Here is a 55,372-nt window from a genome sequence, read left to right as displayed (position 1 = left end):
ATCTGTCCTGCCTGCGGTTTTACTTCATCATACGATAACCATTCCAAGATAAATTCCCCACCTTTTGACAAGAAGAGGATTCAACACTATCACAGGCACTCAGCGAATGCCTGCTGTAATGTCTACCATACTTTCGCTGTGGCTACAGCAATGCCCTTGAGATCGTCACACCGGTTCGTCTATGCTTCACCGTTGGTTTAAAATCTGAGGATTGCTAAATGACTTCATTAGGAATGCAGATTGCTTCAACACTGCTTGGTTTTACAGGTACTATCCTGATGTTTTTCAATAGTTATGCATTAATACCATACGAGTCGGCTATGTTTGGTAGTGACGAAATAATTGAGCACGACAGAAAGGTTGAACAAAAAAATAAGCGAATGTTGAGAAACCAAAAAATAGGCATCGGCCTGCTTTCGCTCAGCTTCTTGCTCCAACTGATCTCTTATTTCCTTTAATTTTCACTTTAAACATTGTTGCCTGATGTAGTCATGCAGGTAGCTCACTTGCCCGGTGATGGTGGCGATTCGCTCTCTGAGGGTGAAATAATCCCGTTCAGCGGCGTCAGTAAGTCGGGCGCTGGTTGCATCGCCCATGCCGCTGGTGCTGGCCGTTCCGTCCTTTTCACAGGTTGCGTTGGGCTGCAACCGACGCTTGCCAGCAGCAACATCGCGCTCAAGCTGATCAATAGTGGCCTGTGCATTTGCCAGTTCTCCGGTGTATTTGGCATCCAGTGCGGCGACATCGCGCTGGCGCACCTGCATGTCATCAATGGTGGCGTTCGCCAGTTTCAGATCGCTAGTGGCTTTATCGCGCTGCTCTTTGTAGGTGATGGCGTTGTCGCGGTAATGGTTCACGAAGAATGCCAGAACGCCAATCATCGCAATCGCCAACAACTGAAGCCAGTAGCGCTTTAAGAGCGCCGTAATCACGACAGGAACAGAGCACGCTCTGCCTCACGGCGTCGGGTTAGACCAGCCAGCACCTGCCCGCCTGCTTTGTTCCAGCGAGGGAACTCATCGGCAGCGCCACGGTAATCGCCAGCGTTGAGTTTTTTCAGCAGCGTCGAGGTTGAAAGGGGAAGTGGGCCGAGGTTGTAGGCAAAAGACACTAAAGCATCGAACTGGCCCTGCGTCAGTTTAACTTTTACCAGTTTCGACACGTCGCTTTCATAGCCAACAAGACCTGTTCGCAGCAGGCGTTCTGCCGTGTCCTCTTTGATTGTCATCCCTGCGCGGATCGGCTTTCCATCGACAGGTCGTGTCCAGCCATAGCCGATCGTCCATTTGCCTATAGTGTCCTGATATGCCGTCAGCCGCAGACCTTCAAACTGTTTGATGAGAGCAATACCCTTATCGCTGATCTGCATTATTCTGGCCTCAGTACGTGAAAAATCCGGGCTACGTTACCGCGCGCCGCGAATACAGCAGCGCAGATGATGAGATTCATCAGCACGGTCGCCCAATGGACATGGAAATAGAAATCGAACATGAAACGGAATGGCACCGAGGCATAAGCCAGGATGATCAGATAAGCCAGCCATGACGCCCACCAGTTGTGTCGCCCGCCCGGCTTACGAAACATCATCAGGCGCAGAACGATAGCGGTACTGGTCACCACGTTGGTCAGCACCAGCGGATCACTTGTTACCATTTGTCCCTCCCCGCCACCTTTGCAGCAGCGACAGGGGATCCTGTTCGCTAAAGAAGGTGAGCGTCTTAATCGCCACCGCGGAAAGCAAAACCGCGCCAAGCGCATCAAGCGGTTTATCACTGTAATGGGTAATGCTCGCCAGCATTGAACCCACCAGCCCGGAGCCATACACGCCAGCGAAGTAAGAAACGATGAAGTAGGCTGAACGGCGGAGAATCGTCAGATCGGCAGCGGTGGCGACATAGAACACGGCACCAGCGAACGCACCGAACACGACGCCGTAATCGGTGCCGGTTAACAAGCCATACAAACTGGCACCGGTTAAAGCGCTTGCCGCCGCAGCGGAACCGGAAACAGGTTCGGACATTTAGCCCCCTCGTATATGCTGTAAGTCCTCTCAGGATGAGGGGAATAAAAAAGGCCGCCCGAAGGCAGCCCAAAGCGAAAATGGCTCGCAAAAGCGAACCATTGAATAGTGATTATGTTTCCTGACGTAGTTTCAGCATCCCCTCAGGCATCCAGTAGCCGCGAGAGTTGGAGACTGCCTTTTGTGTAAGAGGTAACGTTTTCAGGAACCTTATCGGATATGAGCACTGATAAATCCCATCAATAACGACACACAAAACATCGTTATATATGAAATCTGACACTGCTTCGATAGAGCAAATAGCTTCGGTTATATCGTTTGAGTCTTCACAAACAAATAACTTAATCCAACCTTTAAAATGGTTCGCATTAATATTCATGCTGATTTCTCATAGAATTAGCACGTCATGCGCTGGATTAAATAAAACCCGCGCGACGGCGCGGTTGGTTAACTATGAACATACAATGCCCATCGTTATAAAAATCCTAACCACTTTTTTCGAATATTGCAAGAATCGTGACGTGATAATTCACAATATTGTTGCTAACGTGTGACTTTACGCAATTGCACCTCAGCGAATGCCTCTTCCTGCCAGCACTTTGTTACCAGTGCGCTGATCACATCGGCGTAACCGCTATACCACTGGTAGCTGGTCAGATCCGGAATCACTCTTTCCACCAGCGCACGGGCAAGCGTTGTCGGTACCCGGCTGTAGCGATTGCCATTACAGCGCCCGCAAACCTTATATGTCGGTGCTCCGATCAGTTTTGTGCGCCTCTCGTCGAGCACCTGCCCCTTTCCTTTGCAGCCACGGCAGGCGGTGCTTACCTCTCCTTTACCGTCGCAGTACTGGCAGAATTCTTCCACCTCTTCATGTCTGACGGTCGCAGCCACACCTTTAACGCCAGGGTGTTTGACCACATCGCGCATAACGTGCAATACGCCAGCGCCATTACAATGCGGGCACCGCGATTTACTGGCAGCAGACCGGGAGTAGTCGGCATAGGCAAACTGAACCAGCACCGGCAGTATCTCAAGGCGAGCCTTCTCACTGAGTTTCACCAGCACCGGATTTTTTAGCGCCAGCGCATAATGCATCAGGCCGTCCAGCGCCGGGGCAGGATCCTGAATGCCCATCTTCGCCAGGAAAAGGTTAAACCCCAGCGGGGCTTTTGACTGCACCATACCCTGTGCCGCCATCACATCGGTGATCGTCAGTGCAGCATTGCCGGTTGCTGGTGTCTCGTCGTTAAGTTTTGGGGACTTCGGCGAGTAGAATTTCGGTAATGATTCGAGGTTCATAGCGTCTCCACACTTTACGCCAGCACGCCGATGGCTAGCGCGCGATCAATAAAACGAAACAGCAGCGTCAGTTGGCTGCCATATTTTTCTTCAAATACCACGGTGTCAGCGTGCAACTCGTCGTGATGTGCTCTGCAAAGCGGGATCACGAACAGGTCATGCGCCTTTGTACCCATACCACCATTACCATGGCCAATCAGGTGGTGCGGGTCGTCTGCCGGGTTGTTACAGCACATGCACTGCTGTGCCTTAACCCAGCGGGTGTACTTCTCATTTTCCCAGCGGCGGCGCTTCGGTCGCAGCATGAAGGATTCAGGCGTCTCAGGATCTACGCGCAGCGCCAGCACCTGCTTTGCTTTCTCCTCGATGATGCTGGTGGCCGGAACAGACGGCACCAGGTCGATTTCACGTGTGACGGACGGGATCACCTGTTTAGGCATTCGCAGCACCTGCCGGGCTGCGCCCTCAGGAATGGCGTCGGCGAGATCATTGCGCGCCAGCCACCAGCACAACTCCGGCAGCGTCAGCGTGTGCGCATCGTCGAAGCCAAGCTCACCCCGCGCGGTTCGGATGATGTACGCCGCACAGTTCGCCCGGGCGATTCGCGCCAGTTGCTCTGTACTGTGGTCGCGTAGCTGGTTATCACAGTGCCAGCACAAACGGATCGCTCCGGGCTGGTGGCGCATCGTTGTCATGTTCTCGTCGTGCCAGGTTTCATGCGGCCACTGACACCCGTTTTCATCACTGAGCCAGCTTTCAAGCCCGTTAATGCCACCAGCGCGGCGCAGAACAGCCTCGTTTTCAAAGATACCCTGCAGTTCCGGTTCTTCCGCCAGCGGCTGGTCTGCTGGTGGTAGTTCGCCGGTCGGCATATCAACCAGGCGATCAGGTTCGTTCTCCAGCAGCATGCGGCCCCGACGGAAATGCGCCAATAGGCTGGAACCAGGCCGGAACATGACCAGGCCAAGCTCTGGTACAACGATCGGATTTAAAAGCGCTCTCACGTTCGCCTCAATGCACGGTATCGAGCAGACGCAGAAGGTCTGCAAACCGGGATTCAAAAAAATGAGGTTGTGTCTCACGCGGGTTCGCCGGGCTGGTAATGTTCTTGCCGTACATGCACCCTTTAGCGGTCAGCGCCCAGAAGCGTTTAACGCCATTACTGCCGCTGCGGCTGCGGCGTTCTTTCTGCTCAACCACGCCAAGTTTCACCAGTTGCTGATATGCCTGCGCCGCCGTCATAGCTATTTTGTGAGTTTTAAGCAACGCACTGAGGGATTGCGTCGGACGGCTTGAGCCATCAACCGCATCGGCGGGAGAATCAATGGCATACTGAGGGGCCAGATTCGGCAGGCCAACTGCTTCCTGAAGTTTCTGGCAAGCACCAAGCACCGACGAGTTGGAAAGGTTTAATGATCGCTGCATAAAGCCGAGAAGAATTACACCGGCCTGCATTTTGTCGGCGGCAGCGGATAAAGCTGGCTCGGGGGAGCTAACAACTTTGTCAAAGGTGCGAATCACCTTCAGGTGGAATGTGGGACTGATCCACATGGCGTATGAATACACCAGTTCTTTGCAGACGTAGGTTCCCTGTGTTGCTCCGCCACGAATGCTCTGTACCGGGTCGATACCCAAATCCTGGGTAACGGTCAGTTCGTTGAGAAGCTCAAGTGTCTGAGGGCTTGAAAGAAACTTTGCAGGCTCTTTTGTTCGATCATTCGCACCAGAAGCAACGGCAGCACGGTGCAAATCGTTAAGGCAGTAACGACCATCAATATCACGGCGTACGGAAACGCCGTCAATCACGAGTAATTGACTCATTGGTTTCTCCACTGTTTGAAATGCGAGCGGGACTGCAATCCCGTTTCGCTGACACAAACCCACCTTACCACCTTCTTTTGTAAAGAGCATGGCGGCACTGATCATTTATCCATCCCTCTATTTAGTGGGGTGATCGTCATATCCACCCTGCCGCCCTTCACTACTGGTCCCCACTCCACCAGCATACGTTTTACCTGGCTGTCGTCCTCCCACACTCCGGCGTGCGTCAGCGCGTCAAACAGAGCCTTGTTGTAGTTGTCGATGTCACGGCGGCGGGCATCAGGCGGATAGAGGATGATCTCCACTGCCGCCGGTTTGGTTGATGGTTTCGGTAAACAGCGCAACTGCTCGATAATCGCCGCACTCGCTGCACTTTGATATTTACGCCCCTCAGCACTGATGAGGTGGCGACCGGCCAGAGGCGCCCTTGTTCGGGGCGCGCCAGTAAGTGTTTACGCTCGGTGGGAATGGCAGCGTCAATTTCATGGTTTCACCCCGATAGTGGCGACGATGTCATTCGCGGTTTCCCGCGTGCTGCCTTTGCTGGATATCGCCCGGCGGGCGCTGACGTGGTGCAGGTCGAAGCCATACCCTTTATAAAGCTCGATGATGCGAGGCGCGGTGGAATTGCTGATCACCACTCTGGCGCCACGCTGATACGCAGCAACACAGCAGCGGACCAGGTCTTGCTGATCTTCCCAGGTAAAACCACCAGCAGCGTAGTTTGTGAAGCCAGCCGTTCCCGGCAGAGGTTCATACGGCGGATCGCAGTACACAACATCGCCCTCACCGGCAAGCACCAGCGTGCGGCGGAACCCGGCATTCATGAAAACGCAGCGGCGCGACACTGCTACAAAGGCGTTAATCTCTGCGTCTGGAAAATACGGGGCGCGGTAATTGCCATAGCCGACATTGAACCGGCCCTCCAGGTTGTAGCGGATCAGGCCGTTAAAGCAGTGGCGGTTGAGGTACAGGAAAGCGGCAGCGCGTTCCGGTCCGGCCATCTTCTGCTGGTTGAAATCTTCGCGGCAGTCGATATAACCGTCCTCATCGTTTAGCTTTTCAAAAAAGCCCCGGGCCCACTCGGTTACCAGCTCAGGAACCACTGTCAGCATCTGGTACAGGTTGATCAGATCGCCGTTTACGTCTGCCAGCAGAAAGCTTTCATGTTTATCTGAGTTGAGGAACACCGAACCACCGCCGACGAATGGCTCAATAAGGCGCTTCCCGGCGGGGATAAGGCGATCCAGTTCAGGCAGCAGCGAATACTTGCCGCCTGCCCACTTCAGGAACGGGCGCTGCCAGTTACGTTGCTTTTCTTCTTCAGCTACAACGGCGATAGCGCTGATGACGGCTCCGCTTGTCACAGGCCACCCCCGATATAGTTCCCCGGCGCATTGCCGGATGCATCAGCTACGCCGCGGGTCATGCCTGACAGACACCGGGCTCGGAATTTAGCGTAACGCCCGCGTGCGGCGTTGGATTTAGCCAGGTCGTAAGCTTCCAGCCAGGCGGTTGCCGCGCGGCGCCACAGGTGTTTAGCTTCCAGTTCACGGGCTTTACTCTCCAGCCCGGCCAGTTTTTGAGACTCTGCAGGTGTCATCAGATCTTCGATGTAGTACACCCAGTAGCGTCCGCTCTTGTAGCGTTCCGCGGTTCCATCTGTGTAGAGGCGATCAAGCGCGCTACCGATAGAGTTTTCGTTGATATGGGGCAGCGCCATGATGATGTCGCGTGCTGTTGAATCCGGATGCACCAACAGGTATTTATGCACCTCGTCAAACGTGCTCATGACCGGAACCCCGCATTTTCTGGCAGTGAATAATCCACATTCTGGAAACTGGCGCGGTCAGCAGTGCTGTTCACCCATTCTCCGTTACGGCGTGCCGGGCGTCCGGCCTCAACCCACTTGTTCGCGGCCTGAAGGTAGCCAGGGAATTTTGAAGGCAGGAAAAGCGTCGTGGGACGCAGGTACTCAGCCATGCGCAGATCCTGCCCCCATTTTTCGGTCGTGTAGTCCACCACAAGATTCAGCTCTGCAACGGTGAAACCATCGCCAAGGCGGGCGCGGATGTTGTCCATCGAGGATTTACTGACCTGGTACCGTGATCCTGTCTTCTGGTTCAGGTAGGTCAGAACCTGTTTAGCCTGATCGGTGATCACCACCGCGTCGTCGGGTTGCCCTGCAACCTGACAAGAAGGGTTTTGATTTTTATCTGATGGATCAGTAGTTGAATTTACTGACGGATCCCCGCCAGATTCTGACGGGTGAAAACCACCGGCAGCGCTGTTTTTTGATGGCTCAAATTTTGACGGGTCAGATTTTGATGCGTCAGATTTTGACGGGTCAGAATCTGACAGGTGAGAAAAGGCAGCAGCCTGAAGTTTAGCCACGTTGAGCTGGTAAACGTTTGAGGCATTGCGGTTACCGTTGCGGCGCTGTTTGCGTGACAACCAGCCTTCCTGCTCAAGCTTACCTATGGCGGTGCGTACGGTGCTGACACCCGCACCAAGCTGGCGGGCAATGGTCTCAATCGACGGCCAGCACACCCCCTCATCACTGCTGAAATCAGCGAGGCGCGCCATGATGGCAACGCTGGACAGCTTCATGCCAGCAGCGGCACAACCATCCCATACGTAGCCCTGTAATTTAGTGCTCATGATCGCCCTCTACTTCCCTGAATTTTCGCTGAAACTGATCAAGCGGGCTGAAGCACTCGTGCTCATAACCTTCTCGCAGATAGATAACCCGGCGCGTCTCTGGCTCCCACCGGATAACCCGCACGGTGACGCCGTAGTGGTCTTTAAACTTTCGGTCGACTTCGCGCATAGCTCTTTTGCCCTCCGGTAGTAGACCCCCACGATTGCCGCCGCCCGACTGTGGTTACATGACACCCAGCGGTTTGATATTCTGCGCTCATACCGGAATAGCGGAGCGCCCTTAATGGGGATCATCCGCAGTTGCGGTAAGCGGCTTTTAGCCGTTAAACTGTTCATGCGTTAGTATCTCCACAACGATCGACACGCCACGACGCCAGGGGCTGCAACCCGCTGGCGTCATCTTTTTCAGGAAGGCAATAAACGCGCGAGATTAGGTTCAGGAAGGTCATTAGCGTGACACGGAACTGGTAGGCGATATCATTCAGGCTTTGCCACTCTCCGTGAGTAACGACCCCGTCATCGATATATTGGCGATAAGCGTTTACCAGTTCGCCAAGTTGCCCGACAAGCTCAGCCAACTTCAGGCCAATCTCTTCGTTCTCATCCTCTGGAGCTGCACCAGATATGTGAATTCCGTTATCTGTCTCGCGTGAGAAAGCATCTGCGATGTAACTAACCCCAGCCGCTTTTTGCAGGATCATCGCCCAGCCCATTGGGAAGATCTGATCGCCACCAGCCCGCAGGCGATTAAACAAGGCATCCTCAGTCACATCGATAATCTCGGCCGCTTCCGCATAGCCGCCAGGCAATGCCGCAATAGTCTTGCGTATTGCCGCCACCAGCCACGCCGGTTGTTTCTCTACTTTCCAGTGATCATTACCCACGGTTACCCCCTTGATTCTGTGGTTATGCTTATGCCGCATTTTCGTTAGGCTTTGCGTAAAGCGTCGGATCGACCTTTAGCACGTTGTTGGTAATGGTCTGGATTTCAAAAGCGCGCCCCTTCGGGATTACGCTTCCCCAGCCGGATACTGATGCGTGAGAAATACCAAGCAGCCTCGCAAGGTTGCTCACCCCACCGAAGTAAGAAAGCACTTCGTCTTTGTTCATATAACCCTCTCATGTAGTAAATGGGAACACTCGAATAGTAGGATATCTTACATACGGAGGTCAAGGATTCCTACCTTAATTAATGGTAGGATTACCTACATGAAAATGAATGATCGCATCCGCTCACGGCGCAAAGAACTGAAGCTTACCCAAGCAGTTTTAGGGAAGCTTGTTGGCGTCAACAGAGTAACCGTCACTGGATGGGAGTCCGGTGACTACGCTCCTGGAGGCTCAAATCTCCAGGCGCTTTCTTCTGCGCTTCAATGCAACCCTCAGTGGCTTATTGATGGCAAAGGTGATCCTGATAGCGATGCCCCCAAAATTATCCCGACAGATAAGTTTGGCGTTAAGCAAATCCCCGTATTAACGTGGGTTCAGGCTGGTGAATGGACTGAATCTGGAACAACAATCACTCAGGATGACGTATCAGAGTGGATTTATACCACAGCCAATCTTTCCGATGAGGGGTTTGCCCTGCGTGTTCGTGGAGACTCAATGACAAACCCTAACGGGGCGCCAAGTATACCTGAGGGGTCACTCGTAATTGTCGATCCAGATTACGGAAGCCCGTATGAAGTTAGTGGGCGAATTGTTGTTGCTCAAATAGAGGGGTCCACAGAGGCAACATTGAAAAAATTTGTTATTGATGGGCCAATGAAATACCTCGTACCACTGAACCCTAACTACAGGGTGCTTGAAGTGAATGGTAACTGCCGGATAGTAGGTGTTGTAAAACAGGTTGTTACCGACCTTTAAATCAAATTACCCTGCAAATTAGCCGCCTATAGCGGCTATTTTTTTACCTCTTAATGTAAGTTTTCCTACTTTTGATGTTGACACGACAAGGTAAGTTATCCTACATTCAACCTATCGGCATATGGCACATGTGCCGTAAGCGGTCCGGGGGATTTCCTTGACAGTATCCCTAATCCAACCGGGTAGCCGGAATGTGCAAGCCAGGCACGCACAACGGCCTGCAGCGATTCACCATCGTGGCGATTCGGTGTGACCACCGGGAAGAGTCCGGGCACAACTGGAAAGAGCACTGAAGATGCCAGGAAACGCCCTACCGCCAGGCAGATAGACGGGTTATCCCGCAAGGGGTGGCGGCAGTGCTCTCTCCGTTGTGGTGAATTGCAGCCGCTTCGACGGCAACCAGAAGATAAGTACCTGGCACCACACACAATTAAAAATGCCAATGTGTAGTTTTGGCGGCGTCTGATCTTTCCCGTGAGGGCGCCGCAATTTTTTACGCAACACAAGAGAGCATCACCGCCGGGACGGCTCATTCCCCAATCCCGTCGGGCGGCTTCCTACCGCGGGTGCTCTTCTGTGTTGTGTGGAGATACTAACCGGCGGTGTCTGCCGCCATTCAGAGGGTAAGACCGATGGACAATGAACGTTTGACCAATATCCCTGATTTCTTCGGGGAGCTCGACGGCGGCGTGTTCGAAACCAAAGTGGCAGCAGCACTCAATGAGGTTGCCCTGGGCGTGCTGAACAACGGCAACAAAGGCAAGGTAACACTCACCTTCGACATTTCCCGCCTCAGCAATTCGATGGAAGAAAAGCGCGTGGGTATCGTCCATAAGCTGGCATACGTTAAGCCGACGCCACGCGGTAAAACGTCAGAAGAGGACACCACCGAAACCCCGATGTACGTCAACCGCGGCGGTAAGCTCACCGTTCTGCAGGAAGACCAGGGGCAACTGTTCACGCTTCAGGGCCAGCCTAACCAGGCTCAGCGCTAACCGGCCCGCCAATTAACCAACTTTTAGTAAGGAAAAACCATGCCTCAACTCGTCGAGTCGTCCGCCATCAGCCAGATCCGCGATATGGTTCTGAGCCAGTTGGTTGAAGAAAAACTTTCTGGTGCTGACTGCCCGGCAGTAGCCCTGCCCAATGATGTTGGCGTTAAAAATCTGGAAAGCCTTTATACAAACCGCTTCCGTTTCCGCGGGGAAATGAAGACACAGAGTATCGAAGATTTCGTGCGCTACTCAGTTGACTATGCCGCTATCGGTACCCGTTGTTTTATCAATGCTGACAAGATGGCTGCCGTGTCGGTATTTAACCTTGGCACACTGGATAATCCAGGCCATGCAGATAACACCGCCGTGCTTCAGCTTAAACGCACCGCTCCGTTCACTGCACTGCTGAGTATTAACGGTGATCGCAACAACCAGAAGCAACTGGCGGAATGGCTAGAAGACTGGTCCGAATACGTAACCGGTTTCGACGCTGACGGCCAGGTGATTGAAGCTAAAAAAGCCGCCGCTGCCGTCCGTAAAATCACAATCGACGCTATCCGCAGTGCTGAATATGAAGATCAGGACTTCAGCGGCAAGCGCTCGGTGATGGAAAGCGTTGAAGCCCGTAGCAAAGACATTATGCCGGTGGCGTTCGAATTTAAGTGCGTGCCGTATGAAGGCCTCGGTGAATACCAGATCAAATTGCGCATGAGTATTCTAGCCAGTGACAGCCCGGTGCTGGTGCTTCGTATCACGCAGCTCGAAACCTACGAAGAAGAAATGGCCGCCGAATTCCGCGATCTGCTGGTAGAAAAATTCAAAGGCAGCGCAGTGGAAACATTTATCGGTACCTTCAGCGCTTAATTTCTCTGCTGCAAATGCCCCGCCGAGGGGCATTTATGGAAGCGAAATCAATTTAATTATCGCCACCCGGCGAGGGATTCCTGCAACCAAAATTCGGCGCGTTGCAGCGCGCACAGGAGATACAACGCAATGAAAGAAACCTTTATTCAGACCTACACCGGCAAGAAATTTGACTATCTGGCAGCCACCACTGACGACATTGATATCGAAGACATCGCCAATGCGCTTGCAAATATCTGCCGCTTTTCCGGACACGTCCCTGAGTTCTATTCAGTCGAGCAACACTCAGTGCTGTGTAGCCAGATTGTACCGGTTGAGTATGCCTTTGAAGCGCTAATGCACGACGCGGCAGAAGCCTATGTGCAGGACATGCCCGCGCCGCTGAAAGCGCTGCTGCCGGATTATCGCAATATGGAACGGATGGTTGATGATCTGATCCGTCAAAAGTTTAGCCTGCCTCGTGATCACAGCCCGGTTGTTAAGCGTGCTGATCTGACCATGCTGGCGACCGAACGCCGCGATCTTGAAATCGATGACGGCACTCGCTGGTCGGTACTCGAAGGCATCCCGGAATCAGACATCATTCAGGTTTACCCGCTTCGCCCTGGTCAGGCTTATGCCCTGTTCATGAACCGCTTCAACGAACTGACGGAGATCCGCAAATGCGCCTGAATGCCAACGAGCTGATCGCGGCCGCCCGCGTTACGGCTCCTACCCTGCCACCAGCAGCAGCGAAGTTAATGTCCGATATGGCTGATCGCCTTGATGTGCAGTATGCAGTGATCCGTGAATCGCGCGAGCAGGTTAAGCAGTTGGCATCGGAGAATGCCTGGCCCCGAATTCAGGAGCGAGACCTTGACGCACTGATTCGCTTCAATGAGACGTGTGAAGACGGCGAAGGGTATGACATCGGCGAAGAGGCAATGAATCGCTTGGTTGAAATCGGCCTTTGCAGAAAAGGGGCTCGCCGTGTCCGTCACATAACTCCGCTCGGTCAGCGGGTGATTGACGCGCGAGAAGGTGAAATTGATTTAACACCATTGCGTACCGAGAGTGATGTTAACGCTGATTTTTCTGCGCAAATCGACAAGCTCCGCAGCCAGTCAGCACCATCACCAGAAGCCGCAGCTATCGCCCGCCAGTTTGACCAGGTGAAGGGGGTGCAATCGTGAGCCTGTTTCAGTGTGAAAATTGCGGATGCTGCGAAAACACAGCGCTGTCGTCTCAGGGCTTCAAACTCTTTTCTGAAATATTCGACTGGTCATATGCGCCTGAGCGCCGTGGTATGCGCCTATGCTCGGCTTGCGGCCCGGCATCATTACGTGGTGGTGCACCAACTGAAAACGCCGGTAAGTGGCATGGCCGGTTCCCACGCGTGTTTCTGCCTAAAGGAGAGTTCTTCACGAATGCCGTGGGGAATCTTGAGCACAAAGAAACCGGCAGCGAAGACTATCAAAAATTCGCTATCGAGGCGGTGAAAGGCAACTCAGGAGAAGGACGATGAAACGCTTTCTGTTTACCACCGAAGTGAAACGTGCCGAAGGTTCGCAAACTTTCCGTGTTGATGCTGAAACTGAGGAAGAGGCTCTGGAAATTCTGGAAAACGGCGGCGGGGATATTTATGCGCACGATGTTGAGGTAGTCGATATCGGTGAGTTTGAATTTGACCATGAGACAAACCTAGATGATTTCGGCGACTTTCCTGAAGGCGGTGCCGCATGACTAACAACGACGAGATGGCGCTGAAATTGAAAACCGCGGCAGAGAAAGCGACTCCGGGACACTTTATTCAAGCGCAATGGCTCGCAGGTGAGTATGAATAATGATGAAAGCATTATCATTGTGTTAAAACCCTATCTTTCCATAAAGGACGTATCGAAAATGACAATTAATTTTTATATTCCTGGGATACTGCTTCTTTCCTTCAGTGCATCCACCAGAGCAGACACCTTCAAAGAGATAATAAAGGATTTGAATAAACCTTATGCCGTTACTGAGCATAAACAAACAGGCGTGAGGTGTGTATGGACTAAAGGAGAGAACGGATATTTGCAAAGCGAAAACTTTGGCAACGAAGGGACTGGTTTGTGCTGGAGTAAGGAGTCTCTTGATGACGCTCAGTCAAGAGATAGAAATGGCTCTTTGAAGTGGAATCACGGTAAATCATCCCCTAAGGAATTTTTTACAGATCTTCATAACGCTTGCTTTTATGGATACATGGGAAGGGAAACTGGTGACTGGGGAAAATATTTGGCAGACAAATATGCCAAAACTTCAGGTAAATATTCCGGCGATGCAGAGTCTATACATAAACTTGGTCTTGCTTTTGATTATGGAAAGGCATCGGCAAAGATGCCTCACGATTGCTATGACATTTCAAAGAAATTATTTTTAGATCAATAAGATGGGAAGGAAAGAATATACCTGCGCCTGTCAAGGAGGTTTGAGGTGATTAAAGGCAGACTCATCAGCAGCCAGCGCTATCTCAATCGGGCTATTGTCGTGGAAAGGGCTGTGAAGTTTAAGCGGTTCGTCGTTAACGTCTTCCCTGTTGTTTTGCGCGGTACCCAATACACCATTTTAATGGATGGGCATCATAACTTTGCGGCGGCCAGATTAGCTGGCGTCGCTCCTGATTTTCGACCTGTCTCGAAGAAGCTGATGAAAATCCTCAGCGGGATGGGTGCGCATGAGGTCGAAGCATTTTTAATAAACAATGTCACCGATAGCAATTATTACTTTGTGAACACTGGCGATGTTGTGGACGCGCTTTTGCTTCCTGATACCGGACATCGGTTTCATGTTCACTTTGGTAATCAGTGGGTACTAGGAGGGCATTCCTGATGCCCAGCAAACTCAAACAGCGGAGGCTGCGCCGACTGAAAGACGATGTTGCATGGTGGCGCGCAGAGGCCGAATACTGCAAAGCCCGCCTTCTTGAACTGGCGGGCGAGCTGGACAACGCCAGGCAACAAATTATCCGCGTGCCGATGCCCGTTCCTGTACCGGCACCAATCCTTAACCTGGTGGAAAAGCCCACCAGCGAACCAGCGATTTGTGTGAAATGTAACGACGGTACCCGGGACGGGTGTTCGTCTTGCGCGTATAAAATCAGTTAGCCGGTTGCAGCCGGTGTGGAGAATCTATGCTGAACCTCGATTGTGTTCCCATCTCGACGTATTGCAAAGAAACCGGAGAAACAGCAGAGGCCATCAATAAACGTTTACAGCGAGGCGTTTGGTTTGAGGGTGTCCAAGTTTTGAAAGTGGAAGGTGTAAAGGAAAGATGGATTGATCTTAGTGAGGTTACTAAATGGGCAAGACAGAATCGCCAAAGCTCCCGCGTGGTGTGACCGTAAGGAAACATAGCCAGGGAGAGACGATCAATATTACTTTCACCTATAAAGGGGTTAAATGTCGTGAGCCCCTTTCCAATCTGGAAGTGAATAATAAAAACCTGAAATACGCCGAGAGAATGCTCGGCGAAATTCATAATAAAATCGAACGTGGATCTTTTATTTATGCCGAATATTTTCCACGTTCGGCAAGACTGAAAATATTCGGTAATGCCGCCACTGGTAAAACAGTTAAAATGTACCTTGATGAGTACCTGTCAATATGCGAGACACGGAAGTTATCGCCATCAACTATTGGCGGTTATAAAAAATGCCGCAGTGCTTTGAGTGATCTTCATTCATTTCCGGCAAGTGAACTGACGCCGGCGGCAATGAAATCCTGGATCCAGAACCGCACAACGACTTTGAAGACCATCAGAAACCAGCTTTCTTTTTTGCGCTCTGCACTTGATGAGGCGGTGACCGATGGCGTCTTACAGATTAACCCGGTATCGCTGGTGACCGCTTCCCGGTATCAAAGCGATAAGGGCAACTCAGACAGTGACTATATAGTCGATCCCCTTTCACCTGCTGAAGTGGATGCCCTTCTCTCTTCATCCGGTAACAAGCAGTGGGAAAACCTGTTCATGTTCGCTATTCAGACCGGTTTACGGAGTTCAGAACTCTGCGCTTTGCGCTGGCGCGACATCGATTTTATCGGGAAAACGGCGCACGTTCAGAGCGCCAGTGTCGTAGGGGTGATCAAAGGAACAAAAACAAAGGCGGGAACACGTAAGGTTGAACTTAACGATCAGGCTATGGCGGTGCTGGCATCACAGAAAGCTTTCACCTTCATGAAGGACGAAACAGTTTTTGAGGATCCGAAAACAAATAAACCCTGGGCGAGCGCTGACGCTATCCGTAAAAAAGCATGGGTGCCGACTCTACGGAAGGCCGGTATACGTTACCGAAATCCGTATCAAACCCGGCATACATTCGCGACCCGGCATATCAGCCAGGGCGCCAACCTTTTCTGGCTCGCTGGCCAGATGGGGCACAAGGGGCCAGAAATGCTTTTCAGGCATTACGGATCGTATTTAAAAGAGTACGACGGCAACACAGAAAAAAGACCAAGGCTGGTCGGCGGCGGGACACGAAAGGAGCCGTAAAGGAGCCGCAGAAAATATAACTGAAAATAAATACTTCTCTTTCAGTTGGTTGCAAAATTTCGGACACGGGTTCAACTCCCGCCAGCTCCACCATTTCATGATCCGGATACGTCCGGTGAAATCCTGAAAGCCCGCACGGCACAAGCCCTGCGGGCTTTTTTGTGTCTGTAATCGTCCGAGGTCATCCGGCTAAATCCAGAGAAAATTGGTACACGTTTAGGTACACGGTATACTGTGGTCCATTAAACGTGTACCAATTATGGAAGGGATCCAGACATGGCGCGCATTACACGCCCCCTCACTAACAACGAAATCCTCAAAGCTAAGCCCCGCGAAAAAGACTTCACGCTTCATGATGGTGATGGCCTATTCCTGCTCGTCAAAACCTCTGGGAAAAAACTGTGGCGCTTCCGTTATCAACGACCGGGAAGCAGCAGCCGAACTAATCTAAGTCTCGGTTCATACCCTGCCCTTACGCTCGCAGCAGCTCGCCAGATGCGCGACCAGCATTTGACAACACTCGCGCAAGGCACAGATCCACAGCAGCAGCAAGAGCAAGCATCAGAACAACGCCAGATTGAGCTGGACAGCATTTTCTCAACTGTGGCCGCTAACTGGTTCCAGATTAAAAGCAAGAGCGTCACAGAAGACTATGCGAAAGACATTTGGCGCTCTTTGGACAAAGACGTTTTCCCAGCTATCGGAGCTATACCTGTTCAAGAGATTAAAGCCAGAACAATTGTTGAAGCCCTGGAGCCAATCAAAGCGCGTGGTGCGCTAGAGACGGTTCGCCGCTTGGTACAGCGCATTAATGAGATAATGATTTATGCAGTTAATACCGGTCTGATTGATGCTAATCCGGCATCAGGTGTCGGTATGGCCTTTGAAAAACCCAAAAAGCAGAACATGCCGACATTGCGACCAGAAGAACTGCCAAAGCTAATGCGCTCTCTGGTTATGTCTAATTTATCCGTTCCGACTCGTTGCCTGATTGAATGGCAACTCTTAACACTTGTTCGCCCCTCTGAGGCTTCTGGTGCTCGATGGGCTGAGATAGATCTTGATGCAAAGCTCTGGACAATTCCACCCGAACGGATGAAGGCTAAGCGCGAGCACATTGTTCCTTTATCACCGCAGGCGTTAGAGATTCTAGAGGTGATGAAACCAATCAGTGCTCACCGTGAACATGTTTTTCCCAGTAGAAATGATCCAAAACAACCCATGAACAGCCAGACAGCTAATGCAGCTTTAAAGCGAATTGGCTATGGTGGTAAATTAGTTGCTCATGGTTTAAGGTCGATGGCGAGTACAGCAATGAATGAAAAGGGATTAAACGCTGACCTTATAGAAGCGGCACTTGCTCACTCGGACAGAAATGAAGTTAGACGAGCCTACAACCGGACCACCTACATAGAGCAAAGGAAGGCTCTCATGGATTGGTGGGGAGACTTTGTTCATAAAACGCAATAACCAACAAGTACCATTTAATTAAGTTATATATCAAACTAAGGAATGATTATGATTTTAACGAATGTTCAGCTTGGACCTTTTCGCTCTATTAACACAGCTCAGAACTGTACTATCGATCCTAAGGTTACTGTATTAGTTGGCATGAATGAGGCGGGTAAGACGGTCTTTCTTCAAGGTATACATAAAGCGTGTGACGCTTTAAATACTGAACGTTATGAAGTTATAGAGGATTACCCCAGAAAAGATCTAACACGTTATAATAAAACCCATTCAGAAAAACCGGAAAATGCTATCACACTTACATACATGCCAGAACAGGAAGATTTAGACCTTGTTAATAAAAAGCACAATACAAATCTTGAATTTGGATTCACCTATTCTATATCGACAAACTATAATAACACTCGCACAATATCTATCTACATAGATGAAAAGCCTATTATTTCAAAATTACTAAAATCAAGTGGCTTCACATCAGATACAATACAGTCGGTAAAAGAAGCCGCCTCCATAAGGAAACTTGTTGAGATTTTAGATAGCTTAGACTTAAATGATAACGAGCAAAAAATACATGCTCAACTTACTGCAAGAGTTAAATCCAGCACGTGGGATAACGTTACTCAATATGAAGTATTTAAATCCTTAGACGCGCGATTACCTAAAACATTATACTTCAGTGATTATGATATTTTGCCAGGAAAATTAAATATTAAAGATTTAGCCCGGCGGCATAAGCAATCTGAAAATGATCCTTCGCAGTTAACTCCTAAACACAAATCTATTTTAGCTCTGTTAAGAATGGCAGATGTAAGCATCGATGAACTTTCAGAAACTGATGGTTACGAATCCCTCAAAGCAAAAATTGAGGGTGTATCTAATAGTTTAACGGATCAAATAATGCAATTCTGGAAACAGAATGAAAATATTGAAGTTGTTGTGGATATTCAATCTGATCCTAAGGATGAAGTCCCTTTCAACGATGGAGCAAATATATATCTCAGGATAAAAAATAGTAGACATAGAGTTACAACTCCTTTTGATAAAAGAAGTCGCGGGTTCATTTGGTTCTTTAGCTTTTTAGTTTGGTTCGACAGTGTTCAATATCAATTCAATGCGGCAGATGAGGATAGAAAACTCATCTTACTTCTTGACGAACCAGCATTAGCATTACATGCTTTAGCACAATCTGATTTTTTGACATATATAGACCATCTTTCTAAAAACCATCAAGTTATATATACCACTCATTCACCATTTATGGTTCACTCGGATAGATTTAATCAGGTTCGCATGGTTGAAGACAAAGATAAAATAGGTACAGTGATATCCGAAAACCTCTCGGGAACCGATCCAAGGACTATTTTCCCTCTTCAAGCTGCACTTGGATGGGATATTGCACAAAATCTATTTATCTCGAAAAGAAACTTTTTAGTCGAAGGTCCTTCAGAACTTATTTATCTAAAACACTTATCTTCTATTCTTGAGACTAAAAACCGAACAGGACTTAATGATTCAATAACTATCGTACCAACAGGTGGCTTGGATAAAATAATCACCTTCATTGCGCTTTTAGGTGCTAACAATCTTAACATCGCAGTACTCCATGATTATGATGGAAAAAGCAATCAAAAGATTGATGAAATGATAAAAAACAAGATAATAAATCCCAAATCAATTAAAAATACATCCATGTACACTGAACACAAAGATAAACCAAGTGACATTGAGGATTTATTCTCGATAAAAATATACCTTGATTATTTCAACAAGGCATTTGAGAAACAACTCCCTGAAAAAATAAAACCATCGGATTTACCGAGTGGCACAAGAGTTATAGAGCGGATTAATAGATACCTTAAAGAGAAAAACATTACATTGCGGCCTTCAGGTGGATTTAATCATTACCTTGTAGCTTCAACATTTGGTTCAAATCCACCTAAAACAATTGACGACAAGACACTGACGAATTTTGAAAAGTTATTCAGCGATATAAACAATATATTGGAATAATTAATGCACCACGGGGGGAGCAATCCCCCTAATTTAGCCTGATTTTTTTGCGCAATCCTGCTTATCATCGTTTCAGCTCGAAACAAAAATCTCGAATAACTTAATTATTTATTAAACCTAGCGCGCAGTGCTTTCCCCGCCTCGCCTGCCCGCTTTGCAGGGCAGTTTAAATGCAGATGCATGACCTAGCTCAGGCCGCGCCGGGACTGGCGCGGGCGGGGTTCTGATGGGCTGAAAAATAAATGCAGTTAAATGCACCTGATGCATGCAGGGTATTTTTCGAAAAAATAACGGGATTTTTTTGCCTTTTTTCGCGGTGCTGAGAGTGCAACCGGTAGCGAGTACCGGTGCACATAAATAGGGAAACTTTCGGGGAATCATTGCGGCTGGATATCTGCCTGCAAAACCGCATTTTCCGGCATCGCCGGTTTGCGTATCACCCCGTCGAGTGTCTCGGTGGTGCGGAACGTGGCCGAACATTCAATACTGGTGCACTGGTGGTAGCGCTGTTTGAGGTTTTCCGTCAGATAGCGGCTGGTGCGCGCATGCGCGGGCTGTTTGCAAAACGGACAGTGAAACATGCCTTAGCCCTCCGCCTGTTTTCTTTTCTCGGCCAGTCGTGTGGCGAGCAATGTTCGCTTCACCGGGCTTTTATACAGCGCCATATCCACGCCGGTCAGCGGCGGGCGGTACAGGCCAAGCTGTGAAAGTACCGGCTCCCTGTCCATATCGAAGGTGTAAAACCCGGCCTGAACGGAAACATGGCCGCCGAGCTCCTGAATCAGGGTACTGAGCGGGCGTTCCGTCTGCTGCATTTCCAGCGCGCGCAGACGCAGCGCGAATGCCCTGACCAGCGCCGGGCTGATGCTCTTCATGGCGTCAGCCCATTCGCTCTGAGCGTACAGGCCAAATGCTGTCCGGTGTTCTTCCACGTACTTTTCACCGGAGGCGCAGGCGGCCAGCATGGCGCGGGATTTGTCGGTTTCCAGCTCCGCAATCAGGGCGGTGAACTCCTCCGCCAGTTCCCGACCGGCAATGCGTCTGCCGTGTTCGGCTTTCAGCTCCGGGGTCATTTCGCCGCGCAGGGTGCGGAAACGCTCGCGCCAGCTCTGTTCCGCTTCGGCACTTTCTGTCAGGGCGTTCTCTCGTTCCTTTTCGCTGCGGGTGATGGCCGCGCCGATGTCGTTCAGCTTCATCATATTGCCGGTGTGGGCGGCTTTTGCCTGAGTGAACGTCTCAACGGCACGATTTACAGCGACTGCACTCTCTTCGCTGGCCTTTTTATTCATGGCGTCGAGGGCGCTGTCGATAGCGGTACGGGTTTTAGCGTCCTGGGTGCTGCCGAGGGTTTTCATGACGGCGGTAATCAGTTCAGTTTTCATGTCAGGGCTCTCTGTGTTGTCAACCTGAGCGCATTCTGCCGCGCCCTGCACAACGATACGACTGATTGCAGTTGTGGCCGGGATGGTACAGAAACCCGCTGAAAAAAACGGCTCGCCAGAAAGAGGTCTCCGTAAGACCATCTTTCTGTTTGTTTTTCTGTAATTAACTCTTCACTCTGTTCACTGAGAAATAAAAGAATAAGTAATACAGTAAGTTAAATGGTGAACAGTTGAGAAATTAAGTGTTCACCGACTGTTCACTAGTGTTCACCTTCTTATGTTTCTTCCTGTACGGCAGTATTTTTTTTCTGATGTTTTTTCCTTTTAATATCAGCTTAATTAATCGGATAAAAAGGTTTGCAATTTTAGTTACTGGTTATATTGGCAAACATTGACATTTATTGGCAAACAGAGGCAAACCCGAAAAATAAGCTGCTTATTAAACAGACAACCTTGCAGGAAACAGCCAGGAGTGCCCTTGTTGTAATACGCAAAAATATTCACAAAATAGAGAGCTACCCGAAGCCGGAAAGACACGACCGGCACTGTATGGACATTATGAGGTAGCCCGATGCACACAGTTTTTTCTTCCCCGTCTTCCGCCCCTGCCGCGCCATTAATGCCGGTTTCTGACGTTATTCAGGAGCGCTTTTTACGTCTGCCGGAAGTGATGCATTTATGCGGCCTTTCCCGCTCTACCATTTACGACCTCATCAGCCGGGAGGCTTTCCCGAAACAAATCTCTCTCGGCGGTAAAAACGTGGCGTGGGCGCACAGTGAAATTACTGCCTGGATGAGTGACCGCATCGCGGCACGTAACCGGGGCTGTGATGCATGATGTTGCCCGGTCAGCAAAACGCCCCTTTTTCTGGCTTGCTTCCTGTCGGCATTACCAGGTATAGTTTTCCCGCTGTCGCAAAATCGGCAGCCGGAATTGGCGTTCCGCGTAACTTATTGGCGACACAACACGCGCCAGGCGTGTTTTTTTATGTCGTGGCTCAGACACACCCATTTTCCGGGCTGTGGTGTCCAGTTTTGCACCATGGTTTCATTCAGATAATGGCAGTCCGGGCGGGGCAGCCTTCGGGCTGGCCGGTTTCCAATAAGGCCGGTTACGCCAACCCCGTTCGGGCTGCCACCAGTGAAATTGGCGTTTCCGGTGGTAGCACTAACCGCTACTTATTGGAGAATGCCTTTATGGCTACGACCCTCACCCCGTCACACCCGCAGTTTGTCTTTGTGTTTGCCGCCGTTCGTCGTGCAGACCGCAAGCCCCGTATCTGTATGCTCCGCACCGTTGCCGGAGACGAGTGCACTGCGCGCCGTTCCCTCGTTCGCGATTATGTTCTCTCGTTTGCCGGTCGCCTGCCGGTTGCGGAGGTGCGCGCATGAGTCACTCCATCCTCACCCTTGACGATCTCAGATATCTTGAGCACCTGCGCAATATCGGCCATCTGGTAGGCGAGCTGGCAGCGGAACAGGACAGCGTGATACTCCGCCGCGATCCGGCTGAGCGTCTGCAACTCATTTCCCTGATTTACCTGATGACGGATCAGCTCGATGCCGTGATAGAACGCTGCAACCGGCGCTGGCTCGACGGGGAGGAAAAGGTATGAAACAGCCGTTACCGCCCGCCCTGCGCGCTGCACTTTACCGCCGCGCCGTGGCCTGTGCCTGGCTGACCCTGTGTCAGCGCCAGCACCGCTATCCACATCTGACGCTTGATGCGCTGGAATCCGCCATCGCCGCCGAGCTGGAAGGGTTTTATCTGCGCCAGCACGGCGAGGAAAAAGGCCGCCAGATTGCCTGTGCACTGCTGGAAGATTTAATGAATGCCGCACCGCTTAAAACCGCGCCGTCGCTCTCCTTTCTGGGCCTGGCCGTGATGGAAGAGTTATGCGCCCGCCATATCACCGCGCCGGTCGTGCACTGAGGAAAAATAATGAAAATGAACGTAACGGAAATCGTGAAACAGGCGTGCGGCCACTGGCCGCGCATTCTCCCGGCGCTGGGTGTGAAGGTCATTAAAAACCGGCATCAGCCCTGCCCGGTGTGTGGCGGTGCTGACCGCTTCCGCTTTGACGATAAAGAGGGGCGCGGGACGTGGTTCTGCAACCAGTGCGGCGCGGGTGACGGCCTGAGCCTGGTTGAAAAGGCGCTGGGCGTGACGGTCAGCGAAGCCGCCGACCGGGTGAACGCCGTGACCGGCAACCTGCCGCCGGTTGCCCCGAAGGTAATTGCTGCTGATACGGCAGAAACCGAAGCCAGCCGCAGGGAGGCCGCCGAGCTGGCGGCCAGTCTGCTGGCGAAAAGCCGCTCAGCTACTGGTAATAGCTATCTGACCCGCAAGGGCTTCCCCGGCTTCGAATGCCTGACGCTCACCACCACGCATAAAAGCGGTGGCGTGACCTACCGCGCCGGGGATGTGGTTGTCCCGCTGTATGACGACACCGGCGCGCTGGTTAATCTCCAGCTTATTAACGCTGACGGCGACAAGCGCACCCTGAAAGGCGGCCAGGTGAAAGGGGCATGCCACACCATCGAAGGGCAGAAACAGGCGGGAAAACGTCTGTGGATAGCAGAAGGGTACGCCACGGCGCTGACCGTGCATCACCTGACCGGAGAAACCGTGATGGTCGCGCTGTCGTCCGTGAACCTCCTTTCTCTGGCGAGCCTTACCCGCCGCCGGCATCCTGGCTGTCAGATTGTCCTCGCGGCCGACCGTGACCTGAGCGGCGACGGCCAGACAAAAGCCACTGTGGCGGCAGATGCCTGCGCCGGTGTGGTTGCCCTGCCGCCGGTGTTCGGTGACTGGAATGATGCATTTATCCTGAATGGTGAGGACGCCACGCGCCGGGCGCTTTACGATGCCATTAAGCCGCCTGTCGCCAGCCCGTTTGACACCATGAGCGAGGCGGAATTCACCGCCATGAGCACCAGCGAAAAGGCCATGCGCGTACATGAGCATTACGGCGAGGCGCTGGCGGTTGACCCGAACGGGCAACTGCTTTCCCGCTATGAAGCCGGAGCCTGGAAAGTGATTTCCCCTGCTGACTTCTCCCGCGATGTGGCAGCACTCTTTCAGCGCCTGCGCGCGCCCTTCTCATCAGGCAAAATTGCGTCGGTGGTGGAGACCCTGAAACTGATTGTCCCGCAACAGGGCGCTCCGGCGCGGCGGCTGATTGGCTTTCGTAACGGCGTGCTCGATACCGCGAGCGGCACATTCAGCCCGCACCACAAATCCCACTGGCTGCGCACCCTGTGCGAGGTGGATTTTACCCCGCCGGTGGCGGGAGAAACGCTGGAAACGCATGCCCCGCATTTCTGGTACTGGCTCGACCGCGCCGCCGGTGGCCGCGCCGACAAACGCGACGTGATACTCGCCGCGCTGTTTATGGTGCTGGCGAACCGCTACGACTGGCAGCTCTTTCTCGAAGTCACCGGTCCGGGTGGTAGTGGTAAAAGTATTCTGGCTGAAATTGCGACCCTGCTCGCAGGGGAAGATAACGCCACATCAGCCGATATCGACACACTGGAAGACCCGCGCAAGCGTGCATCCCTGACTGGCTTCTCGCTGATTCGCCTGCCCGACCAGGAGAAATGGAGCGGTGACGGCGCGGGGCTCAAGGCCATTACTGGCGGCGATGCGGTGTCGGTTGACCCGAAATACCGCGATGCCTATTCGACACACATTCCGGCGGTGATTCTGGCCGTGAACAATAACCCGATGCGCTTCACCGACCGCAGCGGTGGCGTCTCCCGTCGCCGGGTTATCCTGCACTTCCCGGAACAGATTGCCCCGGAGGAGCGCGACCCGCACCTGAAGGACAAAATCGCCCGCGAGCTGGCCGTCATTGTGCGCCAGCTTATGCAGCGGTTCAGCGACCCGATGACCGCCCGCGCACTGCTCCAGTCGCAGCAGAACTCCGGCGAGGCGCTCAGCATCAAGCGCGACGCCGACCCGGCTTTTGACTTCTGCGGTTATTTACAGGAGCGCCCGGAACCTGACGGCATGTTTATGGGAAATGCGAACATCGTTCCGCGCCAGCCTCGCCAGTATCTTTATCACGCCTATCTGGTCTACATGGAGGCTCACGGTTACAAAAACACGCTCAGCCTGACCTCGTTCGGAAAGGGGTTACCGGCCATGCTGAAAGAGTACGGCCTGAACTATGACAGGCGGCGAACAAATCAGGGGATGCAGACTAACCTGACGCTGAAAGAGGAAAGCAACGGCGACTGGCTGCCGAAGTGCGACGAACCCGCAACAAAATAACCAACACAGACCGGCGATTGCCGGTCTTTTTTTATCTCCGCACACCAAGAGTGAAAAGCAAAGTGTTCACTGTTTATCTAGCATTCATTTACTAACCCAATGAAATAAAAAATAAAAACACCGTGTGAAAAGTTTGAACAGTTTTCCAGAAAAACTTTTACCCTCCAAAGTTCTCAGACCGCTCAGAGCCAAAAACAGACATTGCTTGTAAATGTGGAAAACACACAGTGTAATTTGCTTCCCCATACACAGGTACTCTTTGAGCAAATCAATAAGCAAATTTATTTGTTGCTGAAGAAGGTAAAAGACTCTAATTTATACGTTTAGTGTAGATAAACCTAAATTGAGAGGCCAGTAAAAGTAATAAATTACCAGCACTTTTTTGGCGTGAGCTAGTGGCAGCTTTTGCAATAATTTTTTATCAAAAAATTAACCCCCGTTACTCATCTGGTTAACCCAGAGAAAGCGAGCAGGAACAATACAACTGTAAGATCAATAATAGAAATTCAGGGGATATATGGACGGAAAAAGACTTCAAGATTATTGGTCACAAGAAGTAGATGCGCTTATTGCAACGTACAGACAATTTGAAACTCTTATCCCGTCTCAAGAGTATCAAGGGTCTGCACATCGTGGTGAAGATGGTAGATTCGTTGAGGAGCTATTACGCGAGTATTTTTCAAAATATCTTCCTAAAGGATTAGAGATCCTTACTGGGTTCATTCTTCGGCCTGCAGTAAAAACTGGCACTACAGGAAAAGAACGCAGAGATGAAGTCGATACAAGTTCATCTCAATTAGATATGATTGTCTACGACTCAGAAAGATACCCAATATTTCAAAGATTTGGAAACAGTTCAATTGTTCCTCCTGAGGGAGTTGTGGCAATAATTTCAGTAAAAAAGCATCTTAACGATGGGGACATTGTAAAAGAGTGCCAGGCTTTATGGCATGCTTCGAAATTATGCAAGACACTGAACTCTAATGACCCAGACGACAAAGTTAGAGGGCCCTACCTTGCTTTAGTAACGATGAAATCAAACATCGAGAAAAAGACGGTAGAAAGTCAAGACTGGATATTTAATAAAGTCGTCGAAGCCTATAAATCTAGTGATAAACCGACATTTGATGAGCTAATTGGCTATATTGGCTCTCTTAGTGAGTGGAGTCTGTTTAAGCGAAGGCCAGACGGTGATAAAGTAACGAATGCGCATTTTATTAGCCTTGTTCACGCTGAAGGTGAGTCTCACTTTGGATTACAATTCATTCTCACTGGTATTCTTTCGGTTTTTTACCATGAAAGTAGACGTAACATAAGACGCCCAGGGTTTACAGCATTTCCTTCTGGACGAAATATTGAGAAGAACCTTGGGAACATAGCATGTAATGGAGAACGCTAGCTTTCACAAAGCGTTGCCAGGGACAAATCTACACTGTGCTTCGGTTTGCTCAAGAGAACCGTGTTTCATTTACCTTACAGGGGGAGAATTCTTTGAAAGTCGAGTATTTGGTAATAATCGATTCAGAGAGCACTTTCTGTAGAAGTTCTAAATCATTTAAGAACTTTCTGCAATCTGACTCTGAAATTAACATCAGCAACTCTAAAATAAAATTCCGTAATATTTCCATAGATTATGAACTGCAAGAGGGAGAAAATTCCAATAAAAATAACAAATTCTTTCACATTAAGTTAGCTTGTGAAGAAAAAGACCTATTAGAATTTTCAGATCTTTGCAGATCAATAAAGAAACTACTACATATGAATAGTAAAAACAGTGTTCAGACCCTCTGGGATGACATTAGTTTCTACTATTCTTCGCGTAGTTATCCGATGATCTACGAAATAGAAAACTCGATGCGTAAGTTAATAACTAAATTTATGCTTACTAATGTCGGTCTCGGTTGGACCAAGGAAACCGTGCCTGAAGAACTTAAGAAATCATCACGAACAGAAAATATAGATAATATTAACTATCTTTACGAAACAGATTTCATTCAGCTATCGAACTTCCTCTTTGATGAGTATAGAACGCTCGACATAACAGCTCTCATAAAAAAAATATCTGAGATTGATACTGATACAGTTCATGTTAATGAAATTCATGACTTCATTCCAAAATCAAATTGGGAGCGATATTTTCAATCCTATGTTGATTGTGAAGGATCATATTTGAAAGTTAGATGGGAGAAATTATACAAACTTAGATGTAAGATCGCTCATAACAACACTTTTACAAAACCAGACTATGAACAAACAGAAAGGCTTGTGAACGAAGTCAAATCTAAATTACTAGCCGCAATCCAATCCTTGGATAAAATAACTGTTAATGATGATGAAAAAGAAGATCTCGCTGAAATCGCAGCAAGTAATGCAAGTATTGTGTTTGGTAACTTTATACAAAAGTGGAAAATTCTCGAATCTCTAATCATTGAGATCTTAATCGCGAAAGAAATATTACCCAATCAATTATCTAAGCGAGAAAAGTCAATGCTCTACAAGAACCAAGAAGCTCTAATAAAACATGGTATTATTGATTCTAAAACTTACAAAGAAATTAAGACTCTCAACAAAGTAAGAAATATAATGGTTCATGAAACTGAACAACATTTTACTGATTCTGAGATCATGATGTTTTCTAGGGATATTGATAGAATTATTGAGTTCTTTGCAGAAAAACTGAGCATATAACAAGTTGCTGTACTGGGTTCCAACTATGAGTACATGCTTGTGATTTGTTTCACGGACTTACCATAAGCTTGCTATGCTTCGTTAGGCTACTAAGCAATGCGTTATGTCCTCCATTCGCTACCAGCAGACGATAACGTCTGCATCTCTAAGCCTGTAGAGGTGAACAGTAAAGTGTTCACTGTTCACTGAGCATTCACACGCTAACACTATGAAAATAAATTAAAAAAACACTTAGTGAACAGTATGTACAGTAAAACACAAAAAAACTTTTTCTCCTGCCGTTGTTGATACAGAAGAATGCTCACTTGTAAGAACAATCGACGATTTTAGACAGGCAAGATCGCAATGACATTCAATAATTGGTACACGTTTAGGTACACAATTGAAAGTTGAATTCACTAAAAACGAATTAATTCAATTAATTAGCGAATTTATTCAGACTCCGCCAGCACCAAATAAAACAAGGGGTTACGTGAAAACGTAGCCCCTTTTTGTTTACCGTTGGCGACAAAGTGGCGACAGAAGATTGCTGACTAGGTAGAAAGGCATTAACCATGGTCGCTGGTTCATACCAAGCGGAGAAAATCAAAATCTATATTTAAAATCATATAATCTACAACGATTCTGCAAAGATTTTTTGTATCTGATGATATATACCGCCCAAGTGGCGCACTAGCTTGTTTGCACAGACCACCCGTTAGACCAGGTACTAACTTTTTTACGATAAAATTAACAATGCAGATACTTCAAACTTTAAGGATAATATTGAGAGAGATAGTTTTTATGAAAGCGTTACAGCAGATAGCCTTCTCTCCCTTATGTCGTATCAATTAACTAGTGTTAAGTTAGGAGTAGGATGTCCAACTGAAGCCTCCTGTATCAGATTGCTTGGTGTACCTATTTGCAAAAGGCGTAAAGCGTCAGTCAGGCCGCAGAAGCATCTCTGACTCATCATTAAATTCGATCAGCTTGTACAAAATCGTCAAGCGACCCCAAAGAACCATGTTCAATGCATTTTGTCTTTGGATCGTAATAAGCTTGGTAAAATTTAAAATCATTAATGTTATTCTCCCTACATTTATCCTTAATAATTTGTACAATACTGATTTTATCCTCCGCCTTAGTATTCATGCCAAATATCAACCCTTTTAAAGATGAGAAATTATATTTCAAGGCCCTTTTCTTAGGAGAACTATAATCAATCAAACCATCAAAAATTATAACCCTATATTCATTCTCATATGCCCAATGATGGGTTTTTCTTGTAATATCATTAATGAATGAAGCCCAATACTTCTCTCTCCATGCTGCAGCATTAGCATTCATTTCTCGCGAACAAACACTTCGTTCTTTCTTAAACGTGTACCATTCCGCATTCAGTTTAGGAATAGGAAGTCGGCCTAACATACTAAAGAAATCAACAGCCACCACACCTGAAATATAATCAACAGGGTGAAATTGACAAGGGGAAAATTCATATATCTCACCATCCATTCCTAATCCGACTGCATGATTCAAACTAATATTATCAAACCCATTTATCTCTTCAGACTCAAATATTAAACATACGCCCGCATGATTGTCGCCATAATGTCCCCATACAGCAGAATCCTTACATTCAGTCATAAAACAAGCGGTATACCATTTTGGAAATAAAAGATGCTCAAGCTGAGATAAATAGCGACGATTAAAATCAAGAAAAATCATATCTTTATTATGAGTTGCATTTTTTAGTGACCCATCGACCTTTCGAAGAATCCCCATTTCCATTTGCATGGCGTATCTTTTTTTCATTAGTGCATCTATAATTTCGGCACCGCCTTCATTATGTTCTACAACATAATCAACATTTGTTATAAGACCTTCATCCAATAACTTAATTATAGCTTCTTCAGCAGCAGAGAAGCTGTCAAATGCTGCACTATCAAATAAGCGACCAAGTCCGAACTCGTCATTAATTTCATCTATTATATTTAAAGCTATAAATTGCAAGTATGTAAGATGAAAAATAAGTTCATCTCTACGCACTGGGTATTTACGCTTAGCCAATTCATTTGCCATCCTGATAACAACCTTATGGCTAATAAATGCATTACTTATTTTTAAAAACCTTTTTTTATATGATAGTGTAGGAAGATCATCAACCCCTGAAAAAACGGGAATATTTTCATCCTTAATTTCGAAATCATCCCCACCAATTTTATAAAGACAAAACACGCGTTCCAAGCAAAACAAGTAATTTTTAAATAAATTAATCCATACTACAAAATCTCCTTTCCACAATATATCGCGATACCCTTCCATTGGATCATTTAGAGAATTGGGTTCAGCAAAAAATATTGTCTGAGTGTCAAGTTCTTTCCATTCACCAAGCAAAGCGCTACAACGTCTAAAACGGTAAAAGTGCCCCATAATCTAACCTTCAGCCATATACAATTTATAGCGCAAAGAATAATCAATCGATTAATGATTTTCCAGTTAGCTTTTTCAGTCTCTCCAGAGACCGACATTCCCCTACAGCCATTGCCGTATCAGGTTTTTCTCTTACTAAGGCATTATTCCCTCCAGTATTTACACAGCCATTCGAATGACATAAAGCAAAAAATTATTATATATATCTTAGGGTTATAATTTTATTAGATCCATTTTTGATACTTAAAACTGAAAAACACTGAAATTCCTTTCAATCTTTTCAGTTTGGGAATTCGCGTAAGCCGCCAGCCGTGGCGCGCGCTGGCGGTCTGTTTTGTAGAAAAAGAAAACTGAAAAATTTCCCCGATCCAAAACCCGCAGGCGGGTGCGGTGTAGTGCCGTTTTTGTCTGCGACATGTTTATTTTGTCTGTGTGTTGCTGCGCCAGTCAGTCGGGGCGGGTGCGATCTGTTTTAAGGGTTGCGGTGTGATGGTTGTCGGACTGATGCGCTCACAATGCGTTACAGCGCGTCTGGTGAAGGGGCATAAAAAAGCCCGCGTTATGCGGGCCGGGTGGAAGGGATCAGGCAATAATCTGCTGGTACTTGCTGCGGGTCTGCCCCGCCTTCGTGGCCGTCTGCGTAAAGACGCTGGCATTGGTGGGTGTGCCGGTGTCCGGGTGCGCATGGCTGGCACACTGCTGCGCCAGTTCGGCCAGTAAATCAATGGTGTCCAGCATCATGGCCAGCGTGTTAACACTCTCGCTGCCAATATGCACCGTCTGGCCAATGACCTGCTGGCCAGCGGCCACCGATTTACGCAGTGCGGCGATTTTCTCTGTCAGCGCCCCGGCGGTTTCCACGGAGATATTACCGGCCACGGTCGTGGACTGCTGGCCGCTGATATCGGTTTGTGCATCCCCTTTCACATGGGCCTGGTAGTTTCCCCCGGTGGCCATCGCATAATCGCCGGTGGTCACCTGCTGAATATGCCCGGCCATCAGCGTGGCCGTTCCCAGCACGGTGGTTTTATCCGTGGCTTTTATAGTGGTGTCGCGCGTCACCATTTCGCGGGTTTCGGTATCGGCGGTCACACGGCGGGTCATGGAGGTTTCGCGGATAGCCTGGTCGGTCTGGCGTTCCCAGTCGCCACCCTGCGTCACCCGCTGCGACACTTCGGCGCGCTGCTGTTGTAGCTGCTCGCCCGGTTTCACATCCGGCAGGCTTGTGCCGTCCGCCACGGTCTGGCGCACAAACGGCTTGTCCGGCCTGCCGCCCGTAAACCCCACTTCAACCAGTGTGCCTTCGGGCGGAAACTGAAACAGGCCGGAGTCATTACCAGCCATCGGCACCGGCAGCGGTACGGCGGAATACACCGGTGTGCTGCCGTCCGGGTTGCCGTTCGCGTCAAGAAGCTGCACATCCACGGCGTAACGCGGGCGGAACGGATCGGCAAAGTTACCGCTGCTGACCGGCTCACTGGCAGCAACTACCCGCACAAACTTGGGCAGGTGGTTGCCGCTGGCCAGCTCCGGGAAATGGCTCTCCATCTGTCGCTGTGCCGGGGTTTTCTGCAAGGGCGTGCCGGTGGCTTTGTTGCGCGGCGTCCAGGTGATGGCCATCGTGTCATTGTTCAGACTGACCTTAGTCACCCGCTCGCCGTTCATCTCCACACCGGGGCGCATGTATGCCGGACCAGACAAACAGTGTCAGCACAACCTCAACTAGTGGCGCTTTGGCGATTATCCCGGCATCAGCTGCGGCGCGTATGGTAAAGTCACGTTCCCCGATGGCCGCATCCTGCGCACCACCAAAACGCGCCATCCGCGTGGCTATATGCAGGGGGCATCATCTGGAAAGCCAGCTCGATGTGGAGCAGGTCGATAAACCGTTTGAATTTTTCATGAACCGATTCCGTCTGCCGGAAGCGGCTCCGTGTGGCTGAATTTACGCAATATACGGGGTTGTCGGAGACGGTGATTCGTCAGCCGCTTGATGAGGCCATTGCTCAGGGGGATCTGACCGAGAGTGAGACGCACTGGCAGATCAACCAGCACGGAAAACTGTTTTTAAACTCGCTGCCTGAACTGTTTCTCACCGAATAAGATCGTAAATGCATTTGCTGGATAAAGCCATCCAGCAAACTGCCTGATGGCGCTGCGCTTATCAGACCTGAAAATCAGAGTGATAAGCGCAGCCGCCTTCAGCGATTAAAACTGATTAAACATCGTCTGGATCTGTTTCGGATCTTTAGTCTGCGTCAGCGCCAGTTGCAGCAGTACGCGTGCCTTCTGTGGGTTCAGGGAACCAGAGGCAACGAAACCGTACTTCGCATCATCGATTTCAGCATCCTGCGTGGTTGAACCAGTCGGTACGCGGGAAGAACGCACCACAACAGTCCCTTTATGCGCTGCGGTTGCCAGCGTATCGAAGACCGTTTTGTACAGGTTGCCGTTACCCACACCCGCGCTCACTATCCCATCATAACCCGCATCCACCAGTGCTTTTGCCGGCAGATCTGAAGCATTCGCGTAGTTATAGACGATACCGACCTTCGGCAGTTCATTCAGCTTAGAAACGTCGAACGGCGTGGAGGTGGTGTGCTTACGCGCAGGCGTACGCTGGTAGTCGATATTGCCGTTATGAATGTAGCCCAGCGGTCCGTAGTTTACGGATTTGAAGGTCGCCACATCGGTGGTGTTGGTTTTGGTCACGTCGCGCCCGTCAAGCACGGTGTCATTCATCACCACCAGCACGCCACGGCTGGCAGAGGCTTTATCCGCCGCGGTCACCACCGCGTTATAGAGGTTGAACGGACCGTCTGCGCTCATCCCGGTAGACGGACGCATTGCGCCAACCAGCACCACCGGCTTGTTGCACTTCACGGTCAGATCGAGGAAGTAAGCGGTCTCTTCCATGGTGTCGGTACCGTGGGTAATCACGAAGCCGTCGGTGCTGTCACACTCGTTATTGATCTTTTTCGCCAGGGTTAACCAGACGTCGTCGTTCATATCCTGCGAACCGATATTGACGACCTGCTCACCCTTCACGTTAGCGATATCCTTAAGTTGAGGAACGGCTTTGACCAGATTCTCTACGCCAACTTTGCCCGCCGTATAGTTAGACTTGGTTGCGGAGTCACCACCACCGGCAATCGTCCCGCCGGTCGCTAAAATGGTAACGTTCGGTAAGGCGAGCGCTGCACCGCTGAAACCCATTACCAGTGCTGCCAGTGCCGTTTTCCTGAAAAACTCCATGTTATTTCTCCAGTTACGTGAATTTATCGCATTATCCCAACCTCATAGCTGAATAATGTGATTTCATCCAATTAACCAGACAAATGTATTTCTTAGATTGTTAAATTTAGAGATGGATGTCGTTTCCACCCAGAACACTAGCAAAATCACCGTTGCTACGTTTCTGAAAAACCTGCCACAACCACTCTGAAAGGGGCTTCCATCTTCCCGGCAGCATTTTCAGCAATACCCGTTTATTCCTCAACCCATCAATCAATACAACGTTCATCAAACCAGGCCAGGCTTCCTGTCGGGAGCGTGGCCTGTCTGCTTTTTATGTCGTTAACCCCACAGGAGTTTTTATTATGCGATTAGCCAGCAGCTTTGGCCGTATTAACCAGATTCGCCGCGACCGCCCCTTAACCCGTGAAGAGCTCATGCAGCATGTCCCCAGCGTCTTCGGAGAGAACAAACATGCTTCCAGGAGTGAAAAGTACACGTTTATTCCCACCATCACCCTGCTGGAGAACCTGCGGCGCGAAGGGTCCCAGCCGGTGACGTCATCCCAGATACTGACCCTTCGCCGCTATGAAGATCGTCAGGACGATCTGTGGTCAGTTTTAATCGTTGCCAGGAAAACATGCTGAAAGGTAGTCTGCAAGGACGTACTGCCAAAGGCAAGCGCAGCCACATCCGCGCGGTTAAAGTTAAAGGCATAGACGGAGACGTTAAGCTCAACCGGGCACTCTGGGTGATGGCGGAAGAACAGCATCAGGCGCTGAGCTGATGCCACCGTTGCCTGATAGCGCCCATCAGGCCACCATTCATCCGACCGCCCTTGAGAACAATCCCTGCAGCCGATCCATCTCCGATGACGATCTGTGCGCTTGGTGCTCACTCCTTCTTTATCGTCCCGGTGAACTCAGCCTCTGCCACTTGAGCATTCCCGACGGGCACTGGCCCTCGCGCTGTGATACGGACAGCTATGCGCAGTCCTGCCTGGCACACCTTATCTGAGCTTTTCACCGGGCGGGAACTCCAGGGCGATGACTATCGATGGATGACTCAGGTGTTAAAGGAATCCGGACTCAGCCGGGAAGCGATCTTCATGATTCTGGATGAGGAAGCCGCTGCCCTCCAGGCTAATCTTCTTTACAACCCGACGCCCGTGATGGATGGCTGGACAGAAGAAGATGTTAAACGGCTCGTAACGGAGTACGTGACCAGAAAGCCGACCATTATTGAGCGTGTTGTTCCAGCCCGCTTGTTATTAAAGCATCGCCGGAAACACATTCAGGATGAGTTAAACAGGTTTATTGCCGAGCTGGATCATATTCGGACTCAGGGGCACACGGTATAGAAAACGTCGATTGCCATACAAAGAGAATCACGTGTTCTACATAGTAGTATCAACAAGCTGCATTCTTACTACCCTTTCCTTTATGTCTGGTCGCCTCCACCAGCGCACGATGTAACTGCCCGACGGGCAGATCGCGGACCACCGGTTCGGGTATACCGCGCAACCAATTAATAAACCGGAAGATACCGAACAGGTCCAGACCTTCACCGTGGAAAAGGTATTGATTCTCCCCAAGGGAAAAAGTGTTGCAGTACCCCTCTTCCTCCGTATAAAGCTGCACGTCAAAGGCCTGCGCAATCTCCTCCAGAAGATCCACACCTTCATCGCCTGTTACCCCAAGATCGGCTTCAAGCCAGCTATGCTCATGGATGGGAATACGTCTGTGACCGGTAAATTCGCGGATAAAGTCAATCACCTGACTCAGGGTTGGTTCCATCTATTCTGCACCGTTGTTGTGGCCCTGGTTAATACTTTATCAGCGTAGCGCAAAGTACAATTTTTTTTCCCGGAGCGAAACTTTCCGTTCTCCACCGGCGAACTGTATATGAGCGTCACTCTTCTTCACCCTAATGGAGCGCAACATGACCCCGATAAAAAAACTCGTTCTGAGCCTGACCACCGCCGCCCTTTTTAGCATCGGCAATGCGCAAGCAGCCCTGCCGGCAGGCACTCAAGCGCCGGACTTCAAACTACAAGGCGCACTGGCAGGCAAACCACTGACGTTCTCATTGCAGCAGGCGCTGCAAAAAGGCCCGGTGGTGCTCTACTTCTTCCCGGCGGCATTCAGCAAAGGGTGCACCATTGAAGCCCACGCGTTCGCCGAAGCGACGGATGATTTTAAAAAGCTGGGTGCCACGGTAATTGGTGTCACCGCCGGTAATACCGATCAAGTGGATGCGTTCTCGAAGCTCGAGTGCCGCGACAAATTTACCGTCACCGCCGACCCTGGCGCGAAAGTCGCCGCCCAGTACGACACGCTGATGCAAATGAATGGCAAAACCCTTTCAGACCGGACCTCCTTCGTCATCGCGCCGGACGGTAAAATCCTGCTGAGCTACACTGACAGAAACCCGGAAACGCATATTCAGAAGACAATGGAAGCAGTGAAGCAATACGCCAACGCGCACTCCTGATGCGCTATTAACAACCTGACTCCAGAGAATCGCTATGCTGACCGCCATGCTCGCCGCCTTCGCTGGCGGCATTATTCTCAACTTTATGCCCTGCGTATTCCCGATAATTTCCCTCAAAGCGCTGGGCCTTTTGCGCCATACGCAAGATTCGGCGCAAGTGCGCAAAGAGGGCTTCGGCTTTCTGCTGGGCACGGTCGTAACCATGTTGATCCTCGCCGGGATATTACTGGCTCTGCGCGCCGGAGGAACCGCCGTCGGTTGGGGCTTCCAGCTCCAGTCACCGTTGGTAATTGCCTTTCTTGCGCTGGTGATTCTGGGCGCCGCGTTGAACCTGCTCGGGGTATTCGAAGTGGGACTTTCCCTGCAACGTGCCGGGGAGATAAACCTGCAACGCGGCGCGTTTACCCGTGCAGCGCTGACCGGTGCGCTGTCGATTATCGTAGCGACGCCTTGTGCTGCGCCGTTTATGGCGGGCGCGATTGGCTATGCGCTGGTGCAACCACCCGCAGTGGCGTTGGCGATCTTCTTCACGCTGGCGTTGGGTTTTGCCGCGCCCTTCAGTCTGATCTCCCTGTTCCCGGCGCTGGGCAAATGGCTACCGCGTCCCGGAGCATGGATGAGCGTACTCAAACGCGGACTGGCATTTCCGATGTTTGGCGCATTTGGCTGGTTGGTGTGGGTGCTGGCGCAACAGGCAGGCGACACCGCGCTGGCAGCGATCCTTGCAGCGGCAGTGGTGGTGAGTTTTGCCGCCTGGTTGTACGGTATGGCGCAACAGCAACGCTTTGCCGGGCGCAGTCATAAAGCGCTGTTCACTGCAACCGCGGTCCTGCTGCTCGCCGCGCTGGTGCCGCTCCCGTCAGTGCTCACCAACAGCGCGGCACTGCCTTCAGAGCAGACCACGCAGAAGGTGGAAGAAGTCAAATGGTCGCCGCAAACCGTGGCTGACAATCGCGGCCACGGCAAGGCCATTTTTGTCAATTTTACCGCTTCGTGGTGCATCACCTGCCAGGTGAATGAGAAGACATCGCTCTCCACTCAGGCGGTAAAAGAGGCGCTGGCGAAGACCGGTACGCTGTATATGATTGCCGACTCGACAAAATTCAACGCCGATATCGATGATGCGCTGAACGAGCTGGGCCAGGGTAGCCTGCCGCTGTATGTGATCTACCCGGCGGATGGCAGTGCGCCGAAGATCTTGCCGCAGGTATTAACCCCCTCAATTGTGGTCACCGCACTGACCGGAGCCAGCGGGAAAAAAACATAAAGGCGGAATATGGATAAAAGTGAGGCAGCGCGTGACGAATGGCCGCACCTGATGGCGCTTGCGCAGTCGGGCAATCAACAGGCGTATACGCGGCTGCTGAAAGCGCTGGTGCCGGTGATCCGCTCACTGGCGCGCCGGCAAATAGCCGACGACATTCTGCTGGAAGATGTTGTTCAGGATGTGCTGCTCACCGTGCACAGAGTGCGTCACACCTATGATCCTGCATCGCCGTTTTTGCCCTGGCTGATGGCGATAACCCACGCGCGTGGGGTTGACGCACTGCGTAAACGTGGCCGCCACTCTCTGCGGGAAACGGACAGTGATCTCGCACCGGAGCCCTTGTTCTCCGCCGGCGAGCCGCAGCATTCGCAGGAAGAACTGTCGACATTGTTGGAACAGCTCCCGGCACGCCAGCGGCAAATTGTTGAGCATGTTCATCTGCGGGAGATGAGTCTGTCGGAAACCGCGACGCATACCCATCTTACGGTTTCTGCCGTTAAGTCCCTGCTGCATCGCGCACTGAGTAATCTTCGTCGGTTAGGAGCACAACATGGCCGATCATGATGTATTGATAGAGAAATTAAGCCGCTCGATGGAGCCGGTAAGGCGCCCGTGGCATCCGGGCTGGCGCACCCTGGCATGGGTTGCCATGGCGTTGCCCTGCGGGATCGTCGCCAGTTTATTGCTTAACCGCACGCTGACCGACTGGTCGCAAACGGGTGCGAATTGGGCAGCGGTACAGCTACTACTGACCTTTGTCGCCGGTCTGCTTGCGGTGCGTAACGCCTTTTTATTGAGCATTGCCGGGCAGCGCCCGCTGAACTGGCGGTGGTTTACGCCACTGGCCGGTCTCTGGTTCGTCAGTACGCTCGCCAATCTGTATAGCCACCCTGCTGCGCCTGCCGTCGGTGCCATAGAAGGACCGAATTGCTACCTGTTTATGGTCGTAGTCAGTACGCCAATGGTGGCGATGGTAATAGGTTATCTGCACCGCACACGCACGCTCTATCCGCTGCGCAGCCTGGCAGCGGCGGGCGCAGGGGTTGCCTGTATGGCACTTACGCTATTGTCACTGTGCCACCCGACGCATATCAGCGCGCTGGATCTGCTGATGCATATTGCGGCCACCGCCACGATTGTGACGGTGACCGTTATTGCGGGTTACCGGTGGGTGTCGTTGCCGTAATCAGCTTTTGGGGAAGATCCAGAGTTGATCGTCAGGCAATACCACGCGGTAATTTTGCATATCGCGCTGCTGAGTGCCGTACACGCGGATCACGAAGTCATCCCCTGCCGTGCGGAACAGATACTCCCAGCGATCGCCGAGGTACATGCTGGTAAGCATCGGCAACTCCATAGAATTATCCTGCGGCGTGTCGACCAGCCGCAGGCTCTCCACCCGGATCACCGCCGTCGCTTGCTGACCGACGCTGAGTCCCGGCCCGGCCACGCCCCACAATGACCACTTCGCACCTTCGATGCGCGCTCTGCCGTTGCTGATATCGGTTACCGTTCCGTGCAGGCGGTTATTGCTGCCCATAAATTCAGCGGTAAACAGCGTCGACGGGGTGCTGTACATCTCCTGCGGTGTGCCCTGTTGTTCGATGACGCCGTTGTTGAGCAACAAAATACGATCGGAAATCGCCATCGCTTCGTTCTGATCGTGGGTAACCATCAGCGCCGACAGCCCCAGCTTAACAATCAGCTCACGCAAAAAGACGCGCGCTTCTTCGCGCAGCTTGGCATCCAGGTTCGACAACGGTTCATCGAGCAGGATCACCGGCGGGTTATAGACCAGCGCACGGCCAATAGCGACACGCTGCTGCTGCCCCCCGGAAAGCTGGTGCGGGTGGCGCTTGCCCAGGTGCCCCAACCCCAGTTGATCGAGTACCGTTTGCGTACGTTGGGTGATTTCTGCAGAGGGGACCTTGCGCAGCTTCAGCGGATAAGCGACGTTCTCGAATACCGTTTTATGCGGCCACAGCGCATAGGACTGGAATACCAGCCCCAGATTGCGCTCTTCCGCCGGGATTTCGCTGCGCGGAGTACCATCATAAACAATGTTGCTGCCAATGGTAATGCGCCCCTGAGTGGGTTTCTCCAACCCGGCCACCGCGCGCAGCAAGGTGGTTTTGCCACTGCCAGACGGGCCAAGCAGCGACACGACTTCGCCGCGTTTTAGCTCCATCGATACACCTTTCAGTACCGGGTTGTCGCCGTAAGTCAGATGTAAGTTCTCTACCGATAGCTCAATCATGTAATTTCACTCCAAAACGCAGGGCCACACCCAGACCAATGACCACCAGCAGAATGTTGATAAACGACAGCGCTGCAACGATATCAATCGCCCCCGCAGCCCACAGCGACACCAGCATCGAGCCAATCGTCTCCGTCCCCGGGGAGAGCAAATAGACACCGGTTGAGTACTCGCGCTCAAAAATGAGGAACATCAGCAGCCATGAGCCAATCAGGCCATAACGCGATAGCGGCACCGTCACATGGCGTGTGACCTGACCGCTGGTCGCCCCGGTGCTGCGCGCCGCTTCTTCCAGCTCCGGCCCCACCTGCAACAGGGTGGAAGAGATTAGCCGCAGGCCGTAAGCCATCCACACCACGGTATAAGCCAGCCAGACGCTGAAAATGGTGTTTCGCAGCGATCGTAGCCAGACAATCAGGTTCTCACGCAACCACTCCGCCACCGGCAATCCGGAGAGCCAGCCGTTTTTCAGCGACTGATCAAGCCACATCGGTAAAAACAGGAACACCCACAAAAACGCCAGCCCCGCCAGCAATCCCGGTACGGCACGGGGCACCAGCACGCTGTAATCCAGAAACCGCGTGACATTATCCTGTTTGCGGTGCATGGCAATGCCAACGAACAGGTAGCAGATCACCGCCAGCGCCCCGCCGAATACACCAATCGCCATTGAGTTCACGATCGCGCGCAACAGATTGGGTTGCTGCCAGATATTGCGGAAGGTATCCAGCGAGACCTCATCCCACAGTGAAACGCCAACCCCCCAGTTCGAGATAAATGCCCGCAGCACAACGCCAATCAGCGGTACACCGATGGTGACGGTTAACCAGGCCACCACCACCGCGCCAGCGACCCAGCGCCATTTGCCCAGTGGCAGCGCCCGCGCCTGCGACGCCTTGCCTTTCATGGTGACAAAGCGGTTGGCGGTGCGCATCAGGCGGCGTTGCAACATGACTAACGGAATGGTGATGCAAATAAGCACCACAGCAACGGCGGCCATCAGGTGATAGGAAGGCGTGCCCAGCTTGTTGGTGAGTTTATAAAGATACGTGGCCAGCACCATGTTGCCTTCGGGATCACCCAGCACCAGCATCAGGCCGAACACCTCCAGTCCAAGGAAGAACAGCAATACGCAGGCGTACAGAATCGACGGGCGCACCATCGGCAAGCTGACAGAGGTCATCACCTGCAATGGCGACGCGCCCACGGTACGGGCAGCCTCTTCCACATCAGACCCCACGCTACGCAGTGCCGAGGAGATATACAAATAGGCATGGGGCACGTGCGTCAGTCCGGCAATCACCACAATGCTGAACATGGAGTAGATATTCCACGGCACAAAACCGATCAACGCCTCGGCCCAGCGCGAAAAGAAACCCACCGGCCCGGCGGCGACCACATAGCCAAAGCCCAACACCATCGGTGAAACAAAGATCGGCACCAGGATCAACGGTTCAATAAAGCGGCGACCGGGTAAATCGGTGCGCACCATGAGAAACGCGAGGATGCCGCCCAGCGGAATAGCGATAAACACCAGGCCAAACGCCAGAATAAAGCCGGATTTCAGCGCCAGATAAAAATCCGGATCGGTAAAAATAAAGGCGAAAGATTCGAGACTCAGCTCTTTGGAACGGACAAAAAAGGGCGCGGAGAGAAAACTCTGCACCACTATAAATAACAGCGGAACATAAATAACCAACGCGGTGATCAGCACGATCACACCGCGCGGCATCCCCTGCCACTTTCTGCGCAATGTATTCATTGGTCATCCCTTTGGTCAGGTATTTCAGGCAAACCATCCCGGCGATGAAAAGGGGGCGCGCTATCACGACGCGCCGCCCGTACAGCCATTATTTGGCGGCGGCTGCACGCCATTGTTTAATAAATTCCAGACGCTTTTTCGGTTCCAGATATTCCAGCAGCGACGTATCCACATGGATCGGTTTGAGCGCATCGCCAAGCATTTTGGTCATACCATCAACGTCGTTTTTGCCTTCGATATCGTTACGCAGGGAGGGAATGTCCGCCTGATTGGCCAGAATGCTCTGCCCTTTTTCCGATAACACATAGTCGAACCACAATTTGGCAGCATTACTGTGTTCCGCTTGCGCGCTGATAAACGAGACGCGGGACAACACCAGGATATAGTCTTTCGGATAAGAAATACCCAGTGCATTATCCCCTTTGGCGCGGGCTTCGGCGTACGATCCGAGGATGTTATAGCCAATCAGGTTTTCCCCGGAGGAGACACGCTCCATCATCGTGCCGGTGGAGGACTGCACCGTCAGCCCACCTTTTGCCACATCCGTCAGGTGCGCAAAATAGTCTTTATCGAATTTGAGGTCTTCCACCGCCAGCATAAAGCCCAGCCCGGATTTTTCGATATCGTAGGTGGTGACTTTATTTTTGAATTTGTCGGTCTGGCTGGCGATCAATTTGGCCAGTGCGCTATGCGAGTCCGGCACATCCCCCTGTGGGATAAGACGCTTGTTATAAATAAATACGACCGGTTCATAGGTGGTGCCATAGGCCTTATTCTGCCATACCGCCCATTTCGGTAATTTACTCACTTCCGGTGAGGCATATTCGTCGGCGTAATCGGTCGCCAGTTTCAGCGCGGTATCCATCGACGAACTCCAAATCACATCCCCGCTGCCACCGCCGGAAGCCTGCTCACTCAGATAGCGGTTGTACAGTTCGGTGCTGTTCATGTCGTTGTATTCGACTTTGATGCCCGGATACTGCGCCTCAAAGCCTTTGATTAACGGCCCTGCGGCTTTGGTGTCGGTAGTGGAGTAGATAACAACTTTGCCTTCTTTGGTGCCCGCGTCGACTATTTTCTGATAGTCCGCCGGGTAACCCTGCGGTACCGCCGCCAGCGCGGAACCAGAAAAAAGCAGTGCCAGCGCAGCGACCAGTAGATCGGTTTTCTTATCCATGAACAATCCCTCGGTATCATTTTTTAAACACAAATTTAACATATAGCGTGAGATCTGACCGATGCAACGCAGTGGCTTGTTTTTTTGCGACTTTTGTGACGCTGACGGGATTAAAATAACGGCGTTGCAGTGTAAGGACGAGAAGGCGGTTAACGAGCCGGATGAGATGAAACAAACAGTGCTGATTTCGCAGTAAGCTTTAATGAATCAGCACGGGTGTGAAGAAGAGATACAGCCGGGATTAATCCCCTAAAATTAGCGGGCGGTCATATAAGATAATATGCTGCGGATGTTGCGGATCGTACTTCACGGTGGTGCCGTTGCCCTCAGCAAAACGCACAATTTCACGGCTGGTCAGATGCTCAAACACGCTCGCCTGCACCACCTGACCTTCGCGGGTTTTGAAGCGCAAGACCAGTTCACAATAGACTGTGCGCCTGTCCATCCAGTTGGTGCGCTTAAGGGCAATAATATCGGCATTCGCGCCAATGCCATGATTGCGCACATGCGCTTCAATACACAACTGACGGATCCAACGCGCCAATTTGTAAAGCCCAAACAGCAGCAACGCGGCGATCCCAATCATTAAAATGACATGAATAATGTCCATATCTCTGTTCTCGTTTTCTACTGTGCTACGGTAAAAATTAATCGCCCAAAATCAACGGACGGTCATGGCGATATAAAGCGATACGTTCTGGATGGGTGGGATCGTATTTTAACGCCACAACGTTACCGGGCGCATAACGGATAAAACTGTCCATATCCAGCGCTCTTTCCAGACTCGACTGCACCTCGATACCCTCACGGGTGACAAATTTGAATGTCAGGCGATACACCGGGTTTTCGCCGTCAATCATGCCAGTCTTGCTACGGTAAATAATATCCGCATTTACCCCGATACCGGTTTTCCGCACCGCGGATTCCATCCTGAATTGCCGAAAACCGGGCATTAGCATGGACATCGCCTGGCGAAGCACAAACGCCATCAATGGGACAAAAAAGAAGAGTAAGAACAGAACTATCCAATGGTATCCCACGCACTCCTCCATCAATATTCTATGCTGAAGGTTAATCGCCCAAGATCAAAGGTTTATCATTATCGTATAAAGCAATGCGTTTTGGATTTTTCGGATCATACTTCAACGCCACACCATTGCCCGGCGCATAACGCGTAAAACCGTCCATATCCAGCGCCCTGTCGATGCTTGATTGTACTTCTACTCCTTCACGTGTCCTGAATTTTACCGTGAGCCGGTACACTGGCATCTCTGCGTCGATCAACGCTGTTTTGCTTCGGTGGATAATATCCGCATTAACACCAATGCCGATCTTCATCACCCGGGCTTCTACAAACATCTGTTTGATGTAGCCACCAAAGAAAGAATAAAACCCCTTGATTATGAGGATAAACACCACCGCAAAGAAAAGATAAATAATATACATCCAGTCAAATTCCATCTTATGATCTCCGGGTCCGTATACGCTTTAAAAACAACGGCGTGGTACCGCTAATAGCCGTAAAAGGCTACAGCATACGCGCTTTATCGGGGCCCCTGATAAGAATATTCTGAAGATCCTCTCTTTATAGGACATGAAATAAAGAATGCGTAAAGCCAATAATGTTTCACTTGTCACTACATGCGAGGCCACCGACTTCCGCCAGGCCCAATCGGTCGTAGTGATTGGGGATGAGGTAACGAATATCACCGTTCCCGGCCTGTTGCTTGAAGCGGCAGTACAGGTGGATAACACGCGCTATCTGCTGTTTCTTACTGATGATGTTATCTTTGAAGAATCCCTGACCATCGTGCTGATTGATATCCGGCAAGGCGTAAAGGAGATTGTGCGAATAGGCCAGATGTGGGCAACGGGCATTTTTGAAAATCTATCGATTAGCACGGAACAGGTTCGCTTTCGTTTTCTTGGCGAGGGCGAGTGGGTTGTCGAAATATCCTCAGCGCCGCGTCTGCGGCTGCCCTTCTTTTCCGATCCTGCGGGTGTACAGCGTGCGCCCGGATGGCAAAAATATATCACTCTCGCTTATATGAAATAGCCTGCTCATTTTTTTCCTCTCCCAATGAAGCCACACGTTCACTATTTGTTCGTCTTTCCGTCATAAAACGATCATCACCTGTCCTCTTAATGGTCGCCAGCTTAATGAAAAAACCGGATGACTTATGAACAGCGCATTGGCGGAAATTTCTGAAGACCACTATTCGTCTCTGCATCAACTCAACACGGTGCCGAAACAAAAAGTGCTAAGCGTAAGCCACTTACGCAAGTCCTATAACGCGCACCAGACCGTGTTGCACGACATCAGCTTTGATCTGCATCGCGGCGAGATGGTCGGGGTGATTGGTCGCTCGGGCGCAGGGAAATCAACCCTGCTGCACGTTCTGAACGGCACGCACAGCGCAACATCCGGTGAGATCAACAGCTTCCCGGAAGTGGGGACGCCGCGCGATGTTTCGCGCCTCAAAGGCCGCGCGCTTAATCAGTGGCGCAGCGAATGCGGGATGATTTTCCAGGACTTCTGTCTGGTGCCGCGCCTTGATGTGCTCACCAATGTGCTGCTGGGCCGTCTGAGCCAGACCTCGACGCTGAAATCCCTGTTTAAAGTGTTCACCGATGAAGATCGCGCCAGAGCCATTGCACTGCTGGAGTGGTTGAATATGTTGCCACATGCCCTCCAGCGCGCGGAAACCCTCTCCGGTGGTCAGATGCAACGCGTGGCGATTTGCCGGGCGCTGATCCAGAACCCGTCCATTTTGCTGGCAGACGAGCCGGTCGCGTCGCTGGATCCGAAAAACACGCAGCGCATCATGGGCGTGCTGCGCGAAGTGAGCGAACAAGGCATTAGCGTGATGGTAAACCTGCACTCCGTCGAGCTGGTAAAAGAGTACTGCACACGCGTGATTGGCGTTTCTCAAGGACGAATTGTTTTTGACGACCACCCTTCACGGCTGACGCAGGACGTTTTGCAGATCCTTTATGGCGATGAGATAAGCCAGTTGCATTAATTCTTCCCCTTCCAATGAGACAACACAGGCAATGACAATGAAAAAGCATATTTCGGGCGCATTACGTTTATCTGCATTGATGACAGGTCTGCTGCTGGCATGGCAGGCTTCGGCGGCGGAGCAGCCGAAAGAGTTGAATCTGGGGATCCTTGGCGGACAGAACGCCACCCAACAAATTGGCGACAACCAGTGCGTCAAAGAGTTTCTTGATAAAGAGCTCAGCGTAGACACCAAACTGCGCAACTCATCTGACTACTCCGGCGTGATCCAGGGTTTGCTGGGCGGTAAAGTCGATGTGGTGCTGAGCATGTCGCCTTCGTCTTACGCCTCGGTGTATATCAACAACCCGAAAGCGGTCGATATCGTCGGCATCGCCGTGGATGACAAAGACAAGTCTCGCGGTTATCACTCGGTCGTGATCGTTAAAGCCGACAGCCCGTACAAAAAACTGGAAGATCTGAAAGGGAAAGCCTTTGGCTTCGCCGATCCGGACTCCACCTCCGGTTATCTGATCCCGAACTATGAATTCAAACAGAAGTTCGGCGGCAACGCGGATAACAAATACAACAACTACTTCTCCAGCGTCACCTTCTCCGGCGGTCATGAGCAGGACATCCTCGGCGTGCTGAACGGTCAGTTCGCGGGGGCCGTTACCTGGACATCTATGGTCGGCGATTACAATTCCGGTTACAGCGTGGGCGCCTTTAACCGCCTGATCCGTATGGATCATCCGGACCTGATGAAACAAATCCGTATCATCTGGGAATCGCCGCTGATCCCGAATGGCCCGATCCTGGTCAGCAACAGCCTACCGGCGGATTTCAAAGCCAAAGTCATTACGGCCATCAAAAAACTGGATACCGACAACCACGCCTGTTTCGTGAAAGCGATGGGCGGCACGCAGCATATCGGCCCGGGTAGCGTAGACGACTTTAAACAGATTATTGAGATGAAACGCGAGCTGGTTACCGCCCGTTAAGTTGCCGTCTCACGATATCGCAAGCCCCTGCGTAAAAACCAGGGGCTGTTATTCGATTGTCATACAGGACGCAATTGCAACGCATGAGCACGTCGAATACGCAGTTTGAACACTACTATCAGCAGGTCAGAATGCGCCAAAAGCGCGATACCGTGACCTGGTCATTACTGTTGCTGGCTCTCTATTTTGCGGCGGGCAGTGCGGCAGAATTTAATCTCGCCACCATCTGGCACTCGCTGCCCAACTTTCTCGATTACATGCTGGAAACCGTGCCCACGCTGCACTGGTCAGTGCTGTTTGCCGACAGCCATACCAAGGGTTCACTGGCCTACTGGGGGTATCGGCTGCCCATCCAGCTACCGCTGATCTGGGAGACCCTGCAACTGGCGCTGGCTGCCACGATCCTCTCCTTTGCCATCGCCGGTGTATTCGCCTTTCTGGCGGCGGGCAACACTTGGTCTCCGCCGGCAGTCCGCTTTGCGGTGCGCACGCTGGTGGCATTTCTGCGCACGATGCCGGAACTGGCGTGGGCGGTGATCTTTGTGATGGCCTTCGGCATCGGTGCCATTCCCGGTTTTCTGGCGCTGACGCTGCACACCATCGGTAGCCTGACCAAGCTGTTTTATGAAGCGGTGGAAAGCGCGCAAGACCGACCCGTGCGCGGGCTGGCGGCCTGCGGCGCAACGCATCTGCAGCGCATCCGCTTTGCCCTGTGGCCGCAAGTGAAACCGATTTTTCTCTCTTACGGTTTTATGCGCCTGGAGATCAACTTCCGCTCCTCCACCATTCTCGGTCTGGTGGGTGCCGGCGGCATCGGTCAGGAGCTGATGACCAACATCAAACTCGACCGTTATGATCAGGTCAGCATCACGCTGCTGCTCATTATCATTGTGGTGTCGCTGCTCGATACGCTCTCCGGCCGCTTGCGCCAGTGGGTGCTGGAGGGGAAAAAATGACCAGAGTGCAAGCCGTTCCGAACGTCACATTAAGCCGCAAGCTGAACAAAAATCTGTTCCAGGCGCAGGGGCGCTATCTGCGTCGTCTTGCGCTTATCGCCCTGGCCGTTCTGCTCTATTACGGCTGGTTTTTTATGCAGTTTGGCATTCCTGTCGATCAGGCGCTCAGCGGCCTCCAGCAAATAGGACGCTACATTCTGCGCATGTTCGTCTGGCACGACTTCCCGAACTGGCCATTTGGCTACTACTTTACGCAGATCGGTGTCACCCTGGCGATTGTCTTCGCCGGAACCCTGACCGCCACAGTATTTGCTCTGCTGCTGTCGTTTCTTGCGGCGCGCAACATCATGAAAGGGGGAATTGCCGGAGCGATCGCCTTTTTCATGCGCCGCGTGTTCGACATCCTGCGCGGTATTGATATGGCAATATGGGGGTTGATTTTCGTACGCGCCGTCGGGCTGGGGCCGCTTGCCGGGGTACTGGCGATCATTATGCAGGACACCGGGTTGCTCGGGCGTCTGTATGCGGAAAGCCACGAAGCGGTGGATCGCTCACCGGGTCGCGGCTTAACCGCGGTAGGCGCTGGGGGCTTGCAAAAACACCGCTTCAGCACCTTTACCCAATCATTCCCAACATTTCTTGCCCTTAGCCTCTATCAGATCGAGTCCAATACCCGTTCGGCCGCGGTGCTGGGTTTTGTTGGTGCGGGCGGCATTGGTTTGATTTATGCCGAGAACATGCGCTTGTGGAACTGGGATGTGGTGATGTTTATCACCCTGATCCTGGTGGCGGTGGTGATGCTGATGGATACCGCGTCGGCCTGGCTGCGCCGACGCTATATCACCGGCAAACCGGTGCCGCTATTTAAGCCTGAGTAAGTTGCCAGTCAAGCACCGGCCAGTGGCGCAGCGCTCCGTGCGCTGCCAGCTTCTGGCAGGGGTTCACCAGGTAAACGTGGTCAGCACGTTCACACAGCGGCAAATCGTTAATCGAATCGGTGTAAAAGGTCAGCGGCCCGTCATATTGCGGGTGACGGGCGAGGAAGTTCTCCAGGCAGGTGATTTTCCCCTGCTGGTAACTGGGCGTTCCGTCAATGACGCCGGTGTAGCGCCCATTATCGGTTTTCACCTCAACGCCAATAGCGTGTTCAATGCCCAGCACCGGGGCGATAGCCTTCACCAGTAACCCCACGGATGCCGAGATGATCAGCATCGGTTGCTGCTGCGCCCGTAACCGGTTAATCAGCGCCAGCGCCTGCGGGTAGATGCGCGGCGTGATCTCTTTTTCAACGCACAGCGCGACCATGCGGTCCACCAGCGCTATCGGAATATCCATCAATGGCGATAAGGTCAGCGCCACATACGCATGCAGATCCATTTCACCGCGCGCGTAATCCAGCATCATGCGCTCTTCCTGCAGCAGATAGTCCGGGTGGCTGGCAAAGCCTTCACGCACCAGGTAGCGGCTCCAGAGCGTGCTGCTGTCGCCGTGAATCAAGGTGTTATCAAGATCGAAAACAAAAAGCGGTTGCGACATATGCCCATCCATCTGGTTGATACACAGACGCTCCAGCATGCAGAAAAAAGATGACAGCTTAAAGATGTTACGCAGAAATCCAAGAACAAGATTGATTTGCTAAAACGGTTTAGTTAAATTTTAGCGATATTTTTTAGCGGGAGAATAGCATGTCAGCTCGAGTCTGGTGTCTGGGCGACGCCGTCGTGGATCTGCTGCCGGACGGGCCGGGACGCCTGATGCAATGTCCCGGCGGTGCGCCAGCAAATGTGGCGGTGGGAATAGCCCGGTTACAGGGGAACAGCGGCTTTGTGGGCCGCGTGGGGGACGATCCGTTTGGCCGTTTTATGCAGCAAACGTTGGCGCATGAACAGGTCGACACTGCGTTTATGTCTGCCGACCTGGCGCAGCGCACCTCAACGGTGGTGGTGGCGCTGGACAATGACGGTGAACGCTCCTTTACCTTTATGGTGCGCCCCAGCGCCGATCTGTTTCTGACCAGTCAAGATTTACCTGTATTTCAACGCGGAGAGTGGCTGCACTGCTGCTCTATCGCGCTGTCGGCCGAACCGTCGCGTAGCGCTGCGTTTACCGCCATGCAAAACATCCGTGCGGCGGGCGGGTTTGTCAGCTTTGATCCCAACATTCGTCACGACCTGTGGACTGACGACGAACAACTGCACCAATGTCTGCGCCAGGCGCTAACGCTGGCAGATGTAGTGAAGCTCTCGGAAGAGGAGCTGGCGTTTATCAGCGGTTCGCCACACCCCGGCACCAGCATGCAGACACTGGCGGAGCGCTATGGCATCAGCTTATTACTGGTCACTCAGGGCAAAGCGGGAGTACAAGCCTGGCACAGCGGTAAGCTTTACCACTATCCCACACTGCCGGTAGTGAGCGTCGACACCACCGGCGCAGGGGATGCCTTTGTCGCCGGTTTACTCTGGGGACTCGCAGAACACGGCCTGCCGGACAACGAACCGGCGCTGGCCGCACGCCTGGCCAGTGCGCAAATCTGTGGTGCGCTGGCAACCACTGCAAAAGGTGCCATGACCGCTCTGCCCTATCGTCACCAGCTTGAGGAACACGCCGCCTGATTTCGAGCAAGCTTGCCGCTTCGTTTTGCGAGCCGTCTCACATTCACTAAACCGGTTTAGCAAATTTCATTGCGCTGATAAATTAGGCGTGATTATGATTTAAAACCTAAACCGGTTTAGCAAAAAAATAACTTTGTGATGATGGCTCTTCCTTAGGGATGCAAAACGATGAAAAAAAGCACGCTCGCTGTAACCCTTGGTGTGATATTAAGTTCTGGCTCCGTCTGGGCCGCCGATAGCAGCACAAGCAGCATTGAAGCGCGCCTCGCGGCGCTGGAGCAGCGTTTACAGGCAGCCGAACAACGCGCCAGCGCTGCCGAAACCCGCGCTCAGGCGGCGGAAAAACAGGCACAGCAACTGGCAGCCGCCCAGCAAAAAACACAAACCACCACCACTCAAGTGGAACAACGCACCGCGAAACTGGAGCAAAAATCCAGCGATGAAGGGGGCTTTGAGTTCCACGGTTATGCCCGTTCAGGCTTGCTGATGAACAGTTCCGCGGCCAAAACTCAGGGCGGCCCGACGGTAACGCCAGCAGGCGAAACCGGGGGGCACGTCGGGCGTCTGGGGAACGAACCGGACACCTATGTCGAAATGAACCTCGAACATAAACAGACGCTGGCTAACGGGGCAACCACACGCTTTAAGGTGATGCTTGCCGACGGGCAAAAAACCTATAACGACTGGACGGCCTCTTCCAGCGATCTCAACCTGCGTCAGGCATTCACTGAAATCGGTCATCTGCCCTCCTTTACCGGTGCGTTTAAAGACACCACCGTCTGGGCCGGTAAGCGTTTTGACCGCGATAACTTCGATATCCACTGGATCGACTCCGATGTGGTCTTCCTCGCCGGTACCGGCGCCGGGATCTACGACATGAAGTGGAGCGACGCAGCGCGCAGCAACCTGTCGATCTACGGCCGCACCTTCGGCGATATCGAAAACAGTGAAAACACCGCGCAGAACTACATTCTCTCGCTGAACAACTTCTATGGCCCGGTACAGTTGATGGTCAGCGGTATGCGCGCCAAAGATAACGATGACCGTCTGGATCTGGATGGCAATAAAGTGAAAGGCGATGCCGCCAACACCGGCGTACACGCCCTGCTTGGCCTGCATAACGACAGCTTCTACGGTCTGCGTGAAGGTTCCGCGAAAACCGCCTTGCTGTACGGTCATGGTCTGGGCGCGGAGGTTAAATCCATTGGCTCCGATGGCGCACTGTTGCCGGAAGCCAATACCTGGCGCCTGGCGAGCTACGGTATCACTCCGCTGGGCGGTGGCTGGCATATCGCGCCGGCAGTGCTTGCGCAGAGCAGCAAAGATCGTTATGTCAAAGGCGACAGCTACCAGTGGGCCACAGCAAACCTGCGCCTGATTCAGGGCATCACGGAAAACTTCGAGATGCAGTATGAAGGCAGCTATCAGTACATGGACTTACGCCCGGAAGGGTATAACAGCCGCAACGCGGTGAGCGGCAGTTTCTACAAACTCACCGTCGCACCGACGCTGAAAGCCAGCGATGTCGGCGAGTTCCTGAAACGTCCGGAAATTCGCCTCTTCGCCACCTGGATGGACTGGGATCATCGTCTGGATAAATACGCCAGCGATGATGCCTTTGGCAGCAACGGCTTCAAAGCCGGCGGTGAATGGAACTTCGGCGTACAAATGGAAACCTGGTTCTGATCGATCGGCCCCTGCGGGGGCCTCATCTTGCCAGGTTGATCCCACAAAAACGATAAGACAGAGGTTTTTATGGATTTTGCAGAAATTTCCCGGTCACTACTGCCGTTACTGGGAGGCAAAGACAACATTGCCAGCGCTGCGCACTGCGCCACACGCCTGCGTCTGGTGCTGGTGGAAGACGCCAAAGCCGATACCGCCGCCATCGGTAAAGTCGACGGGGTGAAAGGCTGTTTTCGCAACGCAGGGCAACTACAGATTATCTTTGGCACCGGGGTGGTGAACAAAGTGTACGCGGCCTTTATTGCCGAAGCGGGGATCAGCGAAACCAGTAAGTCCGAAGCCGCCGATATCGCCGCGCGTAAGCTGAACCCGTTCCAGCGTGTCGCCCGTTTGCTGTCGAATATTTTCGTGCCGATTATTCCGGCGATTGTCGCCTCGGGTCTGTTAATGGGCCTGCTGGGTATGGTGAAAACCTACGGCTGGGTCAATGCAGACAACGCTATCTATATCATGCTCGACATGTTCAGTTCGGCGGCGTTTATCATTCTGCCGATACTGATTGGTTTTACCGCCGCTCGCGAGTTTGGTGGTAACCCCTATCTCGGCGCAACCCTCGGCGGCATTCTGACTCACCCGGCGCTGACCAATGCCTGGGGCGTGGCTGCAGGCTTCCACACCATGAACTTCTTCGGCATTGAAGTGGCAATGATCGGTTACCAGGGCACGGTCTTCCCGGTACTGCTGGCGGTGTGGTTTATGAGTGTTCTGGAGAAACAACTGCGCCGCGTGATCCCCGATGCGCTGGATCTGATCCTGACGCCGTTCCTGACGGTGATCATCTCCGGTTTTATCGCTATGCTGATCATCGGCCCGGCAGGGCGCGCGCTGGGCGACGGCATCTCCTTTGTGCTCAGCACATTGATCACCCATGCTGGCTGGCTGGCCGGATTGCTGTTTGGTGGGCTTTATTCCGTGATTGTCATCACCGGCGTACACCACAGTTTCCATGCCATTGAGGCGGGACTGCTGGGCAATCCGTCAATCGGCGTAAACTTCCTGCTGCCGATCTGGGCAATGGCAAACGTCGCGCAGGGCGGCGCGTGTCTGGCGGTCTGGTTTAAAACCAAAGACGCGAAGATTAAAGCGATCACGCTGCCGTCGGCGTTCTCGGCGTTGCTGGGAATTACGGAAGCGGCGATTTTCGGTATCAACCTGCGCTTTGTAAAACCGTTTATCGCCGCACTTATCGGCGGGGCTATCGGTGGCGCATGGGTGGTGTCAGTGCATGTCTATATGACCGCAGTGGGTCTGACCGGCATCCCGGGAATGGCGATTGTGCAGGCAAGCTCGCTGCTCAATTACGCCATTGGCATGGTTATCGCGTTCGGCGCCGCCTTTGTTATCTCGTACCTGCTGAAATACAAAACGGACTCTGAATAATGGCGTTAACAAACCTGCTGCCTGCATTATTGCAGGCAGTCATGAAAGGCCAGCCCAAAGCGCTAAAAGACAGCCACTACCCCGGCTGGCACCTCGCGCCGACCACCGGGCTGCTTAACGATCCAAACGGTTTTATCCATTTTGCCGGACGCTACCACCTGTTCTATCAGTGGAACGGACTGGGCTGCCAGCACCAGCATAAAGGCTGGGCGCACTGGAGTTCCGACGATTTGCTGCACTGGCAACATGAGCCTGTCGCCCTGTTGCCCGACCAGGAGTATGACCGCAGCGGTTGCTACTCCGGCAGCGCCGTGGATAACGGCGGCGTGCTGACGCTCTGCTACACCGGTAACGTGAAGTTCGATGACGGCACGCGCACCGCCTGGCAATGTCTGGCAGTGCAAAACAGTGAAGGCGGTTTCGACAAGCTCGGCCCGGCGATCCCTCTGCCGCACGGCTACACCGGCCATGTACGCGACCCGAAAGTCTGGCGGCATGGCGAGTACTGGTACATGGTGCTGGGCGCACAGGATCTGCAATTACAGGGCAAAGTGTTGTTGTTACGTTCCGAAAATCTGTGGAACTGGCAAAACCTGGGTGAGATAGCCGGCAGCGGCCTCGGTGGTTTGGGGGAGGCGGGCTATATGTGGGAGTGCCCGGATATGTTTACCCTCGGTGGCAGTACATTCCTGATTTGCTGCCCGCAAGGTATCGCGCGGGAAGAAAAACGCTATCTCAATACCTACCCGAGCGCCTGGCTAGGCGGCCAGTTGGACTACACGAAGGCGCAATTCCACCACGGTGAATTTCACGAACTGGATGCCGGGTTTGAATTCTACGCCCCGCAAACCACGCTGACCGCCGACGGGCGTCGTCTGCTGGTCGGCTGGATGGGGGTACCGGATGGCGAAGAGATGCGCCAGCCAACTGTTGCCAACGGCTGGATCCACCAGATGACCTGCTTGCGCGAACTGACCTCCCGTGATGGCAAACTGTACCAACAGCCCATTGTTGAGTTGCAGGCACTGCGCGGTGAAACCCGCACCTTGCAGGGTGCGGCCGATGCAATGCCCGTTCTGGATGCCCAACGTCTTGAGCTGATACTGGAGAGCGCCGGGGAAGTCACGCTGAATTTCGCCGATACGCTGATCCTGCAATGGCAAAACGATGAACTGCGTCTTGCACGTCGCAGCCTCGAAACGGGTGAGTGGCTCTACCGCTACTGGTGCGGTCAGGCGCGGAAATTGCAGATCCTCTGCGATCACTCAAGCATAGAGATTTTTATCAATGATGGCGAAGGCGTGATGAGTAGCCGCTACTTCCCGTCACATCCGGCGCAGTTAACGCTGACCGGTCGCGCAGAAGTGCGCGCGCACTACTGGTCGTTACGTTCTTGCATGGTAGAATAAGTGCTTGTTTCATTAACCGATGCAAAACCGTGAGAAAAACAAAACGCGTCACCATCAGCGATATCGCCGCGCTGGCAGGGGTTTCTAAAGCCACTGCCAGCCTGGTGCTTAACGGCCGCGGTAAAGAGTTGCGTGTGGCGCAGGAGACGCGCGAGCGCGTTCTGACTATCGCCCAGCAGCACCATTATCAACCCAGTATTCACGCCCGTCTGCTGCGTGAAAACCGCAGCCATACGCTGGGTCTGGTGGTGCCGGAAATCACCAACTACGGTTTCGCCGTTTTTTCTCACGAGCTGGAAAACCTGTGTCGCGAAGCGGGCCTGCAACTGCTGATCTCCTGCACGGACGAGAACGCCAGTCAGGAAACGGTGGTGGTGAACAACCTGGTGGCGCGACAGGTGGATGGACTGATTGTCGCCTCCAGCATGCAAAGCGACAGTGACTACCTGAAGCTGAGCGAACAACTTCCGGTGGTGCTGTTTGACCGCCATATCAATGACACCCGCCTGCCGCTGGTGATCACCGATTCCCTGACGCCGACCGCCGAACTGGTTGAACATCTGGCGCGCGCCACTCCCGATGAAGTCTATTTCCTGGGCGGTCAGCCACGTCTGTCACCCACCAAAGACCGCCTTGCCGGGTTTATGCAGGGTCTGGAGCGAGCGGGTGTCACGCCGCGTCCGGAGTGGATCATTCACGGCAATTATCACCCAAGTAGCGGCTATGAGATGTTCGCCGCACTCTGCGCCAGACTGGGCCGCCCGCCGAAAGCGCTGTTCACCGCCGCCTGCGGCCTGCTGGAAGGGG

The 55,372-nt window shown here is 51.9% G+C and carries 64 protein-coding genes and 4 pseudogenes (2 of these 68 running past the window's edge); 39 read left to right on the top strand and 29 right to left on the bottom strand.

Annotated features, from left to right (window positions below; all coding sequences use genetic code 11):
- Positions 1–2, bottom strand: partial view of a DUF551 domain-containing protein gene (locus tag O9K67_RS24730; protein ID WP_082794137.1) — a 2-nt sliver only. Its footprint begins 151 nt before the window's first position; only 2 of the gene's 153 nt are visible here; its start codon straddles the left edge of the window (only 2 of its three bases are visible, at positions 1–2); its stop codon lies beyond the left edge, outside the window.
- A 216-nt stretch (positions 3–218) separates the two neighbouring features.
- Here O9K67_RS24730 and O9K67_RS05880 point away from each other — a divergent pair, with 216 nt between their 5' ends.
- Positions 219–458 carry a hypothetical protein gene (locus O9K67_RS05880; protein WP_061493550.1) on the top strand — a complete coding sequence of 80 codons (240 nt, stop codon included), beginning with the start codon at positions 219–221 and terminating at the stop codon, positions 456–458.
- Positions 459–461: 3 nt separating this feature from the next.
- Here the strand turns inward: O9K67_RS05880 and O9K67_RS05875 are convergent, their stop codons facing one another.
- From O9K67_RS05875 to O9K67_RS05810, 14 genes and pseudogenes are all read right to left on the bottom strand, one after another.
- Positions 462–932, bottom strand: a complete 471-nt coding sequence (locus O9K67_RS05875) for a lysis protein (RefSeq protein WP_061493549.1) — start codon at positions 930–932, stop codon at positions 462–464.
- Positions 929–1,372 carry a lysozyme gene (locus tag O9K67_RS05870; protein WP_148654692.1) on the bottom strand — a complete coding sequence of 148 codons (444 nt, stop codon included), beginning with the start codon at positions 1,370–1,372 and terminating at the stop codon, positions 929–931. The genes O9K67_RS05875 and O9K67_RS05870 overlap by 4 nt, the downstream gene beginning before the upstream one ends.
- Positions 1,369–1,653: a phage holin family protein gene (locus tag O9K67_RS05865; RefSeq protein WP_061493547.1), complete on the bottom strand. Its 285-nt coding sequence runs from the start codon at positions 1,651–1,653 to the stop codon at positions 1,369–1,371. Before O9K67_RS05865 ends, O9K67_RS05870 begins: the two co-directional genes overlap by 4 nt.
- Positions 1,640–2,020 carry a phage holin family protein gene (locus tag O9K67_RS05860; RefSeq protein WP_020454456.1) on the bottom strand — a complete coding sequence of 127 codons (381 nt, stop codon included), beginning with the start codon at positions 2,018–2,020 and terminating at the stop codon, positions 1,640–1,642. Before O9K67_RS05860 ends, O9K67_RS05865 begins: the two co-directional genes overlap by 14 nt.
- Positions 2,021–2,563: 543 nt before the next feature.
- Positions 2,564–3,322 (bottom strand): antitermination protein, encoded by a 759-nt coding sequence (locus O9K67_RS05855; RefSeq protein ID WP_061493545.1) that lies wholly within the window; start codon positions 3,320–3,322, stop codon positions 2,564–2,566.
- 14 nt (positions 3,323–3,336) lie between these two features.
- A complete protein-coding gene (locus O9K67_RS05850; RefSeq protein WP_061493544.1) occupies positions 3,337–4,326 on the bottom strand; it encodes a DUF968 domain-containing protein in 990 nt (329 codons plus the stop codon).
- 7 nt (positions 4,327–4,333) lie between these two features.
- Positions 4,334–5,143, bottom strand: coding sequence for a KilA-N domain-containing protein (locus tag O9K67_RS05845; protein ID WP_061499808.1), 810 nt, complete (start codon positions 5,141–5,143; stop codon positions 4,334–4,336).
- Between the two features lie 101 nt (positions 5,144–5,244).
- A pseudogene (locus O9K67_RS05840) lies at positions 5,245–5,629 on the bottom strand (RusA family crossover junction endodeoxyribonuclease).
- On the bottom strand, positions 5,626–6,510 hold the full coding sequence (locus O9K67_RS05835; RefSeq protein ID WP_061493543.1) for a DNA adenine methylase: 885 nt from the start codon (positions 6,508–6,510) through the stop codon (positions 5,626–5,628). Before O9K67_RS05835 ends, O9K67_RS05840 begins: the two are co-directional and overlap by 4 nt.
- Positions 6,507–6,935: a PerC family transcriptional regulator gene (locus tag O9K67_RS05830; RefSeq protein WP_061493542.1), complete on the bottom strand. Its 429-nt coding sequence runs from the start codon at positions 6,933–6,935 to the stop codon at positions 6,507–6,509. Before O9K67_RS05830 ends, O9K67_RS05835 begins: the two co-directional genes overlap by 4 nt.
- A complete protein-coding gene (locus O9K67_RS05825) occupies positions 6,932–7,804 on the bottom strand; it encodes a conserved phage C-terminal domain-containing protein (protein ID WP_061493541.1) in 873 nt (290 codons plus the stop codon). The genes O9K67_RS05830 and O9K67_RS05825 overlap by 4 nt, the downstream gene beginning before the upstream one ends.
- The gene (locus O9K67_RS05820) at positions 7,794–7,973 is read right to left on the bottom strand and encodes a DUF4222 domain-containing protein (RefSeq protein ID WP_061493540.1); all 180 of its coding nucleotides are present in this window, start codon (positions 7,971–7,973) and stop codon (positions 7,794–7,796) included. The genes O9K67_RS05825 and O9K67_RS05820 overlap by 11 nt, the downstream gene beginning before the upstream one ends.
- 163 nt (positions 7,974–8,136) lie before the next feature.
- A complete protein-coding gene (locus tag O9K67_RS05815; RefSeq protein ID WP_061493539.1) occupies positions 8,137–8,688 on the bottom strand; it encodes a YmfL family putative regulatory protein in 552 nt (183 codons plus the stop codon).
- A gap of 28 nt (positions 8,689–8,716) precedes the next feature.
- On the bottom strand, positions 8,717–8,914 hold the full coding sequence (locus O9K67_RS05810; RefSeq protein ID WP_061493538.1) for a Cro/CI family transcriptional regulator: 198 nt from the start codon (positions 8,912–8,914) through the stop codon (positions 8,717–8,719).
- Between the two features lie 99 nt (positions 8,915–9,013).
- On the opposite strand from O9K67_RS05810, the gene O9K67_RS05805 reads away from it, so the two are divergent.
- The 14 genes from O9K67_RS05805 (at position 9,014) to O9K67_RS05740 (ending at position 19,512) form a co-directional block, all read left to right on the top strand.
- Entirely contained in the window at positions 9,014–9,670 is a 657-nt protein-coding gene (locus O9K67_RS05805) for a LexA family protein (RefSeq protein WP_061493537.1), read from the top strand.
- 632 nt (positions 9,671–10,302) lie between these two features.
- Positions 10,303–10,665, top strand: a complete 363-nt coding sequence (locus O9K67_RS05800; RefSeq protein ID WP_061493536.1) for a hypothetical protein — start codon at positions 10,303–10,305, stop codon at positions 10,663–10,665.
- Between the two features lie 39 nt (positions 10,666–10,704).
- A complete protein-coding gene (locus O9K67_RS05795) occupies positions 10,705–11,529 on the top strand; it encodes a YfdQ family protein (RefSeq protein WP_061493535.1) in 825 nt (274 codons plus the stop codon).
- Between the two features lie 129 nt (positions 11,530–11,658).
- A complete protein-coding gene (locus O9K67_RS05790; RefSeq protein ID WP_061493534.1) occupies positions 11,659–12,201 on the top strand; it encodes a hypothetical protein in 543 nt (180 codons plus the stop codon).
- Entirely contained in the window at positions 12,192–12,701 is a 510-nt protein-coding gene (locus tag O9K67_RS05785; RefSeq protein ID WP_061493533.1) for a hypothetical protein, read from the top strand. Before O9K67_RS05790 ends, O9K67_RS05785 begins: the two co-directional genes overlap by 10 nt.
- Positions 12,698–13,033, top strand: coding sequence for a hypothetical protein (locus O9K67_RS05780; RefSeq protein ID WP_082794136.1), 336 nt, complete (start codon positions 12,698–12,700; stop codon positions 13,031–13,033). Before O9K67_RS05785 ends, O9K67_RS05780 begins: the two co-directional genes overlap by 4 nt.
- Entirely contained in the window at positions 13,030–13,251 is a 222-nt protein-coding gene (locus tag O9K67_RS05775; RefSeq protein ID WP_061493532.1) for a hypothetical protein, read from the top strand. Before O9K67_RS05780 ends, O9K67_RS05775 begins: the two co-directional genes overlap by 4 nt.
- A 93-nt stretch (positions 13,252–13,344) precedes the next feature.
- A complete protein-coding gene (locus tag O9K67_RS05770; protein WP_061493531.1) occupies positions 13,345–13,932 on the top strand; it encodes a hypothetical protein in 588 nt (195 codons plus the stop codon).
- A 45-nt stretch (positions 13,933–13,977) separates the two neighbouring features.
- Complete coding sequence (locus O9K67_RS05765) at positions 13,978–14,373, top strand: hypothetical protein (RefSeq protein WP_061493530.1); 396 nt, start codon at positions 13,978–13,980, stop codon at positions 14,371–14,373.
- Positions 14,373–14,648 (top strand): hypothetical protein, encoded by a 276-nt coding sequence (locus O9K67_RS05760; RefSeq protein ID WP_061493529.1) that lies wholly within the window; start codon positions 14,373–14,375, stop codon positions 14,646–14,648. Before O9K67_RS05765 ends, O9K67_RS05760 begins: the two co-directional genes overlap by 1 nt.
- A gap of 26 nt (positions 14,649–14,674) precedes the next feature.
- Positions 14,675–14,881, top strand: a complete 207-nt coding sequence (locus O9K67_RS05755; protein ID WP_071889882.1) for an excisionase — start codon at positions 14,675–14,677, stop codon at positions 14,879–14,881.
- Positions 14,842–16,032, top strand: a complete 1,191-nt coding sequence (locus O9K67_RS05750) for a site-specific integrase (RefSeq protein WP_061493528.1) — start codon at positions 14,842–14,844, stop codon at positions 16,030–16,032. The genes O9K67_RS05755 and O9K67_RS05750 overlap by 40 nt, the downstream gene beginning before the upstream one ends.
- A 276-nt stretch (positions 16,033–16,308) precedes the next feature.
- Positions 16,309–17,502, top strand: coding sequence for an integrase domain-containing protein (locus O9K67_RS05745; RefSeq protein ID WP_061493527.1), 1,194 nt, complete (start codon positions 16,309–16,311; stop codon positions 17,500–17,502).
- Between the two features lie 48 nt (positions 17,503–17,550).
- Positions 17,551–19,512: an AAA family ATPase gene (locus O9K67_RS05740; RefSeq protein WP_071889880.1), complete on the top strand. Its 1,962-nt coding sequence runs from the start codon at positions 17,551–17,553 to the stop codon at positions 19,510–19,512.
- 377 nt (positions 19,513–19,889) lie between these two features.
- On the opposite strand, the gene O9K67_RS05735 is transcribed toward O9K67_RS05740, so the two are convergent.
- Positions 19,890–20,093 (bottom strand): ogr/Delta-like zinc finger family protein, encoded by a 204-nt coding sequence (locus tag O9K67_RS05735; RefSeq protein WP_061493526.1) that lies wholly within the window; start codon positions 20,091–20,093, stop codon positions 19,890–19,892.
- Positions 20,094–20,096: 3 nt separating this feature from the next.
- Positions 20,097–20,894 carry a hypothetical protein gene (locus O9K67_RS05730; RefSeq protein WP_061493525.1) on the bottom strand — a complete coding sequence of 266 codons (798 nt, stop codon included), beginning with the start codon at positions 20,892–20,894 and terminating at the stop codon, positions 20,097–20,099.
- Positions 20,895–21,465: 571 nt separating this feature from the next.
- Here O9K67_RS05730 and O9K67_RS05725 point away from each other — a divergent pair.
- The 7 genes from O9K67_RS05725 to O9K67_RS05695 all read left to right on the top strand — a co-directional run bounded on the left by O9K67_RS05725 (position 21,466) and on the right by O9K67_RS05695 (position 27,858).
- A complete protein-coding gene (locus O9K67_RS05725; protein WP_061493524.1) occupies positions 21,466–21,732 on the top strand; it encodes a helix-turn-helix transcriptional regulator in 267 nt (88 codons plus the stop codon).
- The gene (locus O9K67_RS05720) at positions 21,729–22,286 is read left to right on the top strand and encodes a host cell division inhibitor Icd-like protein (protein ID WP_061493523.1); all 558 of its coding nucleotides are present in this window, start codon (positions 21,729–21,731) and stop codon (positions 22,284–22,286) included. The genes O9K67_RS05725 and O9K67_RS05720 overlap by 4 nt, the downstream gene beginning before the upstream one ends.
- On the top strand, positions 22,283–22,510 hold the full coding sequence (locus O9K67_RS05715; protein ID WP_061493522.1) for a hypothetical protein: 228 nt from the start codon (positions 22,283–22,285) through the stop codon (positions 22,508–22,510). Before O9K67_RS05720 ends, O9K67_RS05715 begins: the two co-directional genes overlap by 4 nt.
- The gene (locus O9K67_RS05710) at positions 22,507–22,827 is read left to right on the top strand and encodes a DUF5375 domain-containing protein (RefSeq protein ID WP_061493521.1); all 321 of its coding nucleotides are present in this window, start codon (positions 22,507–22,509) and stop codon (positions 22,825–22,827) included. Before O9K67_RS05715 ends, O9K67_RS05710 begins: the two co-directional genes overlap by 4 nt.
- A gap of 9 nt (positions 22,828–22,836) precedes the next feature.
- Positions 22,837–25,170 carry a primase-helicase zinc-binding domain-containing protein gene (locus tag O9K67_RS05705; protein WP_061493520.1) on the top strand — a complete coding sequence of 778 codons (2,334 nt, stop codon included), beginning with the start codon at positions 22,837–22,839 and terminating at the stop codon, positions 25,168–25,170.
- 517 nt (positions 25,171–25,687) lie between these two features.
- Complete coding sequence (locus O9K67_RS05700) at positions 25,688–26,569, top strand: DUF6602 domain-containing protein (RefSeq protein ID WP_061493519.1); 882 nt, start codon at positions 25,688–25,690, stop codon at positions 26,567–26,569.
- Between the two features lie 92 nt (positions 26,570–26,661).
- Positions 26,662–27,858, top strand: a complete 1,197-nt coding sequence (locus O9K67_RS05695) for a HEPN domain-containing protein (RefSeq protein WP_148654691.1) — start codon at positions 26,662–26,664, stop codon at positions 27,856–27,858.
- 954 nt (positions 27,859–28,812) lie between these two features.
- Here O9K67_RS05695 and O9K67_RS05690 read toward each other — a convergent pair.
- From O9K67_RS05690 to O9K67_RS05680, 3 genes and pseudogenes are all read right to left on the bottom strand, one after another.
- Entirely contained in the window at positions 28,813–30,270 is a 1,458-nt protein-coding gene (locus O9K67_RS05690) for a DUF2971 domain-containing protein (RefSeq protein WP_061493517.1), read from the bottom strand.
- Positions 30,271–30,513: 243 nt separating this feature from the next.
- Positions 30,514–30,687 carry a hypothetical protein gene (locus tag O9K67_RS05685; RefSeq protein ID WP_271044646.1) on the bottom strand — a complete coding sequence of 58 codons (174 nt, stop codon included), beginning with the start codon at positions 30,685–30,687 and terminating at the stop codon, positions 30,514–30,516.
- 165 nt (positions 30,688–30,852) lie between these two features.
- Positions 30,853–31,953 (bottom strand): annotated as a pseudogene (locus O9K67_RS05680) (hypothetical protein); the annotation flags it as partial.
- Between the two features lies 1 nt (position 31,954).
- Between O9K67_RS05680 and O9K67_RS05675 the strand changes: the two are divergent.
- Positions 31,955–32,373, top strand: a pseudogene (locus O9K67_RS05675) (radical SAM family heme chaperone HemW); the annotation flags it as partial.
- A gap of 105 nt (positions 32,374–32,478) precedes the next feature.
- Here O9K67_RS05675 and ansB read toward each other — a convergent pair.
- Positions 32,479–33,525, bottom strand: a complete 1,047-nt coding sequence (gene ansB / locus O9K67_RS05670; protein WP_061493516.1) for an L-asparaginase 2 — start codon at positions 33,523–33,525, stop codon at positions 32,479–32,481.
- A 344-nt stretch (positions 33,526–33,869) separates the two neighbouring features.
- Between ansB and O9K67_RS05665 the strand changes: the two are divergent.
- Positions 33,870–34,291 (top strand): annotated as a pseudogene (locus O9K67_RS05665) (hypothetical protein).
- A 198-nt stretch (positions 34,292–34,489) separates the two neighbouring features.
- Positions 34,490–34,864 carry a DUF7079 family protein gene (locus O9K67_RS05660; protein ID WP_061493514.1) on the top strand — a complete coding sequence of 125 codons (375 nt, stop codon included), beginning with the start codon at positions 34,490–34,492 and terminating at the stop codon, positions 34,862–34,864.
- A gap of 49 nt (positions 34,865–34,913) precedes the next feature.
- Here the strand turns inward: O9K67_RS05660 and O9K67_RS05655 are convergent, their stop codons facing one another.
- Complete coding sequence (locus O9K67_RS05655; protein WP_061493513.1) at positions 34,914–35,300, bottom strand: hypothetical protein; 387 nt, start codon at positions 35,298–35,300, stop codon at positions 34,914–34,916.
- Between the two features lie 145 nt (positions 35,301–35,445).
- Between O9K67_RS05655 and O9K67_RS05650 the strand changes: the two genes are divergently transcribed.
- From O9K67_RS05650 to O9K67_RS05635, 4 genes are read left to right on the top strand one after another with little or no spacing between them, the layout of a single operon-like run.
- The gene (locus O9K67_RS05650) at positions 35,446–35,997 is read left to right on the top strand and encodes a peroxiredoxin (RefSeq protein WP_061493512.1); all 552 of its coding nucleotides are present in this window, start codon (positions 35,446–35,448) and stop codon (positions 35,995–35,997) included.
- A gap of 34 nt (positions 35,998–36,031) precedes the next feature.
- Complete coding sequence (locus O9K67_RS05645) at positions 36,032–37,264, top strand: protein-disulfide reductase DsbD family protein (protein ID WP_061493511.1); 1,233 nt, start codon at positions 36,032–36,034, stop codon at positions 37,262–37,264.
- A 9-nt stretch (positions 37,265–37,273) separates the two neighbouring features.
- Complete coding sequence (locus O9K67_RS05640; RefSeq protein WP_061493510.1) at positions 37,274–37,828, top strand: sigma-70 family RNA polymerase sigma factor; 555 nt, start codon at positions 37,274–37,276, stop codon at positions 37,826–37,828.
- The gene (locus O9K67_RS05635) at positions 37,815–38,450 is read left to right on the top strand and encodes a DUF1109 domain-containing protein (protein ID WP_061493509.1); all 636 of its coding nucleotides are present in this window, start codon (positions 37,815–37,817) and stop codon (positions 38,448–38,450) included. Before O9K67_RS05640 ends, O9K67_RS05635 begins: the two co-directional genes overlap by 14 nt.
- Here O9K67_RS05635 and O9K67_RS05630 read toward each other — a convergent pair whose 3' ends face one another.
- The 6 genes from O9K67_RS05630 to O9K67_RS05605 form a co-directional block, all read right to left on the bottom strand.
- On the bottom strand, positions 38,451–39,521 hold the full coding sequence (locus O9K67_RS05630) for an ABC transporter ATP-binding protein (RefSeq protein WP_061493508.1): 1,071 nt from the start codon (positions 39,519–39,521) through the stop codon (positions 38,451–38,453).
- Positions 39,514–41,283, bottom strand: a complete 1,770-nt coding sequence (locus O9K67_RS05625) for an ABC transporter permease (protein ID WP_061493507.1) — start codon at positions 41,281–41,283, stop codon at positions 39,514–39,516. The genes O9K67_RS05630 and O9K67_RS05625 overlap by 8 nt, the downstream gene beginning before the upstream one ends.
- Before the next feature lie 88 nt (positions 41,284–41,371).
- Positions 41,372–42,460 carry an ABC transporter substrate-binding protein gene (locus O9K67_RS05620; protein WP_061493506.1) on the bottom strand — a complete coding sequence of 363 codons (1,089 nt, stop codon included), beginning with the start codon at positions 42,458–42,460 and terminating at the stop codon, positions 41,372–41,374.
- A gap of 241 nt (positions 42,461–42,701) precedes the next feature.
- Positions 42,702–43,070, bottom strand: coding sequence for a DUF3592 domain-containing protein (locus O9K67_RS05615; RefSeq protein ID WP_061493505.1), 369 nt, complete (start codon positions 43,068–43,070; stop codon positions 42,702–42,704).
- A 37-nt stretch (positions 43,071–43,107) separates the two neighbouring features.
- A complete protein-coding gene (locus O9K67_RS05610) occupies positions 43,108–43,500 on the bottom strand; it encodes a DUF3592 domain-containing protein (protein WP_148654690.1) in 393 nt (130 codons plus the stop codon).
- A gap of 31 nt (positions 43,501–43,531) precedes the next feature.
- Positions 43,532–43,921: a DUF3592 domain-containing protein gene (locus O9K67_RS05605; RefSeq protein ID WP_061493503.1), complete on the bottom strand. Its 390-nt coding sequence runs from the start codon at positions 43,919–43,921 to the stop codon at positions 43,532–43,534.
- 145 nt (positions 43,922–44,066) lie between these two features.
- Between O9K67_RS05605 and O9K67_RS05600 the strand changes: the two genes are divergently transcribed.
- The 5 genes from O9K67_RS05600 to phnE (O9K67_RS05580) all read left to right on the top strand — a co-directional run bounded on the left by O9K67_RS05600 (position 44,067) and on the right by phnE (O9K67_RS05580) (position 48,296).
- Positions 44,067–44,516, top strand: a complete 450-nt coding sequence (locus tag O9K67_RS05600; RefSeq protein ID WP_061493502.1) for a hypothetical protein — start codon at positions 44,067–44,069, stop codon at positions 44,514–44,516.
- Positions 44,517–44,640: 124 nt separating this feature from the next.
- Positions 44,641–45,483, top strand: a complete 843-nt coding sequence (gene phnC, locus O9K67_RS05595; protein ID WP_061493501.1) for a phosphonate ABC transporter ATP-binding protein — start codon at positions 44,641–44,643, stop codon at positions 45,481–45,483.
- A gap of 37 nt (positions 45,484–45,520) precedes the next feature.
- Positions 45,521–46,462: a phosphonate ABC transporter substrate-binding protein gene (gene phnD / locus O9K67_RS05590; RefSeq protein WP_061493500.1), complete on the top strand. Its 942-nt coding sequence runs from the start codon at positions 45,521–45,523 to the stop codon at positions 46,460–46,462.
- Positions 46,463–46,545: 83 nt separating this feature from the next.
- A complete protein-coding gene (gene phnE / locus O9K67_RS05585) occupies positions 46,546–47,418 on the top strand; it encodes a phosphonate ABC transporter, permease protein PhnE (RefSeq protein ID WP_061493499.1) in 873 nt (290 codons plus the stop codon).
- Positions 47,415–48,296, top strand: coding sequence for a phosphonate ABC transporter, permease protein PhnE (gene phnE / locus O9K67_RS05580; RefSeq protein ID WP_061493498.1), 882 nt, complete (start codon positions 47,415–47,417; stop codon positions 48,294–48,296). Before phnE (O9K67_RS05585) ends, phnE (O9K67_RS05580) begins: the two co-directional genes overlap by 4 nt.
- Here the strand turns inward: phnE (O9K67_RS05580) and O9K67_RS05575 are convergent.
- Positions 48,283–48,954 (bottom strand): HAD family hydrolase, encoded by a 672-nt coding sequence (locus O9K67_RS05575; RefSeq protein WP_061493497.1) that lies wholly within the window; start codon positions 48,952–48,954, stop codon positions 48,283–48,285. The genes phnE (O9K67_RS05580) and O9K67_RS05575 overlap by 14 nt on opposite strands.
- Before the next feature lie 149 nt (positions 48,955–49,103).
- On the opposite strand from O9K67_RS05575, the gene O9K67_RS05570 reads away from it, so the two are divergent.
- The 5 genes from O9K67_RS05570 to O9K67_RS05550 all read left to right on the top strand — a co-directional run.
- Positions 49,104–50,030 carry an aminoimidazole riboside kinase gene (locus O9K67_RS05570; RefSeq protein WP_061493496.1) on the top strand — a complete coding sequence of 309 codons (927 nt, stop codon included), beginning with the start codon at positions 49,104–49,106 and terminating at the stop codon, positions 50,028–50,030.
- A gap of 168 nt (positions 50,031–50,198) precedes the next feature.
- On the top strand, positions 50,199–51,716 hold the full coding sequence (locus O9K67_RS05565; RefSeq protein ID WP_061493495.1) for a carbohydrate porin: 1,518 nt from the start codon (positions 50,199–50,201) through the stop codon (positions 51,714–51,716).
- A gap of 69 nt (positions 51,717–51,785) precedes the next feature.
- Positions 51,786–53,156, top strand: a complete 1,371-nt coding sequence (locus O9K67_RS05560) for a sucrose-specific PTS transporter subunit IIBC (protein WP_061493494.1) — start codon at positions 51,786–51,788, stop codon at positions 53,154–53,156.
- Complete coding sequence (locus O9K67_RS05555) at positions 53,156–54,565, top strand: sucrose-6-phosphate hydrolase (protein ID WP_061493493.1); 1,410 nt, start codon at positions 53,156–53,158, stop codon at positions 54,563–54,565. Before O9K67_RS05560 ends, O9K67_RS05555 begins: the two co-directional genes overlap by 1 nt.
- A gap of 29 nt (positions 54,566–54,594) precedes the next feature.
- On the top strand, positions 54,595–55,372 hold the 5' portion of the coding sequence (locus O9K67_RS05550; RefSeq protein ID WP_061493492.1) for a substrate-binding domain-containing protein. The gene runs 230 nt beyond the window's last position; only the first 778 of its 1,008 coding nucleotides appear in the window; it begins with the start codon at positions 54,595–54,597; its stop codon lies beyond the right edge, outside the window.

Source organism: Kosakonia oryzendophytica (assembly GCF_027886705.1).
GTDB lineage: Bacteria > Pseudomonadota > Gammaproteobacteria > Enterobacterales > Enterobacteriaceae > Kosakonia > Kosakonia oryzendophytica.
Note: the sequence above shows the minus strand (reverse complement) of the source record. Positions and strands in the feature narration are given on the sequence as shown.

Coding starts and splice junctions, on each gene's coding strand:
- O9K67_RS05880 (WP_061493550.1), top strand. CDS start 219: ATGACTTCATTAGGAATGCAGATTGCTTCAACACTGCTTGGTTTTACA.
- O9K67_RS05865 (WP_061493547.1), bottom strand. CDS start 1,653: ATGGTAACAAGTGATCCGCTGGTGCTGACCAACGTGGTGACCAGTACC.
- O9K67_RS05860 (WP_020454456.1), bottom strand. CDS start 2,020: ATGTCCGAACCTGTTTCCGGTTCCGCTGCGGCGGCAAGCGCTTTAACC.
- O9K67_RS05855 (WP_061493545.1), bottom strand. CDS start 3,322: ATGAACCTCGAATCATTACCGAAATTCTACTCGCCGAAGTCCCCAAAA.
- O9K67_RS05845 (WP_061499808.1), bottom strand. CDS start 5,143: ATGAGTCAATTACTCGTGATTGACGGCGTTTCCGTACGCCGTGATATT.
- O9K67_RS05830 (WP_061493542.1), bottom strand. CDS start 6,935: ATGAGCACGTTTGACGAGGTGCATAAATACCTGTTGGTGCATCCGGAT.
- O9K67_RS05825 (WP_061493541.1), bottom strand. CDS start 7,804: ATGAGCACTAAATTACAGGGCTACGTATGGGATGGTTGTGCCGCTGCT.
- O9K67_RS05820 (WP_061493540.1), bottom strand. CDS start 7,973: ATGCGCGAAGTCGACCGAAAGTTTAAAGACCACTACGGCGTCACCGTG.
- O9K67_RS05810 (WP_061493538.1), bottom strand. CDS start 8,914: ATGAACAAAGACGAAGTGCTTTCTTACTTCGGTGGGGTGAGCAACCTT.
- O9K67_RS05805 (WP_061493537.1), top strand. CDS start 9,014: ATGAAAATGAATGATCGCATCCGCTCACGGCGCAAAGAACTGAAGCTT.
- O9K67_RS05800 (WP_061493536.1), top strand. CDS start 10,303: ATGGACAATGAACGTTTGACCAATATCCCTGATTTCTTCGGGGAGCTC.
- O9K67_RS05795 (WP_061493535.1), top strand. CDS start 10,705: ATGCCTCAACTCGTCGAGTCGTCCGCCATCAGCCAGATCCGCGATATG.
- O9K67_RS05790 (WP_061493534.1), top strand. CDS start 11,659: ATGAAAGAAACCTTTATTCAGACCTACACCGGCAAGAAATTTGACTAT.
- O9K67_RS05785 (WP_061493533.1), top strand. CDS start 12,192: ATGCGCCTGAATGCCAACGAGCTGATCGCGGCCGCCCGCGTTACGGCT.
- O9K67_RS05775 (WP_061493532.1), top strand. CDS start 13,030: ATGAAACGCTTTCTGTTTACCACCGAAGTGAAACGTGCCGAAGGTTCG.
- O9K67_RS05770 (WP_061493531.1), top strand. CDS start 13,345: ATGAATAATGATGAAAGCATTATCATTGTGTTAAAACCCTATCTTTCC.
- O9K67_RS05760 (WP_061493529.1), top strand. CDS start 14,373: ATGCCCAGCAAACTCAAACAGCGGAGGCTGCGCCGACTGAAAGACGAT.
- O9K67_RS05755 (WP_071889882.1), top strand. CDS start 14,675: ATGCTGAACCTCGATTGTGTTCCCATCTCGACGTATTGCAAAGAAACC.
- O9K67_RS05750 (WP_061493528.1), top strand. CDS start 14,842: ATGGGCAAGACAGAATCGCCAAAGCTCCCGCGTGGTGTGACCGTAAGG.
- O9K67_RS05745 (WP_061493527.1), top strand. CDS start 16,309: ATGGCGCGCATTACACGCCCCCTCACTAACAACGAAATCCTCAAAGCT.
- O9K67_RS05740 (WP_071889880.1), top strand. CDS start 17,551: ATGATTTTAACGAATGTTCAGCTTGGACCTTTTCGCTCTATTAACACA.
- O9K67_RS05735 (WP_061493526.1), bottom strand. CDS start 20,093: ATGTTTCACTGTCCGTTTTGCAAACAGCCCGCGCATGCGCGCACCAGC.
- O9K67_RS05730 (WP_061493525.1), bottom strand. CDS start 20,894: ATGAAAACTGAACTGATTACCGCCGTCATGAAAACCCTCGGCAGCACC.
- O9K67_RS05725 (WP_061493524.1), top strand. CDS start 21,466: ATGCACACAGTTTTTTCTTCCCCGTCTTCCGCCCCTGCCGCGCCATTA.
- O9K67_RS05720 (WP_061493523.1), top strand. CDS start 21,729: ATGATGTTGCCCGGTCAGCAAAACGCCCCTTTTTCTGGCTTGCTTCCT.
- O9K67_RS05715 (WP_061493522.1), top strand. CDS start 22,283: ATGAGTCACTCCATCCTCACCCTTGACGATCTCAGATATCTTGAGCAC.
- O9K67_RS05710 (WP_061493521.1), top strand. CDS start 22,507: ATGAAACAGCCGTTACCGCCCGCCCTGCGCGCTGCACTTTACCGCCGC.
- O9K67_RS05705 (WP_061493520.1), top strand. CDS start 22,837: ATGAAAATGAACGTAACGGAAATCGTGAAACAGGCGTGCGGCCACTGG.
- O9K67_RS05700 (WP_061493519.1), top strand. CDS start 25,688: ATGGACGGAAAAAGACTTCAAGATTATTGGTCACAAGAAGTAGATGCG.
- O9K67_RS05690 (WP_061493517.1), bottom strand. CDS start 30,270: ATGGGGCACTTTTACCGTTTTAGACGTTGTAGCGCTTTGCTTGGTGAA.
- O9K67_RS05685 (WP_271044646.1), bottom strand. CDS start 30,687: ATGTCGCAGACAAAAACGGCACTACACCGCACCCGCCTGCGGGTTTTG.
- ansB (WP_061493516.1), bottom strand. CDS start 33,525: ATGGAGTTTTTCAGGAAAACGGCACTGGCAGCACTGGTAATGGGTTTC.
- O9K67_RS05660 (WP_061493514.1), top strand. CDS start 34,490: ATGCGCAGTCCTGCCTGGCACACCTTATCTGAGCTTTTCACCGGGCGG.
- O9K67_RS05655 (WP_061493513.1), bottom strand. CDS start 35,300: ATGGAACCAACCCTGAGTCAGGTGATTGACTTTATCCGCGAATTTACC.
- O9K67_RS05650 (WP_061493512.1), top strand. CDS start 35,446: ATGACCCCGATAAAAAAACTCGTTCTGAGCCTGACCACCGCCGCCCTT.
- O9K67_RS05645 (WP_061493511.1), top strand. CDS start 36,032: ATGCTGACCGCCATGCTCGCCGCCTTCGCTGGCGGCATTATTCTCAAC.
- O9K67_RS05640 (WP_061493510.1), top strand. CDS start 37,274: ATGGATAAAAGTGAGGCAGCGCGTGACGAATGGCCGCACCTGATGGCG.
- O9K67_RS05635 (WP_061493509.1), top strand. CDS start 37,815: ATGGCCGATCATGATGTATTGATAGAGAAATTAAGCCGCTCGATGGAG.
- O9K67_RS05630 (WP_061493508.1), bottom strand. CDS start 39,521: ATGATTGAGCTATCGGTAGAGAACTTACATCTGACTTACGGCGACAAC.
- O9K67_RS05625 (WP_061493507.1), bottom strand. CDS start 41,283: ATGAATACATTGCGCAGAAAGTGGCAGGGGATGCCGCGCGGTGTGATC.
- O9K67_RS05620 (WP_061493506.1), bottom strand. CDS start 42,460: ATGGATAAGAAAACCGATCTACTGGTCGCTGCGCTGGCACTGCTTTTT.
- O9K67_RS05615 (WP_061493505.1), bottom strand. CDS start 43,070: ATGGACATTATTCATGTCATTTTAATGATTGGGATCGCCGCGTTGCTG.
- O9K67_RS05605 (WP_061493503.1), bottom strand. CDS start 43,921: ATGGAATTTGACTGGATGTATATTATTTATCTTTTCTTTGCGGTGGTG.
- O9K67_RS05600 (WP_061493502.1), top strand. CDS start 44,067: ATGCGTAAAGCCAATAATGTTTCACTTGTCACTACATGCGAGGCCACC.
- phnC (WP_061493501.1), top strand. CDS start 44,641: ATGAACAGCGCATTGGCGGAAATTTCTGAAGACCACTATTCGTCTCTG.
- phnD (WP_061493500.1), top strand. CDS start 45,521: ATGAAAAAGCATATTTCGGGCGCATTACGTTTATCTGCATTGATGACA.
- phnE (WP_061493499.1), top strand. CDS start 46,546: ATGAGCACGTCGAATACGCAGTTTGAACACTACTATCAGCAGGTCAGA.
- phnE (WP_061493498.1), top strand. CDS start 47,415: ATGACCAGAGTGCAAGCCGTTCCGAACGTCACATTAAGCCGCAAGCTG.
- O9K67_RS05575 (WP_061493497.1), bottom strand. CDS start 48,954: ATGTCGCAACCGCTTTTTGTTTTCGATCTTGATAACACCTTGATTCAC.
- O9K67_RS05570 (WP_061493496.1), top strand. CDS start 49,104: ATGTCAGCTCGAGTCTGGTGTCTGGGCGACGCCGTCGTGGATCTGCTG.
- O9K67_RS05565 (WP_061493495.1), top strand. CDS start 50,199: ATGAAAAAAAGCACGCTCGCTGTAACCCTTGGTGTGATATTAAGTTCT.
- O9K67_RS05560 (WP_061493494.1), top strand. CDS start 51,786: ATGGATTTTGCAGAAATTTCCCGGTCACTACTGCCGTTACTGGGAGGC.
- O9K67_RS05555 (WP_061493493.1), top strand. CDS start 53,156: ATGGCGTTAACAAACCTGCTGCCTGCATTATTGCAGGCAGTCATGAAA.